Annotated in this window: 56 protein-coding genes and 3 pseudogenes; 29 read left to right on the plus strand and 30 right to left on the minus strand. The window is 41.0% G+C overall.

The window, feature by feature from the left end:
* Positions 1-91: 91 nt before the first annotated feature.
* From FIB07_12520 to phoU, 10 genes are all read left to right on the plus strand, one after another.
* Positions 92-430 carry an undecaprenyl-diphosphate phosphatase gene (locus tag FIB07_12520; protein NJD53679.1) on the plus strand — a complete coding sequence of 113 codons (339 nt, stop codon included), beginning with the start codon at positions 92-94 and terminating at the stop codon, positions 428-430.
* Positions 431-544: 114 nt separating this feature from the next.
* Positions 545-1441, plus strand: a complete 897-nt coding sequence (locus FIB07_12525) for a PHP domain-containing protein (GenBank protein ID NJD53680.1) — start codon at positions 545-547, stop codon at positions 1439-1441.
* Positions 1442-1556: 115 nt separating this feature from the next.
* On the plus strand, positions 1557-1775 hold the full coding sequence (locus tag FIB07_12530) for a hypothetical protein (protein ID NJD53681.1): 219 nt from the start codon (positions 1557-1559) through the stop codon (positions 1773-1775).
* A gap of 550 nt (positions 1776-2325) precedes the next feature.
* Positions 2326-2730 (plus strand): hypothetical protein, encoded by a 405-nt coding sequence (locus tag FIB07_12535; protein ID NJD53682.1) that lies wholly within the window; start codon positions 2326-2328, stop codon positions 2728-2730.
* 247 nt (positions 2731-2977) lie between these two features.
* Entirely contained in the window at positions 2978-3859 is an 882-nt protein-coding gene (locus FIB07_12540) for a sugar phosphate isomerase/epimerase (GenBank protein ID NJD53683.1), read from the plus strand.
* Between the two features lie 298 nt (positions 3860-4157).
* A complete protein-coding gene (gene pstS / locus FIB07_12545; protein NJD53684.1) occupies positions 4158-5282 on the plus strand; it encodes a phosphate ABC transporter substrate-binding protein PstS in 1125 nt (374 codons plus the stop codon).
* The gene (gene pstC, locus FIB07_12550; protein ID NJD53685.1) at positions 5283-6242 is read left to right on the plus strand and encodes a phosphate ABC transporter permease subunit PstC; all 960 of its coding nucleotides are present in this window, start codon (positions 5283-5285) and stop codon (positions 6240-6242) included.
* Positions 6243-6274: 32 nt separating this feature from the next.
* Positions 6275-7075, plus strand: a complete 801-nt coding sequence (gene pstA / locus FIB07_12555) for a phosphate ABC transporter permease PstA (protein ID NJD53686.1) — start codon at positions 6275-6277, stop codon at positions 7073-7075.
* Between the two features lie 12 nt (positions 7076-7087).
* On the plus strand, positions 7088-7846 hold the full coding sequence (pstB, locus tag FIB07_12560) for a phosphate ABC transporter ATP-binding protein (protein ID NJD53687.1): 759 nt from the start codon (positions 7088-7090) through the stop codon (positions 7844-7846).
* 1 nt (position 7847) lies between these two features.
* A complete protein-coding gene (gene phoU, locus FIB07_12565) occupies positions 7848-8501 on the plus strand; it encodes a phosphate signaling complex protein PhoU (protein NJD53688.1) in 654 nt (217 codons plus the stop codon).
* 22 nt (positions 8502-8523) lie between these two features.
* Here phoU and FIB07_12570 read toward each other — a convergent pair whose 3' ends face one another.
* From FIB07_12570 to FIB07_12595, 6 genes and pseudogenes are all read right to left on the minus strand, one after another.
* Positions 8524-9069, minus strand: coding sequence for a LysR family transcriptional regulator (locus tag FIB07_12570; GenBank protein NJD53689.1), 546 nt, complete (start codon positions 9067-9069; stop codon positions 8524-8526).
* Between the two features lie 26 nt (positions 9070-9095).
* On the minus strand, positions 9096-9824 hold the full coding sequence (locus FIB07_12575) for a phosphate ABC transporter ATP-binding protein (GenBank protein ID NJD53690.1): 729 nt from the start codon (positions 9822-9824) through the stop codon (positions 9096-9098).
* 1 nt (position 9825) lies between these two features.
* Positions 9826-10560: an ABC transporter permease subunit gene (locus tag FIB07_12580; protein ID NJD53691.1), complete on the minus strand. Its 735-nt coding sequence runs from the start codon at positions 10558-10560 to the stop codon at positions 9826-9828.
* 30 nt (positions 10561-10590) lie between these two features.
* Complete coding sequence (locus tag FIB07_12585; protein NJD53692.1) at positions 10591-11763, minus strand: molybdopterin molybdotransferase MoeA; 1173 nt, start codon at positions 11761-11763, stop codon at positions 10591-10593.
* Positions 11764-12316: 553 nt separating this feature from the next.
* Positions 12317-12539: pseudogene (locus tag FIB07_12590) on the minus strand (addiction module toxin, HicA family).
* Positions 12536-12754 (minus strand): type II toxin-antitoxin system HicB family antitoxin, encoded by a 219-nt coding sequence (locus FIB07_12595; protein ID NJD53693.1) that lies wholly within the window; start codon positions 12752-12754, stop codon positions 12536-12538. The pseudogene FIB07_12590 and the gene FIB07_12595 overlap by 4 nt, the downstream one beginning before the upstream one ends.
* 279 nt (positions 12755-13033) lie before the next feature.
* On the opposite strand from FIB07_12595, the gene FIB07_12600 reads away from it, so the two are divergent.
* The 3 genes from FIB07_12600 to FIB07_12610 all read left to right on the plus strand — a co-directional run bounded on the left by FIB07_12600 (position 13034) and on the right by FIB07_12610 (position 14086).
* Positions 13034-13231, plus strand: coding sequence for a hypothetical protein (locus tag FIB07_12600; GenBank protein NJD53694.1), 198 nt, complete (start codon positions 13034-13036; stop codon positions 13229-13231).
* A 134-nt stretch (positions 13232-13365) separates the two neighbouring features.
* Complete coding sequence (locus tag FIB07_12605; GenBank protein NJD53695.1) at positions 13366-13590, plus strand: hypothetical protein; 225 nt, start codon at positions 13366-13368, stop codon at positions 13588-13590.
* Positions 13580-14086 (plus strand): PIN domain-containing protein, encoded by a 507-nt coding sequence (locus FIB07_12610; GenBank protein NJD53696.1) that lies wholly within the window; start codon positions 13580-13582, stop codon positions 14084-14086. The genes FIB07_12605 and FIB07_12610 overlap by 11 nt, the downstream gene beginning before the upstream one ends.
* A 248-nt stretch (positions 14087-14334) precedes the next feature.
* On the opposite strand, the gene FIB07_12615 is transcribed toward FIB07_12610, so the two are convergent.
* From FIB07_12615 to FIB07_12625, 3 genes are all read right to left on the minus strand, one after another.
* Positions 14335-14781, minus strand: a complete 447-nt coding sequence (locus tag FIB07_12615; protein ID NJD53697.1) for a HEPN domain-containing protein — start codon at positions 14779-14781, stop codon at positions 14335-14337.
* Positions 14756-15310, minus strand: coding sequence for a hypothetical protein (locus tag FIB07_12620; protein ID NJD53698.1), 555 nt, complete (start codon positions 15308-15310; stop codon positions 14756-14758). Before FIB07_12620 ends, FIB07_12615 begins: the two co-directional genes overlap by 26 nt.
* Before the next feature lie 213 nt (positions 15311-15523).
* Positions 15524-15823, minus strand: a complete 300-nt coding sequence (locus FIB07_12625) for a hypothetical protein (protein ID NJD53699.1) — start codon at positions 15821-15823, stop codon at positions 15524-15526.
* A 98-nt stretch (positions 15824-15921) separates the two neighbouring features.
* On the opposite strand from FIB07_12625, the gene FIB07_12630 reads away from it, so the two are divergent.
* Together FIB07_12630 and FIB07_12635 are read left to right on the plus strand one after the other, a co-directional pair.
* Complete coding sequence (locus tag FIB07_12630; GenBank protein ID NJD53700.1) at positions 15922-16296, plus strand: helix-turn-helix transcriptional regulator; 375 nt, start codon at positions 15922-15924, stop codon at positions 16294-16296.
* 575 nt (positions 16297-16871) lie between these two features.
* On the plus strand, positions 16872-17126 hold the full coding sequence (locus FIB07_12635) for a hypothetical protein (protein ID NJD53701.1): 255 nt from the start codon (positions 16872-16874) through the stop codon (positions 17124-17126).
* Between the two features lie 302 nt (positions 17127-17428).
* Here the strand turns inward: FIB07_12635 and FIB07_12640 are convergent.
* From FIB07_12640 to FIB07_12665, 6 genes and pseudogenes are all read right to left on the minus strand, one after another.
* A pseudogene (locus FIB07_12640) lies at positions 17429-17651 on the minus strand (addiction module toxin, HicA family).
* A complete protein-coding gene (locus FIB07_12645) occupies positions 17648-17866 on the minus strand; it encodes a type II toxin-antitoxin system HicB family antitoxin (protein NJD53702.1) in 219 nt (72 codons plus the stop codon). The pseudogene FIB07_12640 and the gene FIB07_12645 overlap by 4 nt, the downstream one beginning before the upstream one ends.
* Before the next feature lie 458 nt (positions 17867-18324).
* Positions 18325-19386: a hypothetical protein gene (locus FIB07_12650; protein ID NJD53703.1), complete on the minus strand. Its 1062-nt coding sequence runs from the start codon at positions 19384-19386 to the stop codon at positions 18325-18327.
* A gap of 64 nt (positions 19387-19450) precedes the next feature.
* On the minus strand, positions 19451-20560 hold the full coding sequence (locus FIB07_12655) for a DNA topoisomerase IV subunit A (GenBank protein ID NJD53704.1): 1110 nt from the start codon (positions 20558-20560) through the stop codon (positions 19451-19453).
* Complete coding sequence (locus FIB07_12660) at positions 20557-22407, minus strand: DNA topoisomerase VI subunit B (GenBank protein NJD53705.1); 1851 nt, start codon at positions 22405-22407, stop codon at positions 20557-20559. Before FIB07_12660 ends, FIB07_12655 begins: the two co-directional genes overlap by 4 nt.
* Before the next feature lie 10 nt (positions 22408-22417).
* A complete protein-coding gene (locus FIB07_12665; protein NJD53706.1) occupies positions 22418-22648 on the minus strand; it encodes an Lrp/AsnC family transcriptional regulator in 231 nt (76 codons plus the stop codon).
* A gap of 183 nt (positions 22649-22831) precedes the next feature.
* On the opposite strand from FIB07_12665, the gene FIB07_12670 reads away from it, so the two are divergent.
* The 4 genes from FIB07_12670 to FIB07_12685 all read left to right on the plus strand — a co-directional run bounded on the left by FIB07_12670 (position 22832) and on the right by FIB07_12685 (position 28910).
* Complete coding sequence (locus FIB07_12670; GenBank protein ID NJD53707.1) at positions 22832-24316, plus strand: radical SAM protein; 1485 nt, start codon at positions 22832-22834, stop codon at positions 24314-24316.
* Between the two features lie 49 nt (positions 24317-24365).
* Entirely contained in the window at positions 24366-25394 is a 1029-nt protein-coding gene (locus FIB07_12675) for a radical SAM protein (protein ID NJD53708.1), read from the plus strand.
* 101 nt (positions 25395-25495) lie between these two features.
* A complete protein-coding gene (locus tag FIB07_12680) occupies positions 25496-26746 on the plus strand; it encodes a hypothetical protein (protein ID NJD53709.1) in 1251 nt (416 codons plus the stop codon).
* A 172-nt stretch (positions 26747-26918) separates the two neighbouring features.
* The gene (locus FIB07_12685) at positions 26919-28910 is read left to right on the plus strand and encodes a potassium transporter KefB (protein NJD53710.1); all 1992 of its coding nucleotides are present in this window, start codon (positions 26919-26921) and stop codon (positions 28908-28910) included.
* Between the two features lie 42 nt (positions 28911-28952).
* Here FIB07_12685 and FIB07_12690 read toward each other — a convergent pair whose 3' ends face one another.
* From FIB07_12690 to FIB07_12715, 6 genes are all read right to left on the minus strand, one after another.
* Positions 28953-30050, minus strand: a complete 1098-nt coding sequence (locus FIB07_12690) for a DUF1646 domain-containing protein (GenBank protein NJD53711.1) — start codon at positions 30048-30050, stop codon at positions 28953-28955.
* A gap of 137 nt (positions 30051-30187) precedes the next feature.
* Positions 30188-31804, minus strand: coding sequence for an ATP-binding protein (locus FIB07_12695; protein ID NJD53712.1), 1617 nt, complete (start codon positions 31802-31804; stop codon positions 30188-30190).
* The gene (locus tag FIB07_12700) at positions 31753-32268 is read right to left on the minus strand and encodes a hypothetical protein (protein NJD53713.1); all 516 of its coding nucleotides are present in this window, start codon (positions 32266-32268) and stop codon (positions 31753-31755) included. Before FIB07_12700 ends, FIB07_12695 begins: the two co-directional genes overlap by 52 nt.
* Positions 32269-32290: 22 nt before the next feature.
* Positions 32291-33436 (minus strand): DNA double-strand break repair nuclease NurA, encoded by a 1146-nt coding sequence (locus tag FIB07_12705; protein ID NJD53714.1) that lies wholly within the window; start codon positions 33434-33436, stop codon positions 32291-32293.
* Entirely contained in the window at positions 33424-36948 is a 3525-nt protein-coding gene (locus tag FIB07_12710) for a hypothetical protein (protein NJD53715.1), read from the minus strand. Before FIB07_12710 ends, FIB07_12705 begins: the two co-directional genes overlap by 13 nt.
* Positions 36948-38252 (minus strand): exonuclease SbcCD subunit D, encoded by a 1305-nt coding sequence (locus FIB07_12715; protein NJD53716.1) that lies wholly within the window; start codon positions 38250-38252, stop codon positions 36948-36950. Before FIB07_12715 ends, FIB07_12710 begins: the two co-directional genes overlap by 1 nt.
* Before the next feature lie 164 nt (positions 38253-38416).
* On the opposite strand from FIB07_12715, the gene FIB07_12720 reads away from it, so the two are divergent.
* Positions 38417-38944, plus strand: a complete 528-nt coding sequence (locus FIB07_12720) for a DUF4382 domain-containing protein (GenBank protein NJD53717.1) — start codon at positions 38417-38419, stop codon at positions 38942-38944.
* A 51-nt stretch (positions 38945-38995) separates the two neighbouring features.
* Here FIB07_12720 and FIB07_12725 read toward each other — a convergent pair whose 3' ends face one another.
* Positions 38996-41464, minus strand: coding sequence for a hypothetical protein (locus tag FIB07_12725; GenBank protein ID NJD53718.1), 2469 nt, complete (start codon positions 41462-41464; stop codon positions 38996-38998).
* 322 nt (positions 41465-41786) lie between these two features.
* Between FIB07_12725 and FIB07_12730 the strand changes: the two genes are divergently transcribed.
* Together FIB07_12730 and FIB07_12735 are read left to right on the plus strand one after the other, a co-directional pair.
* Positions 41787-42368 (plus strand): DUF998 domain-containing protein, encoded by a 582-nt coding sequence (locus FIB07_12730; GenBank protein ID NJD53719.1) that lies wholly within the window; start codon positions 41787-41789, stop codon positions 42366-42368.
* Between the two features lie 40 nt (positions 42369-42408).
* Positions 42409-43395 (plus strand): alanine dehydrogenase, encoded by a 987-nt coding sequence (locus FIB07_12735; protein NJD53720.1) that lies wholly within the window; start codon positions 42409-42411, stop codon positions 43393-43395.
* A gap of 87 nt (positions 43396-43482) precedes the next feature.
* Here the strand turns inward: FIB07_12735 and FIB07_12740 are convergent, their stop codons facing one another.
* The 5 genes from FIB07_12740 to FIB07_12760 form a co-directional block, all read right to left on the minus strand.
* Positions 43483-43908 carry a hypothetical protein gene (locus FIB07_12740; protein NJD53721.1) on the minus strand — a complete coding sequence of 142 codons (426 nt, stop codon included), beginning with the start codon at positions 43906-43908 and terminating at the stop codon, positions 43483-43485.
* 72 nt (positions 43909-43980) lie between these two features.
* Positions 43981-44241 (minus strand): type II toxin-antitoxin system mRNA interferase toxin, RelE/StbE family, encoded by a 261-nt coding sequence (locus tag FIB07_12745; protein NJD53722.1) that lies wholly within the window; start codon positions 44239-44241, stop codon positions 43981-43983.
* A gap of 18 nt (positions 44242-44259) precedes the next feature.
* On the minus strand, positions 44260-44499 hold the full coding sequence (locus FIB07_12750; protein ID NJD53723.1) for a hypothetical protein: 240 nt from the start codon (positions 44497-44499) through the stop codon (positions 44260-44262).
* Between the two features lie 117 nt (positions 44500-44616).
* Positions 44617-45018, minus strand: a complete 402-nt coding sequence (locus tag FIB07_12755; GenBank protein NJD53724.1) for a type II toxin-antitoxin system VapC family toxin — start codon at positions 45016-45018, stop codon at positions 44617-44619.
* Positions 45002-45208 carry a hypothetical protein gene (locus tag FIB07_12760; protein NJD53725.1) on the minus strand — a complete coding sequence of 69 codons (207 nt, stop codon included), beginning with the start codon at positions 45206-45208 and terminating at the stop codon, positions 45002-45004. Before FIB07_12760 ends, FIB07_12755 begins: the two co-directional genes overlap by 17 nt.
* A gap of 240 nt (positions 45209-45448) precedes the next feature.
* Between FIB07_12760 and FIB07_12765 the strand changes: the two genes are divergently transcribed.
* The 3 genes from FIB07_12765 (at position 45449) to FIB07_12775 (ending at position 48284) form a co-directional block, all read left to right on the plus strand.
* Positions 45449-47347 carry a hypothetical protein gene (locus FIB07_12765; protein NJD53726.1) on the plus strand — a complete coding sequence of 633 codons (1899 nt, stop codon included), beginning with the start codon at positions 45449-45451 and terminating at the stop codon, positions 47345-47347.
* Positions 47348-47763: 416 nt separating this feature from the next.
* Positions 47764-47997, plus strand: coding sequence for a hypothetical protein (locus FIB07_12770; protein ID NJD53727.1), 234 nt, complete (start codon positions 47764-47766; stop codon positions 47995-47997).
* Positions 47998-48071: 74 nt separating this feature from the next.
* Entirely contained in the window at positions 48072-48284 is a 213-nt protein-coding gene (locus FIB07_12775; GenBank protein NJD53728.1) for a 4Fe-4S dicluster domain-containing protein, read from the plus strand.
* Here the strand turns inward: FIB07_12775 and FIB07_12780 are convergent.
* Positions 48281-48958, minus strand: a complete 678-nt coding sequence (locus tag FIB07_12780; protein NJD53729.1) for a metallophosphoesterase family protein — start codon at positions 48956-48958, stop codon at positions 48281-48283. The two genes, FIB07_12775 and FIB07_12780, sit on opposite strands and share 4 nt — an antisense overlap.
* On the opposite strand from FIB07_12780, the gene FIB07_12785 reads away from it, so the two are divergent.
* Positions 48929-50002, plus strand: a complete 1074-nt coding sequence (locus tag FIB07_12785; protein ID NJD53730.1) for a radical SAM protein — start codon at positions 48929-48931, stop codon at positions 50000-50002. The genes FIB07_12780 and FIB07_12785 overlap by 30 nt on opposite strands.
* 57 nt (positions 50003-50059) lie before the next feature.
* Positions 50060-51163, plus strand: coding sequence for a Glu/Leu/Phe/Val dehydrogenase (locus FIB07_12790; GenBank protein ID NJD53731.1), 1104 nt, complete (start codon positions 50060-50062; stop codon positions 51161-51163).
* A gap of 83 nt (positions 51164-51246) precedes the next feature.
* Here the strand turns inward: FIB07_12790 and FIB07_12795 are convergent.
* A pseudogene (locus tag FIB07_12795) lies at positions 51247-52332 on the minus strand (IS200/IS605 family element transposase accessory protein TnpB).
* A 134-nt stretch (positions 52333-52466) separates the two neighbouring features.
* Between FIB07_12795 and FIB07_12800 the strand changes: the two are divergent.
* Both FIB07_12800 and FIB07_12805 read left to right on the plus strand, forming a co-directional pair.
* Positions 52467-53876 (plus strand): acetyl-CoA synthetase, encoded by a 1410-nt coding sequence (locus FIB07_12800; protein NJD53732.1) that lies wholly within the window; start codon positions 52467-52469, stop codon positions 53874-53876.
* On the plus strand, positions 53873-54520 hold the full coding sequence (locus tag FIB07_12805) for an acetyl-CoA synthetase (GenBank protein ID NJD53733.1): 648 nt from the start codon (positions 53873-53875) through the stop codon (positions 54518-54520). The genes FIB07_12800 and FIB07_12805 overlap by 4 nt, the downstream gene beginning before the upstream one ends.
* Positions 54521-54523: 3 nt before the next feature.
* Here FIB07_12805 and FIB07_12810 read toward each other — a convergent pair whose 3' ends face one another.
* Positions 54524-57610: a hypothetical protein gene (locus tag FIB07_12810; GenBank protein NJD53734.1), complete on the minus strand. Its 3087-nt coding sequence runs from the start codon at positions 57608-57610 to the stop codon at positions 54524-54526.
* Positions 57611-57671 lie beyond the last annotated feature (61 nt).

The following is a 57671-nucleotide window of genomic DNA, read 5'->3' on the forward strand; positions in this document are numbered from 1 at the left end:
ATTTTAAAAAACGATAAGCATAGGACTAACCGTTTGTTAGGCTAACACACATATGGGCAATAGATAGCGGATTTTCGATCATCTTTGAAAGGTGAGTTTTACTGCTATTCCAGGCTTGAGCAGGTCTGGGACAACAGTTTCAATGCTGATGTTCAGGGGTTATTCAGCCAGGGAGGCCCTAAAAGTTAGCTTTCTTGTTAGTATTCCTGCTGTTTTAGGAGTAGAAGTCCTGCTTGGATTACTGAAAACCAAAACAATCAATGTTTTAATCATTCCTGGAATAATTGCTTCGTTCATTTTTGGTTTGATTACGATAAAATCCCTTGTAAAACTTGCAGAGACGATAAATTTTGGCTATTTCTGCTCTGGATTCAGTCTTATCATTATACTGTATGTTATAGCATCTTCTTCGTACAACATATTTGGCTAGAATATTTTTATCGCATTTCTCTCATCCCGCATCAATCCGGTGACTTGAAAATCTATATAGAGTATATATATTATTAAGATCATCTTTATTTTTCCAATATAATAATTGTACTGCATGGAAGAAATAAATCAAGATAATCGGCAGGGTATAGCAGACATCCATACTCATACCAGGTGTTCAGGCTTCGGAAAATACTCCTTTCTACATTTCCCCGAATCGGTTACAGATCCCGTAAAAGCAATCGAAGCTGCCCAAAGGAAAAAACTTGATATCCTGTGCATAACAGACCATAACACGATACAGGGTGCTATTAAAGCTAAAAAACACGCAGAGGATATCGATGTTGTAATCGGTGAAGAAATATCAAGCACAGACGGTGAAATCCTGGCATTGTTCATCCAGGAAAAGATCAAACCCCTGCTTGGCGCACCTGAGACTATAGACCTAATACACGACCAGGGAGGTGTTGCCATAGCAGCTCATCCTTTCAGCCCGCAATGTTCCTCCCTTGGAAAGAAGATATGTCATCTAAAACTGGATGGCGTGGAAGTATTCAATGCATACCATCGTGATGCCTACTCAAATTTAATGGCGCAGACTTTCGCTCCCGGAAACCTGGCACGGCTGGGAAGCAGCGATGCCCACTCAATGGATATGATAGGCAACGGGTACACAATTTTTGAAGGGAGGACTTCCGAGGAACTTCGCAAATCCATAATTAAAAGAAAAACAACCTTTGGCGGAAACAAAACTTCCCTGTCGGAATGTATGTCATGGAGCAGGGAAATAGCAGTGGAAAGCATCGGGATGATATATAATTCCCTGAAAGGCGAAAAAAGCCAGGACATATTGTACATGGCAATAGATAAGACTACAAAAAAGACAAAAGCTCTTGGATTAATAGGTGCGGGACTGTATATCGGGTTACAGCTATCTTATTTTTTCGGAGTATCCGGGGAAATCATCCTGAATGTCAAAGGTAAAAGAAAATGGATTGAGAATACAGGTTAATGGCTGAAATATGCCAGATTATTAAAGGGGTCTTTCTACTGATTTTATTTAGTATCTATAGATTATTGTGATAAATTATATAACTCCGTGAATGAAATCTTAATCTGTGATAGATATGAATGAAAATGAGAACATTATAAATAATCCTTTATTTTGCGGTAAGCAGCCTGGTCAAAAAATCTTGCTGAAAATAGATTGGGATGCTCTGGATAGTGCCTGGGCGGACCTGTACAGAGAAGACTATGGATATCTTTTTTCCAGCACTTTCTTCAGCAATAATCGTATCAACATACAAGCCGCACATATTGAGACCGGTATGGTGGATTTGGCATAAAGCCACTATTTATACTGATTTTATTTAGTATCTATAGATTATTGTGATAAATTATATAAATTTGCGGGTAGAATCTTAATCTGTGATAGAAATGAAAGAAAATGAAAAAATTATGAACAAATCCCTCTCATACGGTAAACTTAACAATCCAACCGAAGAGGGATTTATGGAATTAAATCAGGAAGATAAGGAGATATACTTGTTCATGCGTGGAGGATTTGCAGCCAAGTAGGCTGAGATGAAATTATGAATCCACTCGATATCCTGTTATTTATCTGCGAAAAAAGAGAAGAATTTGTAGAACAGGGGTTAAATGCGCATGATGCCTTAAGAGAAGCAAAGCATGTGGCAGCTGAAGAATTTCACATATGCTCTGCATCTATGACAAAATTAATTCCATGAAACAGTAATGATGTTAATTAACCTGAAATCTATTAAAATGGGATATATTAAAATATAAACATATTAAACTGGAAATGAGCTTGAATAAGATTGAATCTTTTCTGATAATAATTCTTCTTATACTTGCCCTCTGGATGGTGGTTAAATGATAGATCACAGAAAAATTTTTAAAAAAGTTACCGACTCTATCGTTACCATCATCCTGTATATACTGCTGCTGGCACTTATAGCAGGGATGTTGCGGATTTTACTTGATATAGGCTCTGTTGCGATAGACTCGCTTGATGGCGGTTTTAATAAAATTGTTACTAACGTTCTAACGCTCTTTATTGTAATCGAGTTCTTCAAGACCTTTGCAGACTACTCCAGATTCGAAAGAATAAAGCTCACCGACATAACAGACGTCACGATTTTAATAACCATGCGTGAGGCCACGGTTGGGTTTTATTCCAAAACATTTGGATTTGAAACGATTTTCGCACTCTCGGCATTGCTGCTGGTGCTCGGAGTGATCAGGGTAATGGCCATCAGGTACTCACCGGAAAAGGCTTGAAAAGATTTGAAAGCATTGCGCTTCTTTGAAAGGAAATCTAATTTATACGATAATATATAGAATATATAGATTATTTAGATAAAATATATAATGTGTAAATTCTAATCTAAAGTTATGAAAGACTTAAAGAGGATTATTAAAAGTTATATACCTAAACGGATAAGTGATATTACTGGGTTTTAAAATATATACTACAACTCCTAAAAATAATTAAGATATATTTGTGAGATAACGATAAAAGAACTATATGAATACAAAAGTAGGTATGAATTCTCCCCGGATAAAAGAATTTGGTGGAGAAATCGATGCTCAGGAGGTGGAAATTATTGAGCTCGGTCTTGACAGGGTGGATTTTCTGGACGAACAAAGAAAGAAAGAATTATTGTCAAAAGCCAAATATCTTGCCTCATCTTTTGGCACTGAATTTACTATTCATGCCCCACACATTGATTCCAGGATCGAGGGAATAAAAATAGATTTTTCAGCCAGTAACGGAAAAAATTTCACTGTTATGGAAAAAGTCGTCAAGATAGCCGCAGAAATCGGAGCGGGATATGTAGTTGTTCATCCAGGCAGTCAGAATGGCGAAAGAAAGTGTCTTAACTCTAATATACTCAATTTAATTCGCCTGTGTGCTCTCGCCGAAGAATACGGCGTCATCCTGCTCTTAGAGAACCTTTTTGACAGGGAAGGAGGAAATAAAGTTGGTGTATTCCCGGGAGAAATTTTCCATATAATTGAAATGGTGGGCTCAGAAAGTTTAAAGATAAATCTGGATATCGGTCATGCGTTTATTGCCTCCAGAGCAAATGGGCTATTCCTGGAAGATTATTTTGAGTTAGGCAGCTACATACATCAAATGCATCTTCATGATAACTTCGGTATCCTGGAGTCAGAAGAAGCAATGTTTGGAGACCGCCACCTTCCTCTGGGACTTGGAAAAATAAATTTCAGGGAAGTATTTAAAAATATATTGAAGACAAATACAAGAAATTTGATCCTGGAACTTAAAAACTCATCGAAAGAAAATACCCTTGAAAGCCTTGTACAAATCAGAGAATTTTGCAATTTAAGGTATGGTTTAACGCCCCTGCATCCTATTGAATCTGCTATCGTATGCGTTCAATAAAGCTTAGGCAACTCCCGTTAATAAGTTGGCATCTATAAATCAAGACAAAATCAGTCGCATATTTACGATAGGAATAAGAAAAACATTAAGGAGTATCATACCCTGATCGGGATGTGCAGTTTCAGCATATTAACAGATAATGCGAACTGTTTGAGAACAGATTAAGAAAGCAGGATTTGTAAATGTTGGTCTCCATCATTTCTTGAACCATAATTTACTGATTTTATATAGTATCTATAGATTCTTGGGAGTAGCTATATATTATTTGATTCAGAATTCTTGCTGGTGAAAAAATAAAATGAATAGATTAAAGATGATACTAATTCTGATCCTGGCAGGCGTGCTGTTAGCGGGATGCGTAAGCAAGCAACCTGCCGAAGTACAGCCTACGGTACAACCTGCGCAGTCGACAGGCGTACCAACCGACCAGACCACAAAAGCCCCGGAAACCTTAAATGGCGCAGGTGCAACATTCCCCTATCCCCTGATATCAAAATGGAGTTCGGAATACAATAAGATAAAGCCGGATGTCCAGATCAATTACCAGAGCGTGGGAAGCGGTGCGGGTATAAAGCAAATAACCGAAAGAACGGTAGATTTCGGTGCAAGTGATGCGCCCCTGACAGAGCAGGAATTTTCAAATATTTCCGGAGTCCTCCAGATACCCGAGTCTATAGGTGCAGTCGTTGTAGCTTATAACCTGCCAGGCATACAGACCGGGGTTAAACTTAGCGGAGATGTGGTTGCTGATATATTCCTCGGGAAAATCACAAAATGGAATGATCCGAGGATAGTTTCCATTAACTCAGGTATCCAGCTCCCGGATAAAGATATTATTGTTGCACACAGGAGCGATGGAAGCGGAACGACCTTTGTCTTCACGGATTATCTTTCAGCCGTCAGTCCCGACTGGAAATCAAAGGCTGGAAAGGGTAAATCGGTTAACTGGCCTGTCGGTCTTGGCGGAAAAGGGAATGAAGGCGTTGCAGGTCTATTAAGCCAGAACCCTTATTCAATAGGTTATATCGAGCTGGCTTATGCCAAACTCCAGAAAATCTCATATGCTTATATCAGGAATAAAGCAGGAAAGTTCATCGAACCGACCCTTGAAACCACTGCAAACGCTGCGGCAGGCGCAGTGCAGACACTGCCAGCAGGCGATGCAAACTGGTCAACCGTGAGTATTGTAAATGCCCCGGGAGATAATTCATATCCTATAGGCAGCTTTACCTATTTCCTTGCCTATAAAGACCAGAAAGACCAGACAAAGGGTAAATTATTGGCTGAATTCCTCTGGTGGGCAGTACATGACGGCCAGAAATATTCCTCAGACCTTCTCTATGTACCGCTGCCGGACGAAGTCATAAGCATTAATGAAAAAACCATAAAACTTATGAACTACAACGGACAACAATTTATTTAGATGGATCGATCGAAATTGTCTTTTTTCCATATCAGCCGGAGTAAACTCTCCGGCGATTTTATTTTTGAAGCTGCTATCGGCTTCTTTGCCCTTAGCATAATGATTCTAGCATTTTTATTGTTCAGAGAGCTTTTTATCGGGTCAGCACTTTCAAGAGACATTTTTGGCATGGGTTTTTTGACAGGTTCCACATGGGACCCCGTCGCTGAGGTATTTGGCGCCCTGCCTTTTATCTTCGGGACTCTCGTATCATCATTTCTTGCCCTGGTCATTGCCGTCCCTTTTAGTCTTGGAATAGCGATATTTCTTTCAGAACTCGCCCCGGAAAAGCTGAGAACACCCTTATCTTTCATAATAGAGTTGCTGGCTGCTATTCCAAGCGTCATTATCGGCCTCTGGGGGATATTCATTCTCGCCCCTTTCATCCGCGACTATCTTGCACCGCCTCTTTCAACATACCTTGGTTTTCTTCCGCTCTTCCAGGGACCGATGTATGGATTATCCATGCTCACCGGCGGAGTGATACTTGCAATCATGATTATCCCAATAACATCATCGGTATCCAGGGAAGTCATTATGACAGTGCCCACACACCAGCGGGAAGCAGCCCTGGCTCTGGGCGCTACAGGCTGGGAGACCACACGAATTGCTGTTCTTCCTTATGCCAGATCAGGAATATTCGGGGCTGTAATCCTTGGGTTTGGCAGGGCGATAGGCGAAACAATGGCAGTGACTATGGTCATCGGGAACAGTCCCAGGATATCAGAGTCACTTTTCTCACCATCGTACACTATGGCCTCGGTTATTGCAAATGAGTTTGTGGAGGCTACCTCAAAGCTTTACATCTCATCTCTTATTGAGATCGGGTTTTTGCTACTGGTCATATCTTTCATAATCAATATTGCAGCCAGGATTCTGGTGTGGAAGCTGCTTAAAGTTGAGGGCGGTGGAGTGACGTGAAATGGAATAAAAGAAGAATAATAGACAGGGTTATGGCAATTCTTACAGCTGCCTGCGTGGCAATTGCCATAATCCCGTTGCTGAGCATCCTCTACACGGTAACCATCAACGGGATATCAGCTGTAAACCTGGATTTTCTTACACAGATCCCCAGGCCTGTTGGTGAACCTGGAGGCGGACTCGGGAATGCAATCCAGGGGACATTCATAGTCGTGGGGATTGCATGCTTAATCGGGCTTCCTGTGGGCATCCTCGCTGGTGTATATCTTTCAGAATATGGACAGAACAGGTTTGGCCGTATAGTAAGTTTTGTTGCTGATGTGCTTACTGGCACACCTTCAATAGTGGCAGGGATGTTCGGTTATACTTTCATTGTCCTTTATTCTGGAAGCTTTTCGGCTATTGCAGGCGGAGTGGCACTATCGGTTTTGATGATACCGATTGTTACAAGAACTACTGAGGAATCCCTCAGGCTTGTGCCCGGATCGATCAAAGAAGCTTCCCTGGCATTAGGAATACCAAAGTGGAAAACAACATTATACATCGTTATAAACACTGCAAGAAGCGGCATAATAACAGGCGTTTTACTTTCCATTGCAAGGATATCAGGTGAGACTGCACCACTTTTGTTTACATCTTTTGGCAATATGTTCTGGGCTAACGGATTAGATAAACCAATATCTACCATGCCAGTACAAATCTATACATACGCAATAACACCCTTCCCTGACTGGCATGCTAAAGCCTGGGGAGGCGCTCTTATTCTGATTATCCTGATTCTTATTTTAAACATTGGAGTGAGGTTTGTTACCAGGAAAAAATATGGAATGTAAAAAGGAGTATAAATGCAGAATAAAATCACAGTAGAAAATCTCAATGCATGGTTTGGAGCCAAACAGGTACTCCATAACATCGATATTGGTATTGAGAAAAACGGGATAACTGCTATCATCGGTCCGTCAGGATGCGGGAAATCCACATTCATCCGATGCATCAATAGAATGCATGAAGTCGTACCAAAAGCAAGAGTCCAGGGTAAAGTGATGGTTGATGACACGGATATCTATGGTAACGATATCGACCCTGTGGATATCAGGAGGCGCATCGGTATGGTATTCCAGAAACCCAATCCATTTCCGACAATGTCAATACGTGATAATGTTGTGGCCGGGTTGAAACTGGGTGGAGTAAAGGATAAAAAGAAGCTCGATCATATCGCCGGGGAGAGCTTAAAAAAGGCCGCTCTCTGGGATGAGGTCAAGAGTGACCTTAACAAATCCGGCGCAAGCTTATCTGGCGGCCAACAGCAGCGCCTGTGCATAGCAAGGGCATTAGCTGTTGAGCCGGATGTTATCCTTTTTGATGAACCCTGCTCAGCCCTTGACCCTATATCTACAAGCAAGATAGAAGACCTGATGATGGAACTTAAAGAAAAATATACCATAGTCATAGTAACGCATAATATGCAGCAGGCAGCAAGAGTCAGTGATCATACGGCTTTCTTCCTGTATGGAAAGCTGGTAGAGTTCGGAGAAACAAATCAGATATTTAAGAAGCCAAAGGAAAAGAGCACTGAAGATTACATAGTCGGGAGGTTTGGATAATATGGTCCGGGAAGCGTATCACAAAGACCTTCACAGGTTGAAGGGAGATATAGTTAACATGGGAAACCTTGTTGGAAGTGCAATAAGGGATGCAGTAATTTCTCTTAGAAATCGTGATGTGGAGATGGCCCAGAATGTCATTGACATGGATAATGAGATAGATGCCCTGGATCATGAAATTGAGGAGAACTGCATGCGTCTTCTTGCTCTCCAGCAACCTATGGCGCGGGATTTGCGGCTGATAATCGCAGTTTTAAAAATGTCTATTGATCTTGAAAGGATTGGCGATCTTTCTTTAGAAATAGCGGTTATTACGAAGATGAGTGCTGATGTGCCTCCCGTTAAGCCTCTCATCGATATACCAAGAATGTCAGATATCTGCCAGGAAATGATCAGGGATTGCATGAATGCCTTTGAAAATAAGGATGTGGAGCTTGCAAGAAAGACCGCCAGGAGAGATGATGAGATCGATGCGCTCTTTGACCAGGTAAGAAGGGAACTTATTACAATTATGATCGAGGAACCAAAAAAGATAACTGGCGCACAACACCTGACTTTTGTCGCAAGATATCTTGAGAGAATAGGGGATCACATAACGAACCTGTGCGAAAGCGTTGTTTTTATGGTGACAGGAGAAAGGGTGGAGTTAAATTAGCTCCTCTGAATAATTCTTTCTTTTATTCTTTTCCGATCATGACTTCTGTCGCTTTTACTATAGCCATTACTTTATCATTCTTTTTGATATCGAGGGATTCAACCGCTTCTGTTGTTATTACCGCAGTTATTGTTGCAGGTTCTATCTGGATCTTGACTTTTGACACAAGGTCCCCTTTCTCGATATCCAATACTTTACCTTTCATCTGATTTCTTGCAGATATTTTCAACCCGATCACCTCCCAGAATGTTTTATCATACACTGTTTGAGTAAGTATATTTTGATATGTACTATATTCGTCTATTAAGTCTATTGCTTTTTCGGTCAAAAATGTTCCCTGGTCTTTTCCGCCCCTTCTTTTGATTATTACGGGCTCTCCCACGCTTTCTTGAATTTCGTTTAGCAGAAGCCATGCATGCTTATAAGAGATATTTGTTTTTTTGCAGGCTTTGTTCAAAGAACCCTCTTCTTTAATGGCTTTAAGGAGAGAGACTTTTCCCTCACCCATGATTGGTTCATCTTTGTTGTTTACCAGCCATAATTTTGTTTTAACCTGTGTTCGTTCCATCGCAACCTTGAATTAAGAAAGGTTTATTAATATATAAACTCTCCATTTATAAACGCGTAAGACCTCGCATCTTTAGGGTAAGTGAATATCTGCTCTTTAGTATTTACCTCAATCAACTCTCCATTAAGCAGAATTCCCACCCTGTCGGCGATGCGCCTGACCTGGTGCATATTGTGGGATGCCATAATAATCGTCGTGCCAGGATCGTTTCTTATCTTTCTGATAATTTCCTCTATCTTCGCAACATTGGCCGGGTCAAGATTAGCCGTCGGCTCATCAAGAAGAAGGACATCAGGTTTAAAGACAATCGCCCTTGCAAAAGCCATTCTCTGGGCTTCCCCGCCTGAAAGGGTCAGAGCTTTTTGTTTCTCACAGCCTCTAAGTCCCACAAGATTTAGCGCATCAGCTACTTTTTCTTCAATTTTGTTTCTATCTGCGCCCCGAATGGCCAGTCCATAGGCTACATTATCGAAGACCGAAGAATTGAATATCGCAGGTTTCTGAAAAAGCATTGACATCCTGGACATGATATTGTTTTTCTTATTGATCAAATATTCATTCCCATTAAACACTATTCTTCCTGATGAGTGTGTATCCAAAAAATTTATGATCCGAAGCATTGTGGTCTTCCCAACCCCGCTTGGCCCCATGAAAGCAAAAATCTCCCCTCGATAAATTTCAAGGTTGATATTTTTCAATACTTCTTTATTCCCAAAGGATTTGCCAAGGTTCTCTATCCGGAACAATTCCTCCATTTTAATTTCTCCTCTGGAAATAGTTTGCCAGGATATTAAGGGAAAGTACAAGGGAGATAAGTATAATTCCGAGAGCTATCGATGTTGAGATATCGCCTTTACTGGTTTCGGATGTGATTGCGGTGGTGAGCGTTCTGGTTTCAGAGAGTCCTTCACCTATTCCCCCTACACTTCCCGTGCGTGCTATGTTGCCACCTACGATGAGAATGGCCCCAACTTCTGCCAGTCCCCTTCCAAGTCCTGCAAGTATCGCTGTGATGATGCCAAACCTTGCCTCTTTTAATGTCGCAATCACTGCATCTGTTTTGTTTCCACCGAGAGTATAGACCGTCTCGATTATCGATTGGGGAACAGATTTTATTGCAGCAAGAGAAATGCCGGATATTATTGGTGTAATAAGAATATACTGGACAAGGATCATTGCTTCCTGCGTGTAAATAATATCCAGGAACCCAAAGGGACCAACAGGCACAACCATCAGGAAAACAAGGAGGCCAACAAAAACAGGGGGAAGCCCCATACCAGTATTAATCAGTGTGATGATGACCTGCTTACCCCTAAAGTGCATGAAAGATATGGCAAACGCCAATGGTATTGCAGTAAAGGTAGCAAGTATAGTGGCGGTGCCTGATACTTTGACAGAAACGCCTGTTATGCTCAGGATATATGGGTTCTGGCTGAATATCAGCTCAAACGCTTTAATAATTCCCTGTATCAAAAAGTCAGAGCTGCTCATGTCCGGCCTTTCTGTTGATTCATGTTTACTTCAATAGAAAAGATATGCATTCACCAGCTCACCTTTTTTAATATCCCTGTCTGTCATTACATACCCTTCAACGACGCAGGACCTCGGAGATGCCGAGATTATAGCAGTATTATATTCCTTATCAACCAACTTCATCTCTTTGCCGTATCCGATGGCTTTGTTATTTATTATCTTCATGAAAAGGATATATTCAAAACCTTTTTCCGGCAGCACAACATCCTCATTTATCGTAAGTTCATGCATTGCCCTTGGCATATCCGTGAAATATCTCTTCACGACTATTTCAAGAGCAGTGAAAGCCCCTGTTGGTTTGCCCGGAAGTGCAAATACAGGAGTGTTATTCACAATGCCGACAGCACAGGGTTTTCCTGGCCTGATAGCGACCCCGTGGAATACTATTTCTCCTGTCCGGGCAATGATATCTGCAACGAAATCGCGCTCACCCACTGAAATACCGCCTGTCGTAAATACTGCGTCGTATTTTTCACATGCTTGCAGCAGCATATTCTTTGTTCTGTCATAGTCGTCAGGGACAGCGCCTATAAATTCGGACTCGTGGCCTGATTCTTTCAAAAATCCCTGTATCAGCACTGCACTTGTATTTTTTATCATTCCGTTATAAATTTCTGTGCCCGTGGAAATTATACCGGCTTTGATTTTTTTATAAACAGGAACCTTTTCGATGCCAAGACTATATAATAGCGCAGCGCTCTGGGGCATTATCCGGTGATTTTTCTCAAATATCCTGTCTCCGGCACTGTAATCCGAGCCTTTTCGGAACACGTTTTCCCATGTATTTAGCTTTTTTCCGTATAGAAGGTCCCTTTTAACCTCCGCATCCTCGATTTTCAGCACTGCATCAGCGCCTTCCGGGAGTATTGCGCCTGTTGCGATTGCCATAGCCTCGCCGCTCTTTATCTTTACAATGCTGTCGCCAGCGTATACTTTCCCGGATATTTTGAGCGGGTAAGGTTCAGAGCTTCTGACTGCAAACCCGTCCATCGCAGAAATATCGAACGCAGGGGACATGGATTCCGCAATAATATCTTCACCGAGCTCCCTTCCCACAGAATCGGGAAGGGCAACCTTTTCTGATTCGCGCCTGAAGTAATATGTGCTCTTTAGCTGCTTTATTCTTTCAAGCGCTTCTGTGAGTGTTATTATTGTTTTCACATTATTATGTTAGCTTAAACATAACATAATTGATATAAACTTATCGAAAGTCGGTAACAACATAAATTAGTTTTTGTAATAGATAAAAATCTGGCGCGCATCGACCGGCGCTGGGTTAGAGCGCTGAGATTTCAGGGTGGGGATTCCATAATTGGCAGCACCTTTATTTTCCTTCAGAAGGGTGCTGTAAAAATATGTCTTAAATGAAGAGCATGGATTTTAGAAGAAGGAACACGGATTGCACGGATCATACGGATTTTCACGGATAATCAAATCCGTGGGTATCCGCGTCATCCTCACAATCTGTGTTCGTATATACAACATCGCTGCAAAAATAGTTCTGGCTGTCAGGCGCCGCCGATGCGCATGGGGGCATGGGGATGGACGATGAGGGTGCTGGTTTGCGTTGTTTGTGGTTTTATATATTCTTTTCACCGCAAAGGGCGCAAAGATTTTGAGGGACGCGCCAGTCTCATTTTAGGCGGCGCATGAGCAGGATAAGGGGGTCTTCTGGGTTGTTGATATACAAATAATGGCAAAATTTGGCTCATGACTATTTATGCAAAAGTTCATTAAATTCTTCCACTGTAAGTCCTGCTTGCTTAATTATAGTTCTTAAAGTTCCGCGTGCAATCTCATTATGGTTTGGAATTGTTAGAGCCTGTTTTTCAGGGTTTCTTAAAGGATATGACTTCTGTTTGACCTCGAACATAATATCCGATTTTAGTCAGTGCTTTTATTACTTCTTGTCCAGAGACAATGGGCAATTTGCTCATATGGCAACAGAAACCATTGTTTCTTTAATTCCGGCATGGGGAGTTATCGGAATACCATCTTCCGCCAACATCGATATATGCAACTCGATAGCATCCTTAATGTTTTCCTGGGCTTCTTTTTCTGTTTTGCCCTGGGATATACAGCCGGGTAAAGATGGCACTGTAGCCACATACCAGCCGTCTTCGTCTTTTTCCAGTAATACTTTAAATTTCATCAAAATGCCTCAATTGATGTATATCAATAATATTTATTGAATAGATAAAGTATTTATGGTACCAATATACGGTAACAATTTCATCGTTTTTCCATGGCACGAAGCTGGCGGCATGGCGGGGCAGCCGGATGCGCGCGCATTGACCGGCGCTGGGTTCGTGGGCTGAGGGTGAGATTCCATAATTAGCGGCAGCGCAAAGGGTGTGAAGAATTATAGTGAAAGCTTATGAATTTCCGGGTAATAAAGAATATTATGCAAGTCCAGAAATTGATGAGCCGGATGAAAAAATTAGAAAAAGAGATGCAAGAGTTAAGAAGCAGTATCTATTCTAATGTTAAAGTTTCTAGAATAAAATCAAAAACGAGGATGCATAAAGCTGCACTGGATTTTCTAATTCTAAAGAATATCCCGGATAAACTTGAATTGGATTCTGTTGAAATGATCAGAAATGAGAGAAAGCATGCCAGAGGCTATTAATAATAGAGTAAACCTGGATTCAAATGTTTTTATCTTTGTTCTCAAAGAGAATGAAAAGTATAGCAAAGAATTTTGATAGCCTATTTTTTGATTTCATGTTAAGTTTTATATGTATATTCTGCGTTAGGTTTAATATGCAAGCTGATGTCATTAAAGAAGGACTTGTTATTCCTTATAGGACTCTTCATGATGCAAGAATATCCGGAACCCTTGAAGTCAAGATCGGAGAGAAAGAACTCATAATCAAGGAAAAAAATATCACACGAAGAATGAAGGGCTATTGTGGGAAATTGAGAATCTCTCAAAAGGAAATGAAGGAGATTTATTCGGATAGCATTTTAGAAAAATATGAGAAATGAGCTGTCAAACTTTAGAGATAAGCCAATATTTGTTGATGCAAATATATTTGTCTATCATGCGGCAGAATCAAAATATAGCGAATCGGTAACCGCTTTTTTGGAAAAAGTTGAGTTTAAAGAAGTAGAGGCTTATACTTCCCCGTCAGTTATTGATGAGGCAGCTTATGTCCTTATTATAAATAAAGGACTTGATTTACTTGAATCCAGAAGTTCTCGAAAAGTGAGAGAAAAGATTGAAAATGATCGGGATTTCGCCCTGAAGTGCTATTCTGTCCTTGAAGATTTTTTGGGTTATGTTAAATCATTGGACGGCCTGAAACTTCTAGAGGTCACAGGCGAGGATGCTTTCAGGATATATGAGTTTGGAACATCATATCTTCTTCATCCAAAAGATGCGCTGCATCTGTCTGTTATGAAACGATACAGGATATTTGACATTGCTACTAACGATAGCGATTTCGAGAGAGTTAAATGGATCAAAGTCTGGAAACCATGAGTAGTTCGCATATATTTGCAGGCTGCGGGGCAGCCAGATGCGCGCGCATTGACCGGCGCTGGGTTCGTGCGCTGAGGGTGGGATTCCGTAATTGGAAAGGTGGCACAGCCATGCAAAAATAGTTCTGGCTGTCAGGCGCCGCCGGAACGATGCACATTGGGGGGGCACGGGGATGTGCGATGAGGGCGCTGGTTTGCGTTGCTTGTGGTTTTATCGGTGTTTGATAACTCAAAGTAAATATCTTATATCTATTTGATCAGTACATCCACCACTTTCATAAATTCTCTACAAACTGCGATTCCAACATGCAAATCCATCCCTATTTCCGCAAAATCAAGCGAATACTGAGTCTCATGCCTGGCATCGCGAAGGGTATCGAGGTAATCGAGGAAATCCCTGTTTAGCAACTTTGTATTAACATATTTTTCTTCAACGTAGCGGGCAATGCAAAAATGGCTTCTTTCTTTTATCCCGTCTTTAAAAAGCAGTGCCCTTGCAACGTGAAAGAAGGCATTATAAAGAGCAATCGTACCCATTCGTTGTTTGCCAATTTTAACTAAATCTTCGGCATCAGTCAGGAAAAGCCCAGCCTGTATAAGGCTTTTTTTCGCCAGTCCTGTGCTGGGACTTACACCTGTGAGCAATTTTCGCTCAAAACAATCAGATAGCTCAGTCAAATATATCTTCTCCTGCAGATGTCAGTTTCAATCTGAAATAAAATTCAGGGTCGTTTTCTTTTAAGTCTTTTATTTTTTTATCGGTCAGGAGCAGTAATTTTACCTCTTTCCTGAAATCTGTTTCTATTTTGCGCGTTATGTTTTTTAGCTTTATGGCATCTGAATGATTTTTTGTATAAATCCACATATCGATATCGCTTTGCAGCGTATCTTTTCCTGCGGCAAAACTGCCGTATATGCCGACAATCCCGTGCTTATTCAGTTCTTTGAAAGAAATGTGGTTGAGCATATCATTAATATTGATAAGCTGTCTGATTTTACTGAGAAGCAAGTTATTTAAATCCAGGGACAGGATTTTTTTATTTTTGACCTTCTTTTCTTTGATAAAACCTAATTTTTTGAATATTTTAATTGCCTGATGAACCTGCGCTGGGGATGCGCCTGTATTTTCTGAAATTTCTCTTATATATGTTTCATTTTTACTTGATAGGTCTTTCAGGATTACCAGATTCTTTTTTGTAAACAATCTTTGTAAATCGTTCATCATTACTAAACATATTGTTTATTTATAATAAACATTTTGTTCCTTTTTTGTGAACAATTATATGTAACCATCTGATAGCGCCTAGGGAGCGCAGCCTGAGGGGACGTGTCAGGGAAACTTGTTTAGGTATATTCGACCCGCGCCGGGCATTCGGGTGTGGAGGGCGGAGAAATTAGGATGCGGATTGAAATGCGTGGTGAAGAAATTTAACTTGCCTTAAAATATTACCAGAATTCTAAGGTCGCCATATATTTTCTTAAAAAGCTCGGTTGCCAGTTTCTCAGCAATCCTTTTGCCCTCATCTGTCAAACAATAATTCTGTGAGCGATAATACCTTAAAAGCCCTTTACTGTGCAGGCTTTTAATAGTCTCGTGCAGGTTGCCATGATATTTTGAAGGTAACTTTTTACGTATGGTTGCTTCATTGATATTTTTATTCTGTGATACATGCAGCTTGCCGAGCAGCTCAAGGACTTTATGCTCATCCTGTGTTAGATCAAAATCAATGTCGCTCATTGGAGGCTCAAAATATTAAGAGACTTTATAAATCCAGCGCAAAAGGGTTAAATAGGATAAAAACTAAACTTGAAGAATAGATATTAAACTATAGGTGCATGATGTACGTATTATCAGAATTGTTTGGCGACTGTCCGCAGGTTAAAATAGTTGAAACTTTTGCGGAGAACTATGAAGATACCTTATCGGGTCCGGATATCGCTCGAATGACAGGTGTGACAAAGGCAACGGTTTATGCCCATATAAATAAACTATTGAAAGAAGATATTATCCGAAAAGTTAGAAAGGTTGGAAAAACTCATCTTTACCAGCTTAATAATGATAATCCGAAAGCAAAGATTGTTTTGATGCTGGAGCGATTTATTGTTTCAGAACGCCTTGGAAAACTTGTCGAAAAAGAAAAAAGAGGCGCTGCTTCCAAAATTATGAGTACTTCACTTGATACTGAAGCTGCAGAGCTAACTTCCTTCTAAAAGTTGGTTTATCGCACACCGTAAGCAGATTACGAGGCAGCCGGATGCGCGCGGTTTGTCCGGAGCTGGGTTTGTGCTGAGGGTGGGATTCCGTAATTGGAAAGGTGGCACAGTTATGCAAGAAAAATTCCGGCTGTCAGGCGCCGCCGGGATGATGCGCATGGAGGCATAGGGGTGTGCGATGAGGGCGCTGGTTTGCGTTATTTGTGTTTTATCTATTCTTTTGACCCAAATATTTGAGGGGGCAACATTCTCATCTTAGGGATGGCGCCGAGGCAGCTGAATGTGTGCAGCCAACCTGCATAATGATATCATAGTAGGGAGAGTTGCAGTGTGAAAGATAAGATTTTATATTCGATAAAGATAGTATTAGTAATATTATGGATTCAACCATCTGCATACCTAAAAGTAAATATAATGAATTATTACAAAAAGTAGACCTTCTTAATACCATAATTGACTCGGAGAACTTGACTTTGGAAGAACTTGAAAGGTTAAAACGAGCGAGGATGGGTCCCGGCATGACCGAAGAGGATTTTCTAAAACAACATCCAGAGCTCAAATAAATATTAAAAATGTACGAACTTATAATAAAAGAACAGTTCGATAAGTCTTTCTCAAAAATAAAGGATCTTAAAACAAAAAAGCAAATCTGGACCAAGATACTGGAACTTAAAACAATGGCTCCCATAGGCAAAAAATTAGTAGGAAATCCATATTGGTCAATACATATCGGAAAATTCAGGGTGATTTATATTTTACACAAACATAGCAGTGAGATCGAAATTGTGGATATATTGAGCAGAAAACACGATTACAGGGAGATTTAATCATATTTTTTGTATTTTGATTGAATTTTTTTAATCCTCTAATAAATTCAGTTAATGTCACTGCAAGAATAATTCGGGCTATCAGGCGCCGCCGGGACGATGCGCATGGGGGCATGAGGATGTGTGATGGGGGCGCAGGCTTGTGTTATTTGTTGGCTTTATTCATTTTTTTTACCGCAAAGCACGCAAAGGGCGCAAAGATTTTGAGGGACGCGCCGGTCTCATTTTAGGCGGCGCATGAATAGGATAAGGGTGTCTTCTGGGTTGTTGATATACAAATTATGGCAAAATTTGGCTCATGACTATTTATGCAAAAGTTCATTAAATTCTTCCACTGTAAGTCCTGCTTGCTTAATTATAGTTCTTAAAGTTCCGCGTGCAATCTCATTATGGTTTGGAATTGTTAGAGCCTGTTTTTCAGGGTTTCTTAAAGGATATGACTTCTGTTTGACCTCGAACATAATATCCGATTTTAGTCAGTGCTTTTATTACTTCTTGTCCAGAGACAATGGGCAATTTGCTCATATGGCAACAGAAACCATTGTTTCTTTAATTCCGGCATGGGGAGTTATCGGAATACCATCTTCCGCCAACATCGATATATGCAACTCGATAGCATCCTTAATGTTTTCCTGGGCTTCTTTTTCTGTTTTGCCCTGGGATATACAGCCGGGTAAAGATGGCACTGTAGCCACATACCAGCCGTCTTCGTCTTTTTCCAGTAATACTTTAAATTTCATCAAAATGCCTCAATTGATGTACATCAATAATATGTATTGAATAGATAAAGTATTTATGGTACCAATTTATGCAAAAATTTCATCGTTTTTCCATTGCACTGGCAGCCGGATGCGCACGCTTTGACTGGCGTCGGGCATTGTGTGATTGAGGGAAGTGCGGAGTCTCCATGCTAAATAATTCGGTCAGGCGCCGCCGGGATGATGTGCTTGGTGGGCATGGAACTGTAAGGTGAGGGCGCAGAGTTGCGATATTTGTGGTTTAATTATTATTTTCACCGCAAAGTACGCAAAGGGCGCAAAGATTTGAGGGAGACGCCATTCTCATTTTTTGGATGGTGCGCATGTTTTTGAGAGAAACAGCCAAGTATATAATATAATTTAGGAGAGTTGCTGAAATATTCGATAGTGTCAGAATATCTCAATTGTAGCTTCATCATCTTAAAATTAACACTGAATTATCATTCTAAGACTCTTCCTTGCTTTGAAAAATCTTGATAAAATTTTTCATAAATTGTTTTGTTTACAGGAAAAGGGAACGATAGAAAACCTGAACCATTGAAATAACCAGTTTCATTTGGGAATGGAAACTCTTTCATAAAAATCATTGGTCTAACCCATTCAAAATTACCTTCCTTGAATGGGAACTCATATTTTGTAGCGGGTTCTTTCCTCACGTATTCAGCGTTAAAACTATACCTTGTGTAATTTGCGCTTGTTCTGGTTAATATTTTAATCGGTTTTATCTCATTTTCTTTAAAATCCATATCCCAGCTATAAATCAAAACGTTTGTTTTATTTAATTTTGTTCTATTTATATCCGGACGAATTATATTTCCATCCACAAGGATAAAATCTGGATTGTTTTGAATCTTATCGAGTAACCAATCTGTTTCGTTCTCGTTAATTATCCAATTTGCGCGATAAGAAGTTATTTTAGCATTTTCTGCATTTTCTAAAATAAGATTTTCATCAATAGTTGTATTAACTACAACACCACTGTAGTCTAATAAAATAACAGTTGGGTTTCTTAACTGTTTATAGCTGAAACTTATTTGTATGTTTTCTATTTCAGAACGACTTTCATAAAAATTAAAGACAATTTGTTTATTAACATCATCAATTTTATACTTATATTTGTCACTTGGATTTATTTTAAAATCAAAACTGTCTTTTGGTAGGAAAAAGGTTTTACTGTTAAATAATTTTAAAGGTAAAGATGTAGGTTTAATATCAATTATTTCCGTGGTTTTTAATACATAATTCGGAGTCTCCAAACTCGCACCCATCAAATAATCTTCTGGAGCATAATCCCGGATAATTTCTGAAGTTAGGATATACGGAATAATATAAATCTTAATAATTAACATAGAGGCTATAAAAGTAATAATTGCAATAACTGAAGCAGTGAAAGTCAGATATGGATTACAATCTTCAAACCATTCTTTACTAAATAGTGTTACTTTTGAATTTTCATTTATTACAGTTTCTGATTTATTAACTTCATTGGCTTTCTTCTTCATACAAATAATTCATCTTAATATGCCTGCAATTTTTTCAATCATCACTCTATTATCGTATACGCCTTCAAATCACTCCCATCTCCGTCAACCTCTCCGGCAAATACTTATCCGTAACATAATCCAGACCCTTCCCCGCAAATGCCTGCTGTTCAGCCTTCTTCCCGATCTTTAGCATCAGGTTTATCTGGTCTTTCCAGTATGGCGTATCAAATCTCGGATCAGTAAGCTCGCTCTCAAGCGCCTTGATGTCCTGGTCATTCAGCTTGTCAGTAGAAAGCTGGTACTCCACGATATCAGATGCCTGCACCCCGATAAATTTCGCCGCAGGCGTTGCCATGAACTCGGATAGATGCGCACTCTTGATGGCGCCGTAGGCTACGCTTGCGTATATGCGAAAGCTCCAGGGATCACCGTCCGTGAATACGACAACGGGCAGCTTGAGTTCCTCGTTCATGCGCTTGATAATGCGCCGGGTACTTCGTGCGGGCTGGCCTTTCAAGTGCACAAGAATGGCATCGAATTTCTCATCAAACCCGTTCTCGATAAGCCTGTCCTGCATACCGCCTGTCTCGATGGCTATAATGAATTTGGCATCATGCTCCACGAACTTTATGGTCTCCACATTATAAGGTATCTGGTATCCTGCCTCGCCAACCTCATCCTGGCAGTGCATGGTGCGGTCGCCGCGCTTTGTTAATTCCTTGATCTTGATAGGTCCGTACAGTGTCGCGCCATTCTCTTCGGGACGGACATGGAAATCCTCGCGCTGCAAGCCAGTTATTATCTCAAGGTCTTCGATCAGGCGGTCGCTTTCTGCCTGTTCGTTGAATTTTGCGACATCCCAGTTTTCGCTGATATAATACAATTCTCTCAGGGTCGAGCTCTTATTCTGGTCAAGATGTCCCTTCATCAAGAGTTCCACCACATGCGATGTCTTAAGAAGCTGGGTTGCGCCCTTTACGGTTTTGGCGCTGCGCATGCTCTCGTTATCACCATAAACCCATACGTCGCTGTCCGTGTTCAATTCGATGTTCTTCTTGGTTCGCGAGGGCAGCGTGATATGAGGAATGGTCTCGCTCTCAAATTGCTCATAGAAATCCTGGATGAGTTTCTTTAAAGTCGTCTTTGAGAGGGAATCCCGTATCTCCTTATTGCTTTTTTCAGTTTCATTCATACGTTGACCGCCTTTGCGCCTGTAATAAGTTCGCTCTCAATGCCCTCGACCACAAGCTGTGGCAGTTTTGCCGCCTCTTCAAGAGCGATATCCAGCCTGTAGATGATGGCTTTCTGCTCACCCGGTTTAAGAGAGACTTTCCACACATAATCGACCTGTTTTCCCACAGGGATCTTTTTTGGCTCAGGACTTGGCGATACGATAGAATACGGGAGCGTCTCATGAAGATTAAAATGATGCACCGAATCCCCATGATTTTTAAAATGTATCTCTACCTCGCACCCGTTCCCGTTCTGCTTTACCACGCGCTGGCAAAATACATTTCTCATTATTTTTGCAACGATCGGCGTAATATCAGGTGTGGGGCGCTCTAATATCTCTCCCACTTTCTTTGCAATGCGGGGCAGGATAGAATAGATTATTTCTTCCTTTTCACGCCTTTTTTCAAGATTATCCTGCCTTGACAGATAATTCTTGAGCCTTCGCGCCACATCCTTGAGCGCAAGTTCCACCTCACTTATGATTTCAGGTACATCTGCTATTGCTTCTTTTGATTCGGAAGTAAAAGGGATATGTGTTGATGCCACATGCACCAGGATTATTACAGGACCGATAGGCAATGATCCACCTGGCTGGTTTAACGAATAACCCCTCCAGTTAAGATTCTCAATCGCATGTGTTATGGCGCATGCTCCCTGCTGGTATAAAAGAGGCACACGATTTGCAAATCTTAGAATCTCTACCTTTTCCTCCTTTGGGAGATTGCCGCCATAAGCAATGCCAGCTTCCACCTGGAATGGATGGCCGTTATGCACAGACGCAGGACGCGTGGTAGTTTCAATGAAATCCACAGTATGTTCCTTCCCCACACCTTTCCGGATAAGTTCCTCGGTTATGGGAGACAGGCAGTCAGTGGACGGCGCCAGTATCCTGACGATCTTGAATGCCCCGTGAAGCCTTTTTGCTTCATCCAGCTTGATCGCTTTTGGATTTGTTTCAGGATCCAGGCTTGCTTTCATGCAGATCTCATCAGCGGTTTTTGGTCCCATTCTTGAAAATGAGCTTCGCAAAAACGAATCAAGCCTGTCTGTTTCACAGTACCGCAGCATCTTCATTAACGTACCAAGCTCAATGCCATGAGGATGCGGCAGTATTTCCTTAGCCTGCAAAGGCAGTTTGTCGGTCGCCCTTTCAAATATTATCTGGTTATTATCAGGTTCAATAAGAGTTATGCGGGCATGGGGATTTACAATCGCCGTATCCTTCAGGTATTCGTAAACAGATTGTCTTCGTCCCCTGGCATAGGAAGCTTCCATCTCAAGTTCAAGACGCGTTCCCCGCATCCTGTCCCAGTCCACGATCTTATCGACAAGTATCTCAGGTTCGTTGGTATGGGTGTTTATAAGCAGTTCAAAATAATGAGCCGGAGCATCGCGATCTATTTTGGAAATAATCTTTACGGGCCTGCCTGAAGTTAACTGGGAATAAAGCACGGTTGCAGAGATGCCGATGCCCTGCTGCCCGCGGCTTTGTTTTACCGCATGAAAGCGTGAGCCATAAAGCAATTTTGCAAAAACCCTGGGGATCTGTTCCTTTACGATCCCGGGCCCATTATCCTCAACTATCAGGGTTAAATTCGTTTTAGATGTATTTTCAAGTTTAATAAAAATATCAGGTAAGATGCCCGACTCTTCACAGGCGTCAAGGGAATTATCTACCGCTTCTTTTACGGATGTTAACAGGGACCTTGTGCCTGAGTCAAAACCCAGTATCTGCCTGTTCTTTTCAAAAAATTCGGCGATACTAATGGCCTTTTGCTTTTTTGCCAGTTCCTCTGCAATGACCATTAAGCATCCCTTAGAGTTCAGCACCCACTATTGTTTGAGTGGCCGTGATGTTTTCACTTTCCCTTATCGTATCAACGAGTTTGTTTAATGCGCTCAGTCCCTCAACATTGCTTATGACAACAAAATCATATTCTCCGAACACATGATATACGTCTTTGATTCCTTTTACTTTTACAAGCTCATTATAAGCTGCTTTTTCCTGCCCCGGTACTACATTCACAAGTGTTACTCCGATTACCAATTCTTATCACTGGTCCTTTGATATTTAATTCCAATTATCAACAATGATAACCTTAAGTACTAAAAAGGTTTGTATATAATGGGAGTTTGGGTTTTCAGATTAAGTCAATATACTATCTATCAAGGAAAACCTCATATATAATAAATAACAATATCCTTATTAAATAATCTAGGGTGTGTGTCTATGAGATCAACAAAATCGGTGTGCCCTGAGTGTCTTAAAGTTATCGATGCTTCGATAATTGAAGAGAATGGAAAAATGGTTCTTGAAAAAACGTGCACAAAGCACGGTCATTTCAAGGATATCTACTGGTCTGATCCGGAGCAGTTCAGACGTTTTGAACATTACTGGCATGATGGTGGCGGTGTAATGAATCCAAACGGACCTGATGGGAATTGCCCCCAGTCATGCGGGATATGCACGTCTCATAAAACAACTACAATTCTTGCCAATATTGATGTAACAAACCGCTGCAACCAGGCATGCCCTGTATGTTTTGCCAATGCTTCAGCATCAGGTTATCTTTATGAACCAGCGCTATCCCAGATCAGGGCAATGATGCAGACGCTTCGAAATGAAAAGCCAGTTCCCTGCCCTGCTGTCCAGTTCGCAGGAGGTGAGCCCACGATGCGCGAGGATATTGTGGAGATCGTGAAGATGGCCCGTGAATTTAATTTTACGCAGGTTCAGATGGCAACAAATGGGATTAAGCTTTCAAGGAGCCTGGAATTATGCAGGCAATTAAACGATGCAGGTCTTCATACTGTTTACCTGCAATTTGACGGGGTGACCGAAGAACCCTATATCAAGAACCGGGGTTTCAATGCGCTCCCGATAAAACTCAAAGCTATCGAGAATTGCAGAAAAGGGGGGCTTACCAGCGTTTCTCTTGTGCCCACACTTGCAAAAGGTGTAAACGATATGCAGGTAGGCGATATTATCCGCTTTGCAGTAAAGAATATGGACACTGTAAAAGGAATCAATTTCCAGCCAATTTCATTTACAGGAAGGATACATAAAGAAGAGAGGATGGAAAAGAGGATTACTATTTCGGACTTATTCAGATTGATTGATGAACAGACAGGAGGGGCGATTACTGCGGATGATTTCTATCCGGTACCCTTTGTGGTTCCGATTTCTCATTTTGTGGCTGCAGAAGAAAGAATCCCGAATATTGAATTTACGGTTCATCCGCATTGCGGAACAGGCACATATATTTACATTGAAAACGGGAAAATAATTCCTATAACCCGCTTTATTGATGTGGAAGGGCTTCTTGAATACATTGATGACCTGGCCTTAAATGGAGATAAATGGATTGGCAAGTCTCTTGGAAAAATAAAAAGGATAGGAAGTCTTATATCAGCATTACCCAGATACATTGATGCCTCAAAGGCGCCAAAATCGATCGATGTGAAAAAATTATTTATCGATGTCCTGAAGGAAGGAACAGGGGAAGCTACCAAGGAATTCCACAGGCATACTCTTTTTATCGGCTCAATGCATTTCATGGATCTGTATAATATGGATCTTGAGAGGATCAAGAGATGCGGGGTTCATTATGCAACACCTGATGGAAGGATAATCCCTTTCTGTACTTATAATACCATCCACAGGGCACAGGTGGAGAAAAAATTCTCAACACCATTATTAAGGGTAAGAGCATGATGTGTCATAAGATTTAAAAATGCCCATTTCTAATCCCTTTTCTGATTCTATTTCAGACCCTGTTTATCTTAGCAGGTACCTGAAAGTGGTGAGAAATAAACTACCATCCCATTTCCTTATTTCACAATCCATACATGTTGATTTCAGCCGGGATTCGGATATTCATGAGCTATGGAGATTACATGAAGGGGCCATGAAATCATTCCAGGAAAGATTAGATAATATAAACTCTGTCGAAGAACTTCTTCCGCGTGCAGCATCTTCTCTTCTTGACCTGAAAGTTGCTATTGCCGATAAAATTCTCCGGGATTGCTGTTTCTGTGAACGCAGGTGCGGAATAAACCGGAAAAAGAAGGAAACAGGATATTGCAAGATGGATGCTGTCTCCCGATATTCTGCCGAGTTCCTGCATCATGGTGAAGAACCGGAACTGGTGCCTTCACATACGATATTTTTTACGGGCTGCAATTTTTCCTGCGTCTATTGCCAGAACTGGCAGATCTCGACAGCGCCGAAAAGAGGTATTCCAATATTGCCAGAAGAACTTGCACACAGGATAACATTGCAGCGGGCATACGGTTCAAGAAATGTAAATTTCGTAACGCCCACGCCGCATACCCATACGATCCTGAAAATCCTGAATGCGCTAAAGATCAATGTTCCTGTTGTATGGAACTCCAACATGTATTATTCCAGCGAGGTCGCAAAGCTCCTTGAGGGTGTGGTAGATGTGTATCTCGGGGATTTTCGATATGGGAATGATGAGTGCGCCCTGAAATATTCAAATATTCCTGATTACTGGTCTGTTGTCACACGAAATTTCAAGACCGCGTATATCAGGGGTGAAATACTGCTGCGCCATCTTGTTATTCCAAACAATATCGAGTGCTGTACAAGACCTGTCATTGAATGGACAAAAGAGAATATCCCGAAGATAAGGTTTAACCTGATGTTCCAGTATTCTGCACATTACAGGGCAAATGAATTTCCTCAGATCAACAGGGCGCTGACAGGTGAGGAATGCCGGAAAGCGGTTGATATTTTGAAAAAATCGGGACTTGCGGATGTAATTGTTTAAGTTTAACATCCGGACATATCCTGGAATGTGTAGTCCTGAAGAGATAATCTATTTAAATCAGAATTACTATCATATTAAATGATAAGGGGAGTTTAATAGTTATGGTAAATAAAATCGCTATAGCATGCCAGGGAGGAGGTAGTCATACAGCCTTTACCGCAGGCGTGCTGAAAAGAATTCTAAAAGAAAATGAGAAAAAGTACGATATTATAGCTCTTAGTGGAACATCAGGTGGCGCTATTTGCGCTTTATTGACCTGGTATGGGCTATTAACAGAAGGCAGCGATAAGGCGATCAGGCTGCTGGAATCGTTTTGGAAAGATATTTCAGCAAATACATTTGGAGATCTGCTTTTGAATGAATGGATCGTTGAAACATCTTATATCCAGGATAAAATTTTAGTCCCGCAAATAAGCCCATATGATTTCCCATCTTATTATCAGGATTACCTGAGGAGCCTTATTGAAAAGCAAGTGGATTTTGAAAAAATTAATGAATTCAAAAATCCAGGACCTGAATTGATTATTGGGGCAGTTGATGTTTTATCAGGTAACTTCAGTGTGTTTAAGAATTCCACGGTCAATTCTGATGTGATCATGGCTTCGGCTGCAATACCAACTTTCTTTCGGGCAGTACCTGTTAATACATATTTGTTCAACTGGGATGAAATTCCGGGAAACGATAGCGTAAGATTTATTGACTTTCTAAAAAAGAATTATGGTATTGATTGGTTAAAAACAGCAAAAATTGAAAAAACCGATGAGAATAAGATCATTAGAGCATCTACTGAAGGAAATTATCTATCTCTGAGTCTTAACAATGAAAAAAATAAGGTAAACCTTAGAATAGATGATGGTAGAACCGATGAATTCATTGTAGAGAGAAATAGTACGTTAAATGTTATTATGAAAAGTCAATACTGGGACGGTTTGTTTTCACAGAATCCTCCTTTACGGGATTTTGTTGATGGAGTTAATGTAAAACCTGATGAGATATGGGTAATACAGATCAATCCAAGAACAATTCCAAAGTTACCGGTATCAGTAGGAGCTATTCGAGATCGGCGAAATGAACTTGCCGGTAATCTTTCATTATATCAGGAGTTATATTTTATTGAAAAAGTAAATGAATGGATAGAAAAGGGATTATTAAAAAAAGGAAAATATAAACGCATTAATGTTAGATTCATTAAAATGCTCCGGGAACTGGATGTTGAAACAAAGATGGATCGAAACCCGAAATTCATAGAAAATATGATGAACTATGGTGAAGAACAGGCCGGGGAATTCATAAAACAGCTGCCATCAAAACCCATCAAAAAAGAACCATTCAGTAATGTTATATATAAATAGTCTTTGATTCATCTAATTTCCGTTCATGGTATGAAAAACCCGGCAGCCGGGTTTTTCATGTTCTTATTTATGAGCTACAGTTGATCGCCGACTTTGCGAGGATCAAATCATACATCGCAAAGCGTGCCAAGGATATTTATAGTAATGTTACTTTATTAATGTCGTCATTGCTATGAGCGAACTTGGTTTCTTGAGGGATTTTGTCATTATTTTTAGTGCTGCTATAGCTATTAATTTTTTGTTCTATCGTCTTCGCATTGCCCCAATTGTAGGTTATTTGATCGCAGGAGTACTGCTTGGTCCTTCGATGCTTGGCATCATATATGATGTGGAACTGATCGAAATTCTGGCTGAAGTCGGTGTAATTCTATTATTGTTTTTGATCGGTATTGAATTCTCGATTGAAGAACTTTTCAGGATCAATCGTTCGGTGTTTCTTGGCGGATTTATCCAGGTCTTTTTAACTACTGTAGTGGTTCTGTTAATTTCTCTTTCCTTCGGTATTTCCATTGAAAAAGGTATTTTTATGGGCCTTCTGGTTGCAATGAGCAGCACAGCTATTGTATTTAAAGTTCTCTCAGACCGTGGTGAGATGGACTCTCCGCAGGGCCGGATTTCGGCAGGGATCCTGATATTTCAGGACCTCAGCGTTGTAGTATTAGTTTTGATTTTGCCAATGCTGGCAGGAAGATCCGGTTTTTCTGCTTTTAATGTTTTATCAAATCTTTTCTGGGCATTTTCTATAATGGGCATTGTTATCGTAGTAGCCAGGTTTGTTGTTCCTTTAATACTGAACAATGTAGTACAGACACACAGCCGTGAGTTATTTTTGATCAGCATTGTCCTGATCTGCATAGGAACTGCATGGCTAACATCGCTTGTGGGTTTATCGCTGGCACTTGGAGCTTTTCTTGCAGGTCTTGTGATCTCTGAATCGCAGTACGGGCACCAGGCATTCAGTGAGATACTTCCTCTTAAGGATATTTTCGTTATTCTTTTCTTTGTTTCAATTGGTATGCTGCTGGATATAAATTCTGTAATTCGCAATCCACTTTATGTACTTCTGGGGGTGCTTGCAATTCTTGTGATCAAATTTATTGTTGGGATGCTTGTACCTGTTGTGCTGGGTTACCCGCTCAGGATAGGAGTACTTGTCGGAGTAATCCTTTCCCAGATAGGTGAATTCTCTTTTGTACTCTCAAAGGAAGGGATAAATCTTGGTTTACTTTCAGGCGATGATTACCAGGTTTTTCTGGCATCTTCGATCATTACAATGATGTTCACCCCATTTATGATACAGGGAAGCGGCAGGTTTTCAGAATATTTTGAACGTCTGCCAATATCCAATACCCTGAAGTTCGGGCGCTTCCATGAAAATGTCCTCAAGAAACCAGAGCTAAAAAACCATGTTATTGTTGTGGGTTTTGGCTTAAACGGGAGGAATGTTTCAAGAGTTTTATCGGCATCCGGGATTCCCTTTGCTGTTCTGGAGATGAATCCTGAAACTGTGCGAAATGAAAAAAAACGAGGTGTTCCAATATTTTATGGTGATGCTTCCAAAGAGGCGGTACTTGCGCATGTTAATTTAATTGGCGCGTTGTCTATCGTAATTGCTATTTCTGATGCCTCTGCCACGCGAAGGATAGTAGAACTGGCAAGGAGGATTAATCCCCAGGTGTACATCATTGCAAGAACCCGTTATACAAAAGAAGTAAATCCGTTGTATTCTCTTGGTGCAAATGATGTCATACCTGAAGAGTTTGAAACCTCGATTGAGATCATTTCAAGGGTGCTGCATCGGTATTTTATTCCTGTGAACGAGATAGATAAGCATATCAGTGAAATCCGCAAAGGTGGTTACGGGATATTTCGCAATCAGGAGCAAAAATATACTGTATTTCCGGAATTGAAACAACAATTGCCTGATATTGACATCGAGACCGTCAGAATAGAAGAAACTTCACAGTTGGCAGGAAAGACCCTGGCAGAGGTTGGTTTAAGAAAGAATTATGGGGTTATGGTACTGGCAATAAAGCGCGGAAGAGAAACTATAACCAATCCTACCGGTGATATTCGATTGGATGCTCAGGATATTGTTATTTTGATCGGGACAAGGGACAGTATCACAAAAGTTTCTTCAATAGTTTTGGCATCGGCTGAATAGTGAAGATAAAGAGAAAAAAGAAAAAAAAAGTCCTGGAAAAAATTAAATTTTCAGGACAAACAGGATGACATAGTAAACAACCATTATAACTATGCCAAGCGGCACACCAAGTTTTGCCCATTCTTTGCTGGTTATACCCAGCTTATTTGCTGATATGATATTGGGAATGTTCCCCGGTATAAGCATACCTCCTGCGATCAAAAGTCCCATAAGTGCGGCATTGATCTGCAAGGTCGCCATGCCTTTTGTTATCTCGGCTGAAGCAAGTGTGGCATTATCCAATATTGCTGAAACTGAATTGACCCAGTACAGGATTTCAGGTGACAGCGCTTTAATGTACCATTCAATTATTGGGGTAAACCCGATTCCAAGGAAAACAAGCGCCATTACAAAGATATACACTTTGAATGCCCGAATCCCGACATCTTTCAAGGTTTCTTTTTCTTCTGCAGCTTCCAATGAATCTTTTGCTTTTTCTTTTTTCCCGACAAAGAAAATGCTGAGAATTCCCAGGGCAAGTACTCCCGGAATGATATATTTTCCGATCTGATCAAACAAGAACCAGAAGTCTTCCTGCAATTTTGTCTTTATCACAATTGTGGACAACGGCTCGCCAACAGGAGTAAGTGCAGCCCCAAGACCAATTGCAAAACAGGCGATAATCACAAGATTGATCTCGGTTTTGCGGTTCAACTTCAAGGCGCTGACCAGTTCAACTAAGAGCAATGCAGCAATAATCGCTGTTACAATGCTTGATAAAATTCCAAGTATAACTACGATCAGGAACACGAAAACTTTTAAAGGTACCTTTTCAAGTATAGAATCCGTAAAACCCTTGAGACTTTTGCGACCATAATGGAATAACAATCCTGCTATCAGAACGGCCAGTGTGATCTCTATCGGGTCAACAATTGCTTTTTCAATAAGTGTCAGGTTCCAACCGGGTGCGATCTCATCTGCTGCTACCGAAGATACTTTCAATAAAAAGTGATCCAGTGTAACCGCAAGGATACCCATGGAAAACAGGAATGCTTCAAGATTATGTTCAATTTTTTTAACTAAAAACGGTCCTAATAATACTATCAGGAATATGACAAACAAACCTGCTGAAAGTGTCATATCCTTTGGTGGTAGTTCCATACGATTGCCTCCTATAACAATTTTTTCACGTTCAGAACGTGTTTGTTCTTAACTTTTTTGGTTTGATCGCACAGGAATTTATGCAGAATATCCCGAAGACGACAGACTTTACTTCATTTTGCAGGAATCAGAAAAAATTACACCCCCACATCCATCTCCTCATCCGCCCTCACTTCCGGCGCCCTGTGCTTTTCCTCATACTTCCTTTCTGCCGCCCAGATAGCCGGTGCATCCTTGCTCCTCCCTTTCGTATCACTCGTGAGTCTCTTTCGAATCTTAACCAGCGCAGGCGTATTTATCGCCACCCCTGAAATGACCGCCTGGCCTTTTGCAAGGGATGGCAGCTCCATGATCAGGTCCCTGCTTGCGGATTCAATGCTCTGGGCTATCTGCTGCTGGTCTGTGGGATTTACGATTCGCATCGTTATCTGGGTCATGCATTGCGACAGGGAATCCGCATCCAGTTTGCTGGGGCGCTGTGATACGAGACATACGCCTATCCCGAACTTCCTGCCTTCGGAAAGAATGGTCTTTAAGACGCTCTTGGATTTTGCTTCGCCGCTTTGCGGAGCGAACCTGTGAGCTTCCTCGATCACCAGAAAGACAGGATAGGGGAGGAATTTATCCACATGGGATTCATTGTACCTGTTATTCTCTGTGCCTTCGCGCGCATCGAACAGGCGGCGCAGCATTACCGAGGCGATCAATTGCTGGAATGTCTCTTCAATTCCTGAAACATCCATTATTGTGAGCTGACCCACTTTGAAATAATCGGCAAGGGGGATTGTCTGGAAATCATCGAAAATGGGTGCGTACAGTTTCCCGAACCTCCAGTTGATGCCTTCGATCGTGGACTCGTTATTCTTATCCCGGAGAGCCTCTATCTCCTGTTTCAATTCATTGCGGATGAACTGTTTCTTACTATTATTCTTCAGGCTATGAAAAGCCGAACGGAACAGTGTCTTCATTTTATCAGACATCGTACCGTCATCCATAATGCTGATAAAATCACTGATAAGGAGGTCGCTTATCCTGATCTTTATATCTTTTGGTTTAACTATCTTTACTTTCGGGCGGTAAGTTGCAGTCACAAATTCTGCGTTGTTTGAAATTTCAAGAAGCGTGGAGTATTCCCCGTGAGGATCAAAAATAAGAACAGGGGCCATGTTATAAGGCTTCAACAGTTCTTCGACCAGAACGCCGACAGTATATGATTTCCCCGCGCCTGTGGATGCTATCACCGATATATGCTGGCTCACAATATCACGTACGGATAAAACGATCCCTGTCTTTTCACCAAGCACGTTCCCGATCAGTGCAGAACCGGGATCTCCTGCTTTTACTTTACTTATATCTTTCAGGACATCCTCGCCCGCGCGGTCGATTTTCACGCCGCTGGCAGGATTTGTCCTGGGATTTATGAATTCACCCATCGATGCATCAAAAAACCCAACGACTGATGTTGAATATGAATAATATTTGAAATCCTGGAGATCAAACCCATAAAACGCCGAAACGTCATCAGGAGAAAGCTCCATATCCATAAGGAATTCCTGCGGATACTGTTTGAGGGGCACTCCATATTTCACCCTGCACAGGACCTTTCTTTCTCCTTCAAGATAGAATGCGAACATCCCTGCAGGGAGCCGCTCGCTTGAAATGAATGAAAATCCCTCTTCATCCGAATGATTGACAATCCCGATCATAAATCTCTCTTGATATATTTCCGAACAAGCGTAAGCATGGCTTTGCATTCAGGGCACTGCGCCTCGATCTTGTCGGCCATCGTGATGAGGACGTCCTGTGAAAGAGCATCGCTGTTGGAGTGAAAATAAGCAATACAGGGCTTCCCGTTCATAAAATGAAATGACTTTAATTCCTCATTGTCCAGCATTTCGACATTATCCCTCACATCGGGCGGTGAATCGATATCGTATTTTACAATCCCGTTACGGATTATTCCAAGCCCGTGGATAAAATAATAGCTGTTCCTGAAATCCTCATTAAAAGGAGCATATTTGGCCTTCAATTCAGGACTGATATATGGAATAAGGTCTTCTCTTATTGAATTTGTAATGTTCTTAATCACACCGACTATCAATCCGTCATCTTTTTTTATTTTTATGAAACTGCCGATGCGTTCCTTTTTAGCATCAGGCGGTATTTTTGCCACATATGTCTTCGCATCTTCAACCCTGATTATGTCTCCTAATGTCATTTTATCCTCCTATCTGATAATTTTATTTATGACTTTTATGAAAATCCTTTTCACTTCTATGTATCTTTATCCCATGAACCTTACAAAAATTCTCAAGCATCCCGTAAAAAAGCTCATGCTCGTTCGTCCTTATCACCGCCGCATCATGCGCCCGCATCACTATATCGGGATAATTGCCGCGAATGATACATTCTGCCCTGATAAGGTCTGCGATCTTATCAACCATATTTTCTTTCTGGACCCATGCAGGAAATTCCACACGTGCGGGAAGACCATTGCCTGTCCTCATGTAAAAAAAAGCGATGTCCTTATTGAATCTTCCGTAATTATCAAGAACGGATTTTGCCTCATCGCCGCGCCTGTCATCGCGGTCACAGAGAAAAGCCGCTGTCCGCTCTCCCCATAACATATTTGAAAAAAGATGCGTATCTGAAAGTTTACTTTTCCTCAAACCGAAAAGGAAATGCATCATAAGCGTAATGTCCCGCGGCATGGTAGTATCAATAAAACCGATCACGGGATTTCCGGTTTTTTCCGAAGTTTCAAACAGTTTCATTATTGATTTTATATAAATTTCCCTCGTATTTTTGTTCAGAACGTTAATATGCGAAAGAATAAGCGCTCCATCAAGCAGTATAAAGATACTTTCATATTCATTCATCAGGCGGGCAATCCCATCGCATTCCATGGAAAAACGGCGCGCATCGACGTATTCGCTTCCGAAGGAATAAACGCTTGCCTCTTCAAACTCATCCGGCGTGATTATAATTGCATCAGTTTCCTGCTTATAATCCATATTTTCCGTGTGCCTGTTAAAAATACGTGAAACCTGAATAACAGCAAGGGGTATCTCATAATTCTTATCCGAATATATCTGGCTCCCATCCACAGCCCCAACAGGAATACCTGACAGCACAGAATCAACCCATACCATCGCATCCTTGCGGTTTTCCCAGTTGAATGGGAATGGATGAATGAGTTTTCCCGGCTCAAGAAGCTTCGCGCCACTGTAAGACGGAAGGTTCTTATTAAGCCCCATGTTGATTATGTTCAATTTATCAAGTTCGGTCCTGTATTCCCTGGTCAATTCGGAGAGTTCGGCATCATAGGATTTTATTGCGGAAAGCTTCTCATCGAACTGAAGGGAGATATTTTTTAAGTCGAGCATGATTCAACCCTGCTTTCGCCATCGATCTTCTGGACCTTCACTACGTGCGCGTATTTTTCGTTGAAAGTATCATCATGGGATATGACGAAAACCTGCTTGAAACCTTTGATCCTGGTTATCTGTTCTGACAGATTCTCCCGCCTTATTTCATCCATGTTTTGTGTGGGTTCATCGAGGAATACAAAGTCACAGTTAGAGAGATTCTTTAGAAGCGCAAGCCTTACAGAAAGGGCTGCGCTCATGCGCTCCCCGCCGCTTAACTGCTTGAAGGAGCTTATTTCCCCGCCAGACCCGATCTCAATATCATAATCATTTGTCCATCGAAGAGATGCGCTATGATTACCCATTATTTCACAATAGATATTGTTTGCTTCGCTGCTGATCTCCCCGATAAATTCATTTATGACGAATTCCGAAGAGGATTTAATAGTGTCACGGATGAAATTTGAGAAGGACAGAAAATCCTTTTCTTTTTCAAGATTTCTTTGATTTTCCTTTATTTTGATGATGAGGGATTCCATCTCCGAAAGTTCCTTTGATATTTTTTGTAGGTTCCTGTTCTTCTGTTTTATGGCTTCTGTTATACTGCTTGCGGTTTTTCCAATATCATCAAGTTGCAGGATAGTCTCATCAAGGTCAGATTCTTTGAATTCTTTTGAAAGCGCCTCATGGTTGCTGACCGATATGTTTAAAGAAGCACCGGCTGCAGCGATGGTATTTTCAAATTCCAGTGTTTCCCGTGTATATTCATCGAATCTGGATGCAAGCGGGAGAGCCTGCAAATATTTATTATGCAGGGGTTCAAGTTTATTTATTTCTTCTTCAAGCGCTAAGATAGTTCCATCAAGCCCTTCGAATTTCAAAAGATTTTGTATCAATACATCCCGTTCTTTATTGCTCGAATCCATAAGCTCCGGTACTTTTTCAAGTGTTTTCAGTTCCTTAAGGTTTTTCTTGATATTTTCATCCAGCGCTTCAAATTGCTTATCCGGAGATGCTAACGATTTCAGGTCCTGCTTCTTTTTTTCCATCAAATTATTAACAAGTTCGATTTCCCCTTTTTCGCCTCCTAACGAATCTTTCAAATGGAACCTTTGATTGAGTTCATCAAGTTGTTCCAGACAACCATCTATCATTTGCGGCACATCCTTGTGTGAACCAATATCTGACCTTTTTGAATCAATGAGATTTTCAATTATGACAATTTGCTGCGAAGGATTATTGAGATCTTTCAGGTCTTTTTCGCTGGATATTATCTCTGAAGCAATATTCTTGATATGGTTATTAATAGAATCGATCTCAACGTTAAGGCTGGATTTTTCGTTAATTCCGGATAATCTTTCCTGTATTCCAATAAATGCTGCAGGAATATCAGGTAATTCTTCAATGTCCTTGTTTTTTGAGACTGCCAGTGCCGTAATATTTTGAAATTCAGTGACGGATTTTGTGAAGTCATCAAATTCCTTTTTTTTAGATTGCAGGTTCTGTGATATCTCTTTGAGTTCTTCGTCGCTTCCTGTTAATGGCCTGGTGTATGATGAAGATAAAGATTCCAGTTTTTCCCGGATTGCATCGATTTCTTCTTCAATTCCTTTATACAACTCAAGGTCCTTCTTTTTTGATCCGGCCAGCACAAGTTTTTCCTGTGTCTTTTTTCGCGGATCACCGAGCCGGGAAAGTTCTTTTATGTTGTTTTTCAAACTCGTCTCTAACCCGTCTAATTCCCGGTTCTTCTGATTTAGTTCATCATTGAAATAGATATTAAAATCACTTACCGAGGTACATTTGATGCCATTCAATATCGGACAGACTCCATGCGTTCCTGCAAGCTTCATATTTTTCTTTGTCTGCGTAATTGACGATTTTAAAACTGCATTCTTGCTGTTAAGCTCCTGCTGCGCCTGTTCAAGAGCAGTCTGTTTTTCAGCAAGCGGAATAAGAGATGCGATCTCATTTTCAAGGTTTGTTAACTCTGCTTTGATGGTTTTTGCGCGCTCTTTTTTTTCATGTGCCATCCTTAATTGAAAATTAATAGCAGTGAGTGATTCAAACAGGGTTGATAATTTTTTAATTTCTTCAGAAATGGATTTTTGCCTTTCAATGACCGGAAAAAGTTCATTTTTTCGTGATTCGAGGCGCGCTATCTCATCGCGCAATTTTCTGGCAAGAACTTCCTTTTCTTTTAAGGAAGATATTTCCAGGGACAGATTCTTCAATAACGTTTCGATATCTTTCAATTCTTTAATCCTGTTCTCAAACTCAACCTGCCTGTTTTTCATTGGTAAAAGCATCGATATCTTCTGGTTTTGCTGCAATATCTCCTGTTTCATATTCTCAACAAGCTGCGCTTTTTCCCGAAGGTTTGAAAGACGCGAAATAAGTTCAGTCATCGGTTCTTTTAGTTCTTTTTGAAGAAGTTGTATAGATTCTTCAAGTTTGTGCGCAGCTTCTATCTTTGGAATAAGAAGTTTCTTGTTCTCTTCAAGCCCCTCATTTTCAATAAAAAGCGTTCTTCTGCGCTCAAATTTTTCATTAAGGCGGCCAATTTCAAGATCTATTTTTGCACACTTTTCTTTCAGTTTATCCCGTTCTGCACGTGATATATTGAGTTCTTTTAGCTTTCCCGACTTTTTATGGAACTCTTTTTCAACTGGCTCAAGTTCATTTTTGATATCCCTTGCATATTTAGCCCGCGCAAGGTCAGAGCGCGCCTTTTCAAGCTGTTTTGAAAGACCTGCAAGATGTATCCGTTCATTTGCGATCTGAGTGTTAAGAGCATCCAGATGTGCCTTCTTCTCTGTAAGATCTTTTTTTTTCAGGGTAAGTGCGGAAATCCTCTGATTTAATTCGTTGATCTCTTTTTTCAACTCTTCTATCTCAGTTTGCAGTGCTACTTTTTCATTTTTCAATTCAGGATACTTCTCTGTGCGGGTTGCAAGCGGGATGAGTTCTCTTTCCATTTCCTCGATCGTCTTTTTTATCGCATTCGTTACAGGAAGCAAATTATCAAATGCCGTCTTATATTCTTCAACTTTCAAAATATTATCAAATATGATCTTCCGGTTTCTTGCAGCCTCAAGAAAGGCAGTGGTAAACGTAGCCTGCGGCACACCTATGGCATTCTCAAAAAGCGCTGGCAGTTCTTCTTCTGACCTGATACTTCGGAACATATTGCCTGCAAGCCATGCCTGGACATCTTTTTTTCCCTTTATCTCCCCAATGGGAGTCCTTATGAAATAATCGCTTCCACTTCCGATTTTCCTGTGTATCGTATATTCTATCTCATCTTTTCCCTCAATAGTCACTGCAACAAAGCCTGATTTTTCGCCATGGCGCAGGAAATCCCCGTGGTTAAATGGCAGGAAATCAAAGAGCGCATAGCCTATTGCTTCAAGTATGGTTGTTTTCCCGTGCCCGTTCTCCCCGCAGATGCCGTTTATGCCTTCAAAAAATTCAATCGTTTCATTTGAGTAGGATTTTATTTTTTTAAGCTCCAGGGATTTTATGAGCATTATTCCTCCATGCGGGAAAGCAGGGTTTGCTGCTGTGCCTGGCGTTTGCCGTTATTCCTGACAGTTTCAGATGCAGGCGGGCGTATTTTTTCAAAACACCACCTGAGGTCGGTCCTTATTTCATTTTCTTCAATTCCCGCAGCAGCCTTCTTTTTGACATCGATCATGGTATTTACTATTGTATCGACGTTATCCCTGAACCTGGCGTCAAGTTTTACTCTTTCGGAAAAGACACGTTGTTCGATCTGCTCGCGTGAAAGCCCCCGTACATCACCCTCATTGATAGTATATTGTGAATTGCTCTTCTCTATTTTAACCTCGCAGGCAAGGGGCTTGAATTCTTCTTCCAGCATTTTCTTTATATGATCTATATCGATATCCGATTTAGGAAAGTTCAACTCGCCGTACAATAAAAGTTCAACAAGAGGTTTATTATCAGAAAGGGTTGCAGGCTGTTTCTTCAGGATATTCCCAATATTTAAATAAAGCGCAGCAGGATTGGCAATACCACCAACATCCATTTTCATTCTCCTGACTGGCCTGGCCATCGGTGTTATGAGTTTTGCGCCGCTATCTCTTACATGATAGAAACCCTTGGGCAGCCCGTACTCGTTCATGGATATCATTTCAATGCTGCCGGAATTGTATACCCAGCTATCTACTTCATACTGCATATGGTAATGCCCCAATGCAAGGTAATCCACAACTTCTTTTAACTGCATAAGCGAACTGTAAGGAATTTCACCGGCTTCTGCCTGCTTTACCTGTCCTTCCATCCCAAAATGCATCATCAGGACAGTATATTTTTCCCCATTAGCCGATGTAATTTTTCTAATTTCATCTGCTATCTGGGGAATTATTGAACTGGTGTTGGAGCCAAGGTATCTTACTCCAAAGATACGGACTTTTTCAAGCTCGACATAATCCCCCATGAGCTTTACGCCACTTACACCATCAGCTTCTTTTAGCCTGATGAGTCTTAGCAAACCCTGTGAATTCAATATCTCAAGCCAGCTTTTCCCATCCTTGTGAAATGCAAGGTCATGGTTTCCTTCGATGGCATAGACCTGTGTAGACGGACTTCTGTCTTTGAGTTCACGGAGGACTTTATATGCCTGTAGATAGGTAGGCGCATTTATATTCCTCTTATGAAAAAGGTCGCCTGATATAAGAATGAATTCAGCCCTGTGTTCAATGGCATATTTTATGACAGATTGGAAAGCACGGGCATAATCACGGAAGCGTTCTTCAAGGCCATATTGTGCATAGCCCAGATGGAAATCGCTTGCATGGATGAAGTTCATGTGGTGTTAAGATGTTGTTAGGGGTTAAAAATTGTTGCGGGGGCGGATTGAAAGTGAAGGACTTTTCTTGATCAATTTATTTATACTCAATAAATGCCTTTCCAATATCTTGGAAAAGTTTAAGTTCTTGAAAATACTATATATAATAGGACAGTGATAGAACGATGGAGAATAGACTTTTAGTAACAATTTTGTTTCTTGGAATTGTCGGATTAAGTGGCTGCGTTCAAAAAGATACCGGGACATTAGCCATAGAGATCACAGATGCCCCTTCCGGTTTAAACATACAGAAGGCTTTAGTGACAATATCTGATGTAGAAGTACATTTAGCAGGTCCTGGCGATGATGAAAATACAACGGCTGAGACAGGATGGGTCACAGTAGTTAAAGAAGAGAAGACGTTTGACCTGATAGCAATAAAAAATGTAACGGAGTTTCTGGGAAGCTCAGAATTAAAGGCAGGTAAATATACTCAGGTAAGGCTGAATGTTAACAAAGCCCTGGTGACAATTGATGGAACAGAGCAGGACCTTACAATCCCATCCAGGACAATCAAACTGATTAAACCATTTAATATTGTTGAAAACCAGACAACAGCACTAATTCTTGATTTTGATGCGATGGAATCTATCCAATCTACAGGAAAAGATAAGTATGTTATGAAACCGACTATTAAAGTAATACAAAAATAATTTTTTAAATCAACGTGCTAAGCACTCTGTTGGATATTTATATCCAACAATTTACCTATTTTCCACCACGCCGCTAATATTACCTGTTTGCTTCTTCAAAAGCACAACATCATGAACCACAGTGGTTCCAGCCACAGCTGTAACTACCGGGATATTCGGATAGAATTCCGGCTCTCTGGTCACTGTGAGATTGTAAGTGCCTTCAGGGACAAGTAGTGAATAAAATCCTGATGGACTGGTTGTTGTGGAGATGGTGGTATTTGTAGTAACAAATGCTCCTGCTATTCCAGTGCCGTTGTGCAGAACAGTACCATTGATGTAACCCGGCGGATTAACATAAACAGGGCTCGTATTTGATCCTGAATAAGCTTCGTTATACGATAGCGAATTGAAACTTGCATTTAAAGAGTAATTTCCTCCAGTGGAGGATGAATTTACCGTCCAGTTCGCATTTTTCCTGCTTCCTGCGGCAATACTTCCCAGATAGGAGTAATTTTGACCCGAAATAATCGAAAAACCGGATGGTAAGGACAATGTAACGTTTACATTATGGGCAGATACATTTCCCGGATTCGTAATATTTACACTGACATTGAAATTATTATTTTGAACTACTTTATCGGGATTTGAAATTTCCACTCGCAAATCAGGAAGGGATGTTAAATTAAATCCTTCTTCAGAAGCAAGTGCAAACTGTTCTGACGAGATACCACCTGCAAAATTTTTGGCATTGATTTTTAAAACAGTGTCGGTGTTTGCATTTGATAATACCTGCTCTACATTTTCATCGGTACTTTCAGAAAAAGATATTAATGCGCCATCCGATTCATTATACATATATATATCCAGATCTGAGAGGCTGTAGTAGTTTGTCGGATATGAGGACCCGGAATAAGTGACATGGCGATTCCATACCAGAGATGCCTTATCCCCTGAAAATGAATAGCCTTTGTATAGTAAATAGCGGTTAGAGCTATTGACAACTCCTGATCTTACATCAGGTGTATGAAAAAAAGTGTGATTTAAGTCCACATAACCCCAACCATAATTATAGTCTCCGCCCGTAGTGCCTTTGTCATCTGCTGTATTTATCAGAAGCGCCTTTATTTCTTCAGGATAATAAACTCCTGCGCTCATTAGTAAAGCCGCTACCCCGGAAATATGGGGGGTTGCCATACTTGTTCCGCTCTTTGTCACAAAGTCAGGATTTACACCCTCCCAGTTATTGTAAGCAGATGTTATAGATGAGCCTGGGGCCATAATATCAGGCTTAATCCTGCCTGTTCCATAGACAGGACCACGGCTGCTGTAATAAGCAATTATATCATCTGCCCTGCTGACAGAACCCCTGTCATCCATCGCGCCGATTGTTATTGCATTATAAGAAATACCAGGATCATTGATCGAACCGGAATATCCATCATTCCCGGCAGCGATTACTGCTACAACTCCAAGGCTATCAACTACTGCGTCAAAATAGCGGGACAGACCGGATTCCGGAGATACTGCAGTACCTCCAAAACTAAAGCTGATTATCTCTGCCCCGTCGCCTTTTGAACTATCAATAGCCCAGTCGATGGCTTCCATAGCATCGCTATCATAACCACTCCCGCCATTGCTTATTGTTCTCCATGCAAATTTTGCGTTCATAAGGACAGTACTATTTGCAACACCCCTGTATGTAGTATCCTTACTGCTTACAATGCCCGCTACATGGGTGCCATGCCCCTGTAAGTCATCTTTAATTTGTCTATCATTGTAGTCCGGATCAAAACGCCCTGCCGAATGGAATACCCCTTCGTAGCTGACTGACAGTGCAGGATGTGTCTTGTCTATTCCGGTATCAGCAACAGCCACACCCCAGGTAGACCCAAAATAGCCATTACTCCAGAATGTGTTGGCATTAATGGAATAAGTACTCGTATCAAGTAAAGACCGATAAATATTGATTTTTTCTATGTAATCGACATCAGGCAAATCTACAAGATATTTTATTTTGCTTGCAGGAATCCTTGCGAAAACAACATTATAAAAAGTACCTTCTCCTTCAGTTGAACCCCCGAGTTCTTTAATTTTATTTTCGATTTCTTGTTGTTGAGGCCGGATTTGTTCTTTTGTATTGTTAATGATTTCCTGTATCATTTCCTGCCTTGTTTTTTCGAACTTTGAATTTTCATCCGAAATAACTTTTTTGTCGGCATCTGTAAAACCAGAAGTGAAATCAATAGATATCTCTTCATTAATCTTGACCTTACCGGTTGCATTTATGTCTGCTCTTTTTTTCACTATGGCATTTTTTCTTGCTTCGTTGTAATGTGTTTGAATATCAGACTGGATTTCCTGCAACCCGGGTTTGTATTTTTCTTTGGTTTTTTGGGAAATATTATGAAGGGGCTGTTCTTTCAGGAAAATCGAAACAAAAACAATCTCATCAGGAGATTCATTAATTATTTTTTGGAGTCCAGGATTTATTTTTGGAATTTTTTCAGGTAGAGCTGAGATTTGGATTGAAAAAACCAATGCGATTAAAATTACAATGAAAATAACAAACAACGATTTATAAACCCTCAAGATCACGATTCATCAGCTCCATTATTCACTATCCTGAAGATGCGGAACGATATTTATCATATGAAATTAATCCTATCCGAAACCTATCCATTGGAAGATAGTCTCTTTTTCTGTAAGATGACTACTTAACATATGTTTTAAACCTGCGAGTATAAAATAGTATCTCGAATATTTATCAAGAATACATCATCATCAGATCTTTGAACGATATTCGGCCTTTTCCGGTCTCTTCGTAAAAACCTTTATATTCACAAACGACTATTTCTATTTGATGGACAACAGGGGCCTGGCTGGCGCATTCATGTTCGTTGGCGGAATGCAGTTTGCAATAGGAATGGTTCTTGCAGAAATCCTCTATCCGGCGTATAACGTATCCGGGAATTATATAAGCGATCTCGGGGCCACGTGTCGCGAAACTTGCACTGTTTACCAGCCCTCCGCTATTATTTTTAACACATCTGCCATTTTCCTCGGCATACTTATTCTCATGGGTTCATATTGCATCTGGCTTGAATTTAACAACTATCTGATATCCATTCTCATCGGCCTTTCAGGACTGGGAGCACTCGGTGTCGGGTTGTTCCCTGAAACAACAGGTGTTCTTCATTTGATCGTATCGCTTATTACTTTTCTCTTTGCAGCCCTGTCAGCAATAGCAGCCAGGAATTTTGTGAAATCACCATTTAATTTTTTCTCAGTGTTCCTGGGGATCGAAAGCCTGGTAGCACTTGTTTTATTCGGATCGGAATATTATATGGGGCTTGGCCCCGGAGGAATGGAAAGGATGATCGCATATCCTGTCCTCCTCTGGGTGATCGGGTTTGGGGGATATTTGATGAACAGTAACCAGTAATTGATTTATAGAAATAAAAATAAATATAAAAGGGGCTATTATGGAAAACCGGATAATATGGCTTAACAGGAACGAAGTGGAGTCACTTCTTGATATGAAAGGAACGCTAAAAGTCGTGGAAGAAGCATTCAGGCAGCACGGCCTTTCGAAAGTGCAGATGCCTCCGAAGCTTTATCTTTATTTTAAGAACCACAATGGAGACCTTCGGACAATGCCGGGATATCTTGAAGAGCAGGATATTACCGGGGTAAAGATAGTGAATGTCCATCCCGATAACCCCAAAATCGGACTGCCAACAGTGATGGCGCTTGTGATCCTGAATTCCACAGAAACAGGCGCGCCTCTTGCTATCATGGACGGGACCTATCTTACAGATATGAGAACAGGCGCTGCCGGGGGTGTGGCTGTGAAATATCTTGCCAGGAAGAATGCAAAAACAGTGGGTTTTGTGGGAACCGGGAACCAGGCAAGAAGCCAATTGATGGCGATAAATGAAATTATAGATATCCACGAGATAAAAGCCACAAGCGCTTCTGAAAAGCAGACGCTTGCATTCAAGGATGATATGGAATTAAAAATAGAGTGTGAAATCACGCCTGAAAAAACGATCAGGGGGGTGTGCGATTGTGATATTCTTGTGACTACGACTCCTTCAAGAGAGCCAATCGTAATGAACGAATGGATATCTGAGGGAACTCATATTAATGCGATAGGCGCAGATGCACCCGGAAAGGAAGAACTTGACCCGTTGATCCTGAAGCGGGCAAAGGTCATTGTGGATGATATCGGGCAGGCATCACATTCAGGAGAGGTCAATGTGCCGATATCAAAAGGGTTGCTGTCTGTAAAAGATATTTTTGGGGAACTTGGCGAGGTGATTACCGGGAAGAAGAAAGCAAGGACGAATGATTCGGATATTACGGTGTTTGATTCGACAGGGCTTGCGATACAGGATATAGCGACTGCGGATATGGTTTACAGGAAGGCGCTGGAAGCGAATAAGGGGATGAAACTGCAGCAGTTCTGATCATTATAATTTTTGCGCGAATATGTGAACTGCTGAAGGCAATTTCGCGAAGCCTTTTATCCGCTGTTAGGCGCCGTTGCGATATTTTCATTTTGGTGCTGAACCCATTAAATGAAAGAGGAAGGTATCTTTATTGTCAGACTTAGATAAACCAATATCTTTTCTTATCGCTAATATAAGTTCTTTGAGTAAAATATCATGTCTTTCCATTGATTTGTTTGGATTAGAATACCTTATTTCATCGTGAAATTTCATTAATGCAGTTACCACATCTTGTTGAGCAACAAGACATATTGTATTTGAAGCCAATGAAAAACGTTCATTAGCCTCTTTTTTATCTTTTCCATCTACAACAGCATCAGACATCGCAGATAAAAGAACTTTATAATGATTCATTTTTTCATGCTGCCATTCAGTTTTTGTTTGTAAACGTTTTGTTAAATAATAGGATAGTGAAGCAACTAAAATACTTCCAGAAACAGGAATTATAGCAACCAAGACATTTATGTCCATTAATAAATCTCCATGATATTTTTACGAATGTTGGTTTCCATTTCGAGGACATATAATATTCGGCATTTAATTTCAATTCTCATAAATGTTGTCGTGATGGTCAAAATCAAGGAATTTTACCTTATTTTTTTCTACCCGAAAAGTGAGTACAAAAGATTTTGCGATATGAACTCTTCTTATATTTTTCATATTATGCTTGAGAGGCTTATACTGTTCAGGATTATTGGCAATCTGTTCAATTTTCTTGAGACAAATTTCATAAAGCTTTTTATCTTTCTTAAAGAATTTTTTAAGGGTTTCCTGCAGCTTCTCCTCTATTAGAATTTCATACATTTCATCATCTTATTAATGTTAATCGGCAGCTTCAATGGCGTTTCTCAATTCATCAATACTCTTGTATGAATTAAATTTGCCTTCCTTATCTATTTTTTTCAGCTTTTTTAAGTATTCCGGGCGAACTATGTGAAGATCACTGCTTATTGCATCAACTTCTTCTTCCATGATAATTATTTTCTTAGTTAGAAAAAAAAGTTCATCCCTTATTTCCTTTAATAATTTAACTTCAATTTTGTCTTCAACTGGAAATTTCATATGATATTAACTAATAGATTCAAGAATTTATATACCTTTTCAAGATTTCAGATGATCCGCTCGTTGAACTTGAGAAAAGCATCGGTTTTCTCGCTCCGATCCATCCGTCATTGGCCGTCATATAAAAACCACATCCTTCAATCTTTCAAAATGCGGATCCCCGCTGACCACTTTGCAGCCCATTCTCTTTTGCTGGGCAATGATAAGCGCATCCATCATACCTAAGCCTTTTTTTGTTTTCCTGAGTTCACTTCTAATCGTTGCAGCATCCAGCCAATCCTGAGTTAAAATACACCTGATATCAGAAACTTTCCTCACAATTGAATATAGTTCTTCAAAATCCATATTTTCCCTGATAGCCCAGCCTTTTATCTCAGCCAGGCAGCATTCGGGAGTGAGGATTACATTATTTTCATTTTCTATTATTCTTTTAACATTTTCACCTCTTTTTGAACCTGTGAAATATTCAACCCATGCATAAGTATCTATCAGGTACACAGCATCACCAGAGGTCTTCATGCTCAGGTTCTTCTCTTTCAAATGGTCTTTTTCCCTTTGCAATCCCAAACCCGCTTACTTTTTCTTTCTTCAAAATATTGATATCAATTATATCCTTTTCAGATAATCCCAGCTCTGCGACCTTGTCCTTTGGGATGATCACACCAAGAGAATTACCCCATTTTTTTACTTCTACAGCAGCATGGCACATAAATACAATAATGTATTCTATCTATATAAGTTATACGATATTGTATAACAAAAAAGGAACTTAATAGAATTGTTGGATGCACGATGAGCAGATGATAAAAATCCAGCCAATATCCAGGTTCTACGGGACTTGCGATACAGGATATAGCGACTGCGGATATTTTGACCCCAGGTTGGATAAAATTGACGAATAGGTTTAAAAGGATTGAGCGGGTATTATAGAGTGGATAAAGTGGGAAAAATGTTAAGAAATATAACATATAGTAGATATTATAGTAGATATTATTCTGGAATAGTAGTTGAAATAACGGTATTATCTATTCTTTTACTGCTAAGCATTGGAATGGTTGGAGCACAGACAGGAACTCAAGAAGCTCTCCAACAAACACAACTTCAGGATGCACTTCAAATGCCTGGAGGACTTGAGGCTAATGGGGCACATTTTGAAGTGAAAGATAATCGTTATTTAAATATTACGCTAGACAGTTCCGAACCTATTAACCTCAACATCGAATCTCTTCCTGGAATGGTTACCATGCGCCTTGGATCATTATCTAGTGCCACTACAACAAAGATAGTAATGAAGGGTTTTGCCCCGAAGACAACTTACCAAAAATACCAGGATGATTATCACAATCTTGTGACTTTTACTACAGATGATAGTGGAAGCTATACGTATACACAGGACATATCAAAGCCGCATTTTGTATTCATCCAGCCGGAACCAGATAAGGTAAGTAAAAGCAGTGACATTGTTGCTATTGCCGCTAATCCTCTTTCCGGTACAATATTCATCCGGGATGATGTAACAGGTGGTGACTGCACCTTAGTAGGCACATGGGACAATAGCACAAAGACATGCACCCTGACAACAAATCTGGCTGAAACAGTTCAGATCGATGATGATGGAATAACCTTAAACGGCAATGGGCATATATTAACGGGCAGCGGCACGGGTAGAGGCGTGTATCTTCCGGGAAGGAGCGGTGTCACAATCAAGAGTCTGACTGTGAAAAACTTTACGGATGGAATTTATTACAATAATTATCCACCGGACATTGGTTTTGAAAATACCTTAATTGATAACAATGCAAATTCAAATCATCGCAATGGCATTTACTTTTACTTTGGCGGAAGAAACAACCTGACTAATAATACCGCAAACTTGAACCTGGACGGGGGAATTGTTCTAGAACGTACTGAGCACGACACTTTACTCTACAATAATGCCTCTTACAACAGTATGTCCGGAATTTTTCTGTATCAAACCCGCAATAATATGTTAATTGGCAATAATGCCTCTAATAACGGCTATGGGATTATGTCTTACCAGAGCAGCGAAAATACATTAAAAAACAACATCGTAAACACAAATTGCTATGGGATTTATTTCAGAAGTGGTAGAAATACCTTTATTAATAATATCGCAAACTCGAATTATTGCGATGGGATTTTCCTTTTTTATTATACCTTCGAAAACAATCTGACTAATAACACCGCAAACTTCAACCGGGGTAATGGGATTGTTCTAGGATATGTCGATAGCAACAATACGCTGCTTGGGAATAATGCTTCCAATAACAATAATAGTGGCATTTATATTGCCTATTCCGGAGACAACAACACAGTGACTGGCAATACTGCCTCTAACAACTCTTATGGTATCCATCTATATTTTTCCGGCAAAAATATAATTTATAATAATATCTTCAACAATACAAACAATTCTTGGATAGATGATGATCGGATGAACACGTGGAACATAACAAAAAAGATGGGGTCAAACATAGCTAGTGGCCCTTATCTGGGCGGCAACTTCTGGGCTTATCCTGACGGCACAGGCTTCAGCCAGACCTGCCCGGATGCAGATACAGATGGTTTATGCGATACTCGATATACGCTTGATGAAAACAATATCGATTACCTGCCACTTGCAGCGAAGACAGCAACCAGCAATCTTATCAGGAATCCGGGATTTGAATCAGGAACGACTCCCTGGATATTCTATACGGACGGAACCGGGAAATTCACCTCAGCTTCCCCGGGCTATGAAGGGAATAATTCTGCAAACATTGTCCTGTATACCGGTGGTACAAATTTTCAATTGAATTTACCACAACCGGCTTCACTGGTGCGGTAAATGATGGTCGGTTGATGTTCTTCCTTGCACCATATGTAAATGCAGGAGATAAATACTACATAGATAATGTCCGGTTGGAAAAAACCTAATGAGGAAATAAAAGGTGCTGGATTGTTTCCAGTACTTTAGTTTTCTTTGAGCAGGTAATGGGCTATTAACATGCCAGGTCGGCCTTAAATGGAGGTAGCATTTGCAATTATCAATAATTACTTATTAAAATTTAACAATATGAATCGAAACTGTCTAATAAAATATACTGTGTTGGATATATGCTTCTTGATCGATATGCTCTGGCACAATTATAATCTGCATTGATGTTAATAAAATTGACACAGATAAACCAGAAAGATTGGAATTATTTAACGCAAAAACAAAACCGGAAAGTTTATGTAAGAATTACTATATACATTTTTGACATGAAGAAAGATTCCTTACAATACATCTTAATGGTACTGACGCGCAACCTTGAATCACATGCGACATCGGAACAGGTAACCAAATTCAAGAAAAAACATTGTGGAGTAAGATGGGGAAAATCTCTTGAAAAAGACCTGCTGAATTATGCGAGAAATGCATATAATTTAAGGCGCTGGATTGAAAATGTTGTAACTTTTATGGTAGAAAATAATATCAATATATCAAGTCGATAAGTATATACTTTTCATTTATTGAACCAAAACATTTAATCCTGATTAACAACAGTATCGAAACGGAGTAAAAAATCATGGTAGTTAAGAAATATAGCGAAGGCGCCATAATAATTGAAATTGATGAAGAAAAGTGCAATGCTGATGGAGAATGTGTAAATGTCTGCCCCACCAATGTTTTTGAAATCGTGGATGGCAAATCAAAAGCGCTCCGCGTTGCTGATTGCATAGAATGCTGCGCATGCGTTGATGCATGCCCCACAAAGGCTATCAAGCATCATTCCTGTTAAGTTCCATCTCGAAGCCGGAAGGCAAGTTTTTCTGGAAGATGTGCTTTTTGCATATCTTCTATCACTTTTTCTATATCATACTTTTTTCGTTTGAGCTGTATTTTCATTGTATCGGTGTCAAGAATCGCAAAAGCAGAGTCCGGGTCGAGATCCCTGGGCTGCCCGACTGAACCCGGATTTATTACTGTGCCTCCAGGAAATTCCATATTGAATTGTACATGCGTATGACCAAGCACAAGTTTGTCAGAATCTGTAATTGTGAGAAATTCCGGTTCAACATCCTCAGGATAAACATACTCGTCAAAATCTTTCGGGCTTCCATGAACTATGACTATTTTTGTATCCTCTACCCTTATTGCTTCAACATCTTTAAGTCTTGAAATAAATCCAAGATTCTCACGGGTTATTACCTTTCCAGTCCAGTCAAGAGCCTTTGCAGCATATGGATTGAATCCCGATATATCTTCTGTGGCAAGCGCCCTATCATGATTTCCCCGGATAGAAATGATCTTTCTTTTTTTAAATAACCCAATCGTCTCATTCGGATAAGGATTATACCCAACTATGTCTCCTGCATGCAATATTTTTTCAACACCCAGTGCATCCATTTCAGAAAGTACTGCTTTTAGCGCAACCACGTTTGAATGAACATCTGCTATCAACCCCACGAGCATATCAATAAATATACTATGGTTTCCCAAATAGTTTACTGTATGAAAATGGTCAGGGCTTCAATGGGAACACTTGGCGTACTCGGGCTTGAGCTTGTACAGATGGATACGCCTCCTACTACTGCATATCTTCAGATCTACACTGAAAAACGCTGCATGGCAAATTGTCAGTTCTGTGCCCAGGCATCCGGTTCATCAGCAGACATGACACATATTGCGCGCGGCATGTACATGCCTTTTGACCTTGAAGCAGTGGTCGGGCGGTTAAAAATTGCATATGAACGCGGGTACCTTGCACGCGCCTGTATACAAACGGCGCTTTATGATACGTGGTGGGAGGATACTGTCTGCCTTATCAAAAAGATCCGCGAAGAAAGCCGGATCCCCATTTCTCTGTCAGTTTTCCCCCTGAGTAAAATCAGGTACGAAGAATTGAAAAAACTTGGAGTCAACGAACTTGTAATTCCCCTTGATGCCTGCACACCCGGATTATTTGATAAGATAAAAGGAAAAACAACCGGCGGACCCTACTCGTGGGAAAAACATATTAAAGGGATAAAAACTGCGTCCCTTGTATTTGAAAAAGTCGGCACCCATTTGATAATAGGTTTTGGGGAAAGCGATGAAGATGCTATAAAAGTCATTTCTGATTTATGGAATAATAACGTTAATACAGCGCTGTTTTCATATACATATATACCAGGGACACAATCAAAAGCATCCGATAAAGCAGAAAGTGAGACCGTAAAACATTATCGAACAGTGCAGCTGGCAAGGCACCTGATTATGGAAAAACTCGCATTTTACTCTGATATGAGGTTCAAAGATGGAACGCTTATTGATTATGGGGTACAGGAGGAAGTTCTTCTTAACATCATTGAAGACGGAAGTGCTTTCCAGACATCCGGATGTCCGGGATGCAACCGACCGATGGCAAATGAAACTTTTTCAAAAATATTCAATTTTCCGAAAAAACCAGACGAAGTTGAAAAGGACATTATAAAAAACGATCTGGGGTTACAGTCAAAACATATAGCCAAAACATAACCACAATCTTAATTTGCACTCCCGACAAGATTACATATAGACAGGGAGAGGAATACTATGGAAATACACGAACAAATATTCGAAATAACAGATGAAATAGGTCCTGAAAAGATCGTTCACCTATATGAACCGCGAACAAAAATGAAAGCCATCATCGTTGTGGATAACACAGCGGCAGGCCCTGCTATCGGTGGCGTGAGGATGGCTCCTGATGTAACACTGAATGAGGTCAAGAGGCTTGCGCGTGCCATGACCTATAAAAATGTCATGGCAGGTCTTCCCCACGGCGGTGGAAAATCCGGGATTATCGCTGATCCTAAAACCGTAAACAAGGAACAGGTAATAAGGACTTTTGCCCGCAGCATAAAAAACATCCTGGAATATATTCCGGGTCCGGATATGGGTACTGATGAAGCAAGCATGGCTTATGTTTATGATGAAACTTCCCGCGTAGTGGGACTTCCGAGAGAACTTGGTGGTATCCCTCTTGACGAAATTGGCGCAACCGGGTACGGGGTGGCTGAATGCACGGATGTGGCAAAAGATTACATCAATCTCGACCTGAACGGGGCACGCGTTACAATCGAAGGGTTGGGGAACGTGGGAAAACCTGCGGCGCGTTTTCTTGCCAAAAAAGGTGCAGTACTTGTCGGTGCAAGTGACTCTAAAGGTACGATCTATAATTCAAATGGATTGGATGTCGAGGAATTGATACGCATTAAGGAATCCACCGGTTCTGTAATTAATTATAAAGACGGGGAGGTTTTAAAAACAACAGACCTTTTGCTGATAAATACGGATATCCTTATCCCTGCAGCAAGACCTGATGTGATAAGTGATGCAAACGCGGATGTTATTGATGCAAAACTGATTGTTGAGGGTGCAAATATCCCCATCACCGAAAGTGCGGAAAAATTGCTGCACGACAGGGGGATCCTGGTAGTTCCTGATTTTGTGGCAAATGCAGGCGGTGTAATCACCGCCTCAGTCGAATATCATGGGGGAACAGAATTGATCGCGCTTGACAGGACAAAAAGCATGATCCGGAAGAACACAAAAGAACTCCTTGATAAAGTGTATAGCGACAAAACATACCCCCGCGAAACCGCTGTCGGGATTGCAAAACAACGTGTCATGCGGGCGATGAAATACAGGAAGTAACTTTACTCCGCACTTTAAAAGTGCGGAGCATTATCACTATGTTCAGTCTCAATTCCCTTACGGGCTTCAACTTCATCACATGCGATGTACGGCTGAGTTACAGGCAGCCTCCCGTTTCCAGATATACCGAGAACGGCAATATTCCGAGCAGCATTGAGGTCAGCATGTATTTGAAAACCACACGTAACACATTTGAAAGAATGTCCTTTCCTGTTTCCTTTGTAGATATGTCCGCAAACAGAACATTTCTGGCTTGTGTACCGCGGGTCAATAGTTACAACAGATTTACCCATAGCTTCAGCCTTATATCTGAGAAATTGGTCAAGTTCATAGAACGCCCAATTATTGAGTTTGCGAGTAAAATCTGTTCCTTTAGTTCTGCTCTGAACTCTTATACTGGTCAAATCTTCAATAGCAAAAATATCAAAAGGCATCGCCACAATTCCCTTAGAGATACAGTGATTGACACCGGAAACAAACCGTTGCTCTTTCCCGCTCATCTTCCTGAGAAGTTTTTTAGCAGATTTAGTGCCTTTGCTTTGAAGTTTCGCTCTAAGATATGCGTACTTTGCCCTCACGTTCTTGAGAGGTTTACTATTGAAAAATCTATTATTGGAAGTCACGGCGATATTAACGATCCCCCGATCAATTCCAAGAACCTTATCGCCAACGGGTTCAGGAGAAAGTTTATGAATAACCACATGCAAATAAAAAGTATCCTTCTGTCTGTTATATCTCAACGTGGACGTTTTAAATTCCCAATTAAGATATTGCCTGTAATATTCAGGAATAGAGTATGTTGCAGTCACTCTCCCCTTAACCGAAGAAAGACTAACATTCTGTTTGATAAGATTGATTCTATGCACACGCTTATTATACCGAATAGCAGAGAATGGTTTGCTTGCAGGACATTTTTTAAGTTCGAGTCCCTTGAGAGATTCGCAGGCAACATCTCTGATTCCTTGAAGAATAGAACATGGAAGTTCAGGATGCTTTTCCCGGATACTGTAATAAGTGGCACGGTGAACAGATACCTTGCTGCAAGTATGGTTTTCAAAACCGTATCTGGCAATTTCATTGAAAACCTGATTGCTCAAAGCCATTGTCTGTCTAAGCGTTTCTTTATTTTCCTCAGACAATCCCAGTTTCAGTTTAATCGTTCTTTCCATTCAAGATTCCATTATAATAAGGGATTATATAGCCATTATGATAGCGATGTGAAAGTATTATTTTGGGGCGGGGTACGATTCCTCCCCGTATTGAAATACGGGGTATCCTCTACCCCTGAGCCCCGGAGGACACAATGAATGTAATGCTATCTTCTATATTTGAACCGGAATCAGTGGCAGTAATAGGCGCATCAAATAATGAGTCTAAATGGGGAGGGCGGATACTGAAAAACCTGCTAAGCGGTTTCCAGGGAAAGATATATCCTGTCAACCCGAATGAAAATATTGTCCAGGGGCTTGATTCCTATCCGTCGGTGCTTGATATTCCAGGAACAGTGGAGCTTGGTGTGATAATTGTGCCCTATAAATATGTCCATACGATCGCTGAAGAATGCGGAAAAAAAGGAGTTAAGGGTCTTGTCGTGATAAGTGCAGGATTCAGCGAGGCCGGGAATGAAGGTGCTGAACTTGAACTTGTCTCAATCGTAAGAAAATACGGCATGCGGATGATAGGGCCCAATACGCTTGGTATTGTCAATGAGCGCGCAAGGCTGAATGCAAGCATTATCGGAAGACTTCCGCATCCGGGATCTATATCTTTTATCACCCAGAGCGGCTCGCTTGGTCTTGCCCTTGCAGAATGGACGATCGCTACTGAACTGGGTCTGAGTAAAGTGATAAGCACCGGCAATAAGGCTGAGACGGATGACGTTGACCTTATCGAATACTTAAGCAGCGACCCCTCAACTGGCGTCGTAGCCATGTATGTTGAGGGGATAAAGAGAGGGAGGAGGTTCCTCGACGCTGCCCGAAACATCAAAAAACCGATAGTCGCTATCAAGACCGGACGGTCAAAGCGGGGGGCAAAAGCAGTTTTTTCACATACGGGCTCAATTGCGGGATCCGATGAGGTTTATTCAGCTGCTTTCAGGCAGGCAGGAATATTGCGAGTGGATACGATCGATGAACTTTTTGACGCTGCCCTTGCCTTTTCATGCCAGCCTCTTCCACATGGGAATAACGTTGCCATATTATCGAATGGGGGCGGAGCGTCAATAGTTGCAACTGATGAATGTGAGAGGCAGGGACTAAATATTGTAGATTTGACCGGGGAAACGAAGGAAAAAATTAAAAAAGTCATCCCGGAATTTGCATCTGTTTCAAATCCGATAGATACGGCAGGAACAGTTTCATTCAGGATATATAATGATTCAATAAAAGCACTTCACGATGATCCCAACGTGGATGCCATCATAGTCATTTACGTCCATACAATGATCTCAAACGCGATGCCTCCTGCTGAAGCAGTGGTTGAGATGAAACAAAAATGCGACAAGGAAATTGGAAAAAAACCCATAATCGCATGCTGGATGGGGGGCATGGGGACTGAGGAAGGAGTGGATCTTTTAAAGAGCGGATGTATCCCGAATTACCCGGTTCCTGAGAGGGCTGTGAAAGCTCTTTCTGCCCTCATAAAACACAGGGAATTCCTTGAAACGGTAAAGACAGATTTTGCATATGCAAAACCCCAGGAGAGCTTATGAAAATACTTACGGAACATGAAGCAAAAAAGCTTCTTTCAAAATATGGCATACCTGTTACGAAAGAGAGCCTTGCAGAAAACGCTACCGAAGCCCTTGCAATCGCTGCACAGATAGGAACTCCAGTTGCCATGAAAATATCATCACCTGATATTTCACATAAGAGCGATGCAGGGGGCGTTGAATTAAATGTGGTTGTGGGAAAGGTGAAGACGACCTATAACAAAATAATTTCCCGAATTAAAAAAGCGGCTCCGGATGCAAGGATCGAAGGAATCCTTGTCCAGCAGATGGCGCCACAAGGTCATGAGATAATCGTTGGCCTTAAAAAGGATGCGCAGTTCGGTCATGCCCTGATGTTCGGTCTTGGCGGGATATTCGTTGAAGTTTATAAGGATGTTTCATTCAGGGTCGTTCCTATAGAACAAAATGAAGCTCTGGATATGATCTCGGAAATAAAGGGATATCCGATATTAAAAGGTATCAGGGGAAGGAAACCTGCGGATATTGAGGCGATAGCCGCTGTTCTTGTTTCAGTGTCCCGGATGGCGCAAAAAGAAAACATTGCCGAGCTTGATATCAATCCGTTGATAGTGGGTGAAACCGGAGCGGTAGCGGTGGATGCAAGAGCTATGATAGATGTCTGAATCCTATGAATTCACCACCCCACTTATATTTCCGGTTGGCTTCTTAACAAGCTCAATATCATTTACAATAACGGCGCTCGATATAGTCGAGACCGTAGTACTGTTCATATAATACTCCGGATCGAACCTCGCAGTAACCTCGTATGTTCCTTCCGAAACAGCAAGCGAATAAAAACCGGAGCCATCAGTGGTTGCCGAGGTTCCGTTGGTGAATAAAGTCACACCCGGTATCGCAGTTTCATTGATGCTATCAATTACTGTACCGTTAATGTACCTGACTTCAGATAGTGCATCTGTGTACAGCGTGATGATTGTCGCAGAAAATGCAGGATAAACATGCTTGAAAGAATCTCCCGGATTATCCACAGGTATGCCGGAACCAGTAATATTTTGCGCCGAATCTATAATACTCTGTGCGGAAGTACTATCAATCTCAAGGCCATTGATAGATGTTCCACCCCATACATTTGCCTTATCCGTAGCGGCCACAAACTCCTGGTTCGTCATTTCATAGTATTTGCCGCCTGTTGGATGAAGGCCATTTAAACTTAAGTTTGCTTCAACAGGTTCATCCGCCAGGTTAACGACCATCAATTTTAATGTATTTGCCTGTGCTGAATCAGTACTTGCCCATATCGAGAGGTTATCTTCCATGGAACTTGAAGAATTTACCAGCATATCCCCGAATAATTGGGCATACATGAAATATGTGTAATAAACCGGTGTAGGGTAGAACTTATCCTCTATGGTTATCTCTCGTGTCGAGTAACCTATAGATATGGAAGATCCATTGGAATTGAGCAAACCGTAACTTGTATCTAAGTTCCCTGAAGGGCTGATAGGCTGGTCATAGAGTTCCCAGTGCATCACAATATCTGCGCCGCTATTTGCCTGCCTTGCCAGTGTGTCGGCCATGTACAGGGCATTGGCATGATTAAACGTATATGAGGTAGCAAGGTCAGCTGCCATGGAGTTGAACTCAGTTACAGCGATCATGGTATCATTTAGTTCGCGGTTATCCAGAAGTTCTCTTTTTTCCTTTACGCAGGAATCAATGTGTTTACGCGAGGAAAAATCAAACATATCCTCATAATTTTTCTCACCGCCGTTGTGATTCCATAACGGGTAATAGTGATAACTCAGAACATCAAGGGATTTGTTAGCCCGAATTTCCGGATCCAGTGTAAGAGGATCGATAAAATCCAGATATGCCCTCCAGAAAGTGTCATTGTCATGTGCTGCGGTTGTGGGACCCGTAACAAGAATATCAGTATCCACGTCTTTTAATGCATTATAATACTTCTTGTACCTGGAAACATATTCCTGGCCGAAAGGAACGGATTTCCCGCTGACCCTTTCAAGATCCAGCTCATTCCCAAGTTCCCAGTATTTGAAATTATAATTATTCTCTATGTTTGTATATCGAAGCATATCGGCCCAGAGGTCGGGGTCGCAGGTGTTGATATCTACTTCGATCATTACATCGGCTCCTACATAATCTGCAAATGCCGCCAGTGCATCGATCTCATCCTTCTGGTAACCCTTAGTGTATGCATTTTGAACAACGGTCGGCGTTGGGCTGCTGCACCTGTCATATCCCACAGTCAGGGGATTACCTTCGTTATAATATGAACGCTGCTTCCAGGCGTCCAACAGGCCGTCACCATCTGTATCGTAATAGCCCGCAGCATAATACTGGGTGTTGTTCCTGTCCCAGGTAACGCTGTTAGAGGCCAGGCCCCCGGCGTATCTTAAAACCCCGGGTTTGATTAACCTGGTTAACTCCCGCAATTTTAACGAGTCATTCGGATAGGGCCTTCCCCAATAGAATGCCCAGTTGCCAAGACCTGCGCCCAGGATATTCCTGCTAAATGGATGGGTCTTGTTTGTAATATCCACCTCCAGTGTCGCTTTCGGATAAATGGTAGTTGTGAAATTCATGGGCGGATTTTCTTCGTATTCTGCCTGGTTTCCTGATTCATCCATGGAAACGATCCTGTATTGATAGGTGCTCTGGTTTTTTAGCCCGGTGATAACCACGCGATGGCTGGTGGTAAGGCTGCCATCGCTCTTATTTATGCCATAATTATTTTCCCCGTAATATACTCTTGAATCAGAGGGTTCATCAGTAACCCAGGAAATCGTTGCCCGATCAGACCGGATATCAGCCGCTGTAACATTACTGATCACCGGAGGTACTTCATCCGGAGGAGCTGTTGTGAATTCACCCTGATCCTGCGCGGTGTTTTGAGATGTATTGACCTGGTGATCCCTGGAAATGATGCTAAAATTATAGCGGGTATTAGCAGTGAGATTATTTAGTACGATCTTATGGTTTTTGCTGAACTCCTGCTCCTCAATAAATGAGTTTATTGCATCTTTCCCAAAACCCAGGGTTGAATTTGTGTATTCATCCGTCTGCCATGTGACCGTTGCGCTTTTCCATGTAATATTCGTTATTGACAGATTGTAAACAAGAGGGGGATCAGGATCATCTACCCATTCAAGGAAAATATCATCCAGGTAGTAACGGATCGTACCTGAAGAGGTAAACCAGAAAACCAGCCTGAAAAATCGGCCTCCTTTATTAATATCATCAAGAGATATATTTATCCTGTACCAGGTATCCGGATTTACCGTTCCGTTGATATAATCTCTTATCTTTACTGAATAACCGTTATCTGCAGTTACAACAAGATAGTCCAGATTATCAAGATTATTTCCGGGATTGAATGAGAAAGATAGATTCCTGTATTGGTTGGGATACATCCAGTACAGGGCTGTCCATTGCTCTGATCTTCTATCCAGATCAAAGGCACCCCATCCGCCCTGACAGGAAGGGCCGTAATGGTTAACATCGATTGCATAATTACCGCTGTAAACAGCATCGGATTGTGTTATATTATATGCAGGTGAACCGCTGATCCCGCATGGCCAGGTACCATCGGCCCATTGCTCTGCGATCGTATCATCATATACAGTATCCTGATTTTGGGCAGCTGCTATACCAACAACATGGAATGTTATTAGCAGTAAAACTATGCTGATTAAAGTTGATATCGATTTTGAGAATATTTTAACGTTTTTCATAATTCCCTCTTACCTATTTATGGTTTCCATTTTTTCATTTTTGATTTAATGTATATATCGA

Origin of the sequence: Candidatus Methanoperedens sp. (genome assembly GCA_012026795.1) — an archaeon.
Lineage (GTDB): Archaea > Halobacteriota > Methanosarcinia > Methanosarcinales > Methanoperedenaceae > Methanoperedens.

Excerpts from the sequence above, each read along its gene's own strand:
- FIB07_12525 (NJD53680.1), top strand. The coding sequence starts at position 545 with ATGGAAGAAATAAATCAAGATAATCGGCAGGGTATAGCAGACATCCAT.
- FIB07_12530 (NJD53681.1), top strand. The coding sequence starts at position 1,557 with ATGAATGAAAATGAGAACATTATAAATAATCCTTTATTTTGCGGTAAG.
- FIB07_12540 (NJD53683.1), top strand. The coding sequence starts at position 2,978 with ATGAATACAAAAGTAGGTATGAATTCTCCCCGGATAAAAGAATTTGGT.
- pstS (NJD53684.1), top strand. The coding sequence starts at position 4,158 with ATGAATAGATTAAAGATGATACTAATTCTGATCCTGGCAGGCGTGCTG.
- pstC (NJD53685.1), top strand. The coding sequence starts at position 5,283 with ATGGATCGATCGAAATTGTCTTTTTTCCATATCAGCCGGAGTAAACTC.
- pstA (NJD53686.1), top strand. The coding sequence starts at position 6,275 with ATGGCAATTCTTACAGCTGCCTGCGTGGCAATTGCCATAATCCCGTTG.
- pstB (NJD53687.1), top strand. The coding sequence starts at position 7,088 with ATGCAGAATAAAATCACAGTAGAAAATCTCAATGCATGGTTTGGAGCC.
- phoU (NJD53688.1), top strand. The coding sequence starts at position 7,848 with ATGGTCCGGGAAGCGTATCACAAAGACCTTCACAGGTTGAAGGGAGAT.
- FIB07_12570 (NJD53689.1), bottom strand. The coding sequence starts at position 9,069 with ATGGAACGAACACAGGTTAAAACAAAATTATGGCTGGTAAACAACAAA.
- FIB07_12575 (NJD53690.1), bottom strand. The coding sequence starts at position 9,824 with ATGGAGGAATTGTTCCGGATAGAGAACCTTGGCAAATCCTTTGGGAAT.
- FIB07_12580 (NJD53691.1), bottom strand. The coding sequence starts at position 10,560 with ATGAGCAGCTCTGACTTTTTGATACAGGGAATTATTAAAGCGTTTGAG.
- FIB07_12595 (NJD53693.1), bottom strand. The coding sequence starts at position 12,754 with ATGAAATTTAAAGTATTACTGGAAAAAGACGAAGACGGCTGGTATGTG.
- FIB07_12600 (NJD53694.1), top strand. The coding sequence starts at position 13,034 with ATGAAAAAATTAGAAAAAGAGATGCAAGAGTTAAGAAGCAGTATCTAT.
- FIB07_12605 (NJD53695.1), top strand. The coding sequence starts at position 13,366 with ATGCAAGCTGATGTCATTAAAGAAGGACTTGTTATTCCTTATAGGACT.
- FIB07_12610 (NJD53696.1), top strand. The coding sequence starts at position 13,580 with ATGAGAAATGAGCTGTCAAACTTTAGAGATAAGCCAATATTTGTTGAT.
- FIB07_12620 (NJD53698.1), bottom strand. The coding sequence starts at position 15,310 with ATGATGAACGATTTACAAAGATTGTTTACAAAAAAGAATCTGGTAATC.
- FIB07_12625 (NJD53699.1), bottom strand. The coding sequence starts at position 15,823 with ATGAGCGACATTGATTTTGATCTAACACAGGATGAGCATAAAGTCCTT.
- FIB07_12630 (NJD53700.1), top strand. The coding sequence starts at position 15,922 with ATGATGTACGTATTATCAGAATTGTTTGGCGACTGTCCGCAGGTTAAA.
- FIB07_12635 (NJD53701.1), top strand. The coding sequence starts at position 16,872 with ATGTACGAACTTATAATAAAAGAACAGTTCGATAAGTCTTTCTCAAAA.
- FIB07_12645 (NJD53702.1), bottom strand. The coding sequence starts at position 17,866 with ATGAAATTTAAAGTATTACTGGAAAAAGACGAAGACGGCTGGTATGTG.
- FIB07_12650 (NJD53703.1), bottom strand. The coding sequence starts at position 19,386 with ATGAAGAAGAAAGCCAATGAAGTTAATAAATCAGAAACTGTAATAAAT.
- FIB07_12655 (NJD53704.1), bottom strand. The coding sequence starts at position 20,560 with ATGAATGAAACTGAAAAAAGCAATAAGGAGATACGGGATTCCCTCTCA.
- FIB07_12660 (NJD53705.1), bottom strand. The coding sequence starts at position 22,407 with ATGGTCATTGCAGAGGAACTGGCAAAAAAGCAAAAGGCCATTAGTATC.
- FIB07_12670 (NJD53707.1), top strand. The coding sequence starts at position 22,832 with ATGAGATCAACAAAATCGGTGTGCCCTGAGTGTCTTAAAGTTATCGAT.
- FIB07_12680 (NJD53709.1), top strand. The coding sequence starts at position 25,496 with ATGGTAAATAAAATCGCTATAGCATGCCAGGGAGGAGGTAGTCATACA.
- FIB07_12685 (NJD53710.1), top strand. The coding sequence starts at position 26,919 with ATGAGCGAACTTGGTTTCTTGAGGGATTTTGTCATTATTTTTAGTGCT.
- FIB07_12690 (NJD53711.1), bottom strand. The coding sequence starts at position 30,050 with ATGGAACTACCACCAAAGGATATGACACTTTCAGCAGGTTTGTTTGTC.
- FIB07_12695 (NJD53712.1), bottom strand. The coding sequence starts at position 31,804 with ATGCAAAGCCATGCTTACGCTTGTTCGGAAATATATCAAGAGAGATTT.
- FIB07_12700 (NJD53713.1), bottom strand. The coding sequence starts at position 32,268 with ATGACATTAGGAGACATAATCAGGGTTGAAGATGCGAAGACATATGTG.
- FIB07_12705 (NJD53714.1), bottom strand. The coding sequence starts at position 33,436 with ATGCTCGACTTAAAAAATATCTCCCTTCAGTTCGATGAGAAGCTTTCC.
- FIB07_12710 (NJD53715.1), bottom strand. The coding sequence starts at position 36,948 with ATGCTCATAAAATCCCTGGAGCTTAAAAAAATAAAATCCTACTCAAAT.
- FIB07_12715 (NJD53716.1), bottom strand. The coding sequence starts at position 38,252 with ATGAACTTCATCCATGCAAGCGATTTCCATCTGGGCTATGCACAATAT.
- FIB07_12720 (NJD53717.1), top strand. The coding sequence starts at position 38,417 with ATGGAGAATAGACTTTTAGTAACAATTTTGTTTCTTGGAATTGTCGGA.
- FIB07_12730 (NJD53719.1), top strand. The coding sequence starts at position 41,787 with ATGGACAACAGGGGCCTGGCTGGCGCATTCATGTTCGTTGGCGGAATG.
- FIB07_12735 (NJD53720.1), top strand. The coding sequence starts at position 42,409 with ATGGAAAACCGGATAATATGGCTTAACAGGAACGAAGTGGAGTCACTT.
- FIB07_12740 (NJD53721.1), bottom strand. The coding sequence starts at position 43,908 with ATGGACATAAATGTCTTGGTTGCTATAATTCCTGTTTCTGGAAGTATT.
- FIB07_12745 (NJD53722.1), bottom strand. The coding sequence starts at position 44,241 with ATGTATGAAATTCTAATAGAGGAGAAGCTGCAGGAAACCCTTAAAAAA.
- FIB07_12750 (NJD53723.1), bottom strand. The coding sequence starts at position 44,499 with ATGAAATTTCCAGTTGAAGACAAAATTGAAGTTAAATTATTAAAGGAA.
- FIB07_12755 (NJD53724.1), bottom strand. The coding sequence starts at position 45,018 with ATGAAGACCTCTGGTGATGCTGTGTACCTGATAGATACTTATGCATGG.
- FIB07_12760 (NJD53725.1), bottom strand. The coding sequence starts at position 45,208 with ATGTGCCATGCTGCTGTAGAAGTAAAAAAATGGGGTAATTCTCTTGGT.
- FIB07_12765 (NJD53726.1), top strand. The coding sequence starts at position 45,449 with ATGTTAAGAAATATAACATATAGTAGATATTATAGTAGATATTATTCT.
- FIB07_12770 (NJD53727.1), top strand. The coding sequence starts at position 47,764 with ATGAAGAAAGATTCCTTACAATACATCTTAATGGTACTGACGCGCAAC.
- FIB07_12775 (NJD53728.1), top strand. The coding sequence starts at position 48,072 with ATGGTAGTTAAGAAATATAGCGAAGGCGCCATAATAATTGAAATTGAT.
- FIB07_12785 (NJD53730.1), top strand. The coding sequence starts at position 48,929 with ATGAACATCTGCTATCAACCCCACGAGCATATCAATAAATATACTATG.
- FIB07_12780 (NJD53729.1), bottom strand. The coding sequence starts at position 48,958 with ATGCTCGTGGGGTTGATAGCAGATGTTCATTCAAACGTGGTTGCGCTA.
- FIB07_12790 (NJD53731.1), top strand. The coding sequence starts at position 50,060 with ATGGAAATACACGAACAAATATTCGAAATAACAGATGAAATAGGTCCT.
- FIB07_12800 (NJD53732.1), top strand. The coding sequence starts at position 52,467 with ATGAATGTAATGCTATCTTCTATATTTGAACCGGAATCAGTGGCAGTA.
- FIB07_12805 (NJD53733.1), top strand. The coding sequence starts at position 53,873 with ATGAAAATACTTACGGAACATGAAGCAAAAAAGCTTCTTTCAAAATAT.
- FIB07_12810 (NJD53734.1), bottom strand. The coding sequence starts at position 57,610 with ATGAAAAACGTTAAAATATTCTCAAAATCGATATCAACTTTAATCAGC.